Annotated in this window: 37 protein-coding genes and 1 pseudogene; 13 read left to right on the top strand and 25 right to left on the bottom strand. The window is 72.2% G+C overall.

Annotated elements, in window-relative coordinates; translation table 11 throughout:
- Window positions 1-277 precede the first annotated feature (277 nt).
- Both ABT025_RS31480 and ABT025_RS31475 read right to left on the bottom strand, forming a co-directional pair.
- Window positions 278-799: an EF-hand domain-containing protein gene (locus tag ABT025_RS31480; RefSeq protein WP_351001849.1), complete on the bottom strand. Its 522-nt coding sequence runs from the start codon at window positions 797-799 to the stop codon at window positions 278-280.
- A gap of 104 nt (window positions 800-903) precedes the next feature.
- Window positions 904-1272 (bottom strand): STAS domain-containing protein, encoded by a 369-nt coding sequence (locus ABT025_RS31475; RefSeq protein ID WP_351001865.1) that lies wholly within the window; start codon window positions 1270-1272, stop codon window positions 904-906.
- Between the two features lie 399 nt (window positions 1273-1671).
- On the opposite strand from ABT025_RS31475, the gene ABT025_RS31470 reads away from it, so the two are divergent.
- Both ABT025_RS31470 and ABT025_RS31465 read left to right on the top strand, forming a co-directional pair.
- Window positions 1672-2301 (top strand): RNA polymerase sigma factor, encoded by a 630-nt coding sequence (locus ABT025_RS31470; RefSeq protein ID WP_351001847.1) that lies wholly within the window; start codon window positions 1672-1674, stop codon window positions 2299-2301.
- 56 nt (window positions 2302-2357) lie between these two features.
- Window positions 2358-3662 (top strand): maleylpyruvate isomerase N-terminal domain-containing protein, encoded by a 1305-nt coding sequence (locus ABT025_RS31465; RefSeq protein ID WP_351001863.1) that lies wholly within the window; start codon window positions 2358-2360, stop codon window positions 3660-3662.
- A gap of 34 nt (window positions 3663-3696) precedes the next feature.
- Here the strand turns inward: ABT025_RS31465 and purU are convergent, their stop codons facing one another.
- Together purU and ABT025_RS31455 are read right to left on the bottom strand one after the other, a co-directional pair.
- Window positions 3697-4575: a formyltetrahydrofolate deformylase gene (gene purU, locus ABT025_RS31460; RefSeq protein WP_351001845.1), complete on the bottom strand. Its 879-nt coding sequence runs from the start codon at window positions 4573-4575 to the stop codon at window positions 3697-3699.
- Window positions 4576-4603: 28 nt separating this feature from the next.
- Window positions 4604-5050 carry an SCO4402 family protein gene (locus ABT025_RS31455; protein ID WP_266786353.1) on the bottom strand — a complete coding sequence of 149 codons (447 nt, stop codon included), beginning with the start codon at window positions 5048-5050 and terminating at the stop codon, window positions 4604-4606.
- Window positions 5051-5224: 174 nt separating this feature from the next.
- Here ABT025_RS31455 and ABT025_RS31450 point away from each other — a divergent pair, with 174 nt between their 5' ends.
- Window positions 5225-6505 carry an ABC transporter substrate-binding protein gene (locus ABT025_RS31450; RefSeq protein ID WP_351001843.1) on the top strand — a complete coding sequence of 427 codons (1281 nt, stop codon included), beginning with the start codon at window positions 5225-5227 and terminating at the stop codon, window positions 6503-6505.
- Window positions 6506-6554: 49 nt separating this feature from the next.
- Here the strand turns inward: ABT025_RS31450 and ABT025_RS31445 are convergent, their stop codons facing one another.
- Window positions 6555-8075, bottom strand: a complete 1521-nt coding sequence (locus ABT025_RS31445) for a hypothetical protein (protein ID WP_502972069.1) — start codon at window positions 8073-8075, stop codon at window positions 6555-6557.
- Window positions 8076-8338: 263 nt separating this feature from the next.
- A complete protein-coding gene (locus ABT025_RS31440; protein WP_351001839.1) occupies window positions 8339-9721 on the bottom strand; it encodes an NsdA family TPR-like regulatory protein in 1383 nt (460 codons plus the stop codon).
- A 321-nt stretch (window positions 9722-10042) separates the two neighbouring features.
- On the opposite strand from ABT025_RS31440, the gene ABT025_RS31435 reads away from it, so the two are divergent.
- The 3 genes from ABT025_RS31435 to ABT025_RS31425 all read left to right on the top strand — a co-directional run bounded on the left by ABT025_RS31435 (window position 10043) and on the right by ABT025_RS31425 (window position 13265).
- Entirely contained in the window at window positions 10043-10699 is a 657-nt protein-coding gene (locus ABT025_RS31435) for a bifunctional DNA primase/polymerase (RefSeq protein WP_351001861.1), read from the top strand.
- Between the two features lie 89 nt (window positions 10700-10788).
- On the top strand, window positions 10789-11619 hold the full coding sequence (locus ABT025_RS31430) for an ABC transporter ATP-binding protein (protein WP_351001837.1): 831 nt from the start codon (window positions 10789-10791) through the stop codon (window positions 11617-11619).
- Window positions 11616-13265 (top strand): transporter, encoded by a 1650-nt coding sequence (locus ABT025_RS31425; protein ID WP_351001835.1) that lies wholly within the window; start codon window positions 11616-11618, stop codon window positions 13263-13265. Before ABT025_RS31430 ends, ABT025_RS31425 begins: the two co-directional genes overlap by 4 nt.
- A 34-nt stretch (window positions 13266-13299) precedes the next feature.
- Here the strand turns inward: ABT025_RS31425 and ABT025_RS31420 are convergent, their stop codons facing one another.
- Both ABT025_RS31420 and ABT025_RS31415 read right to left on the bottom strand, forming a co-directional pair.
- Complete coding sequence (locus ABT025_RS31420; RefSeq protein ID WP_351001859.1) at window positions 13300-14193, bottom strand: alpha/beta fold hydrolase; 894 nt, start codon at window positions 14191-14193, stop codon at window positions 13300-13302.
- 695 nt (window positions 14194-14888) lie between these two features.
- Complete coding sequence (locus tag ABT025_RS31415) at window positions 14889-15581, bottom strand: iron-dependent transcriptional repressor DtxR (protein ID WP_136328905.1); 693 nt, start codon at window positions 15579-15581, stop codon at window positions 14889-14891.
- Between the two features lie 206 nt (window positions 15582-15787).
- On the opposite strand from ABT025_RS31415, the gene ABT025_RS31410 reads away from it, so the two are divergent.
- Entirely contained in the window at window positions 15788-16543 is a 756-nt protein-coding gene (locus tag ABT025_RS31410; protein ID WP_351001833.1) for an SIS domain-containing protein, read from the top strand.
- A gap of 56 nt (window positions 16544-16599) precedes the next feature.
- Window positions 16600-17163, top strand: coding sequence for a chloramphenicol phosphotransferase CPT family protein (locus ABT025_RS31405; protein ID WP_351001831.1), 564 nt, complete (start codon window positions 16600-16602; stop codon window positions 17161-17163).
- Window positions 17164-17184: 21 nt separating this feature from the next.
- On the opposite strand, the gene ABT025_RS31400 is transcribed toward ABT025_RS31405, so the two are convergent.
- Together ABT025_RS31400 and pdxH are read right to left on the bottom strand one after the other, a co-directional pair.
- On the bottom strand, window positions 17185-18540 hold the full coding sequence (locus ABT025_RS31400) for a PAS domain-containing protein (RefSeq protein WP_351001829.1): 1356 nt from the start codon (window positions 18538-18540) through the stop codon (window positions 17185-17187).
- 385 nt (window positions 18541-18925) lie between these two features.
- Window positions 18926-19564, bottom strand: coding sequence for a pyridoxamine 5'-phosphate oxidase (pdxH, locus tag ABT025_RS31395; RefSeq protein ID WP_351001857.1), 639 nt, complete (start codon window positions 19562-19564; stop codon window positions 18926-18928).
- Window positions 19565-19780: 216 nt separating this feature from the next.
- On the opposite strand from pdxH, the gene ABT025_RS31390 reads away from it, so the two are divergent.
- Entirely contained in the window at window positions 19781-20890 is a 1110-nt protein-coding gene (locus tag ABT025_RS31390) for a citrate synthase 2 (RefSeq protein WP_351001827.1), read from the top strand.
- A 91-nt stretch (window positions 20891-20981) separates the two neighbouring features.
- Here the strand turns inward: ABT025_RS31390 and ABT025_RS31385 are convergent, their stop codons facing one another.
- Window positions 20982-21572: a hypothetical protein gene (locus ABT025_RS31385; RefSeq protein WP_351001825.1), complete on the bottom strand. Its 591-nt coding sequence runs from the start codon at window positions 21570-21572 to the stop codon at window positions 20982-20984.
- A gap of 244 nt (window positions 21573-21816) precedes the next feature.
- On the opposite strand from ABT025_RS31385, the gene ABT025_RS31380 reads away from it, so the two are divergent.
- Window positions 21817-22461 carry a hypothetical protein gene (locus ABT025_RS31380; RefSeq protein WP_351001823.1) on the top strand — a complete coding sequence of 215 codons (645 nt, stop codon included), beginning with the start codon at window positions 21817-21819 and terminating at the stop codon, window positions 22459-22461.
- A gap of 249 nt (window positions 22462-22710) precedes the next feature.
- Here the strand turns inward: ABT025_RS31380 and ABT025_RS31375 are convergent, their stop codons facing one another.
- Window positions 22711-23214, bottom strand: coding sequence for a GNAT family N-acetyltransferase (locus tag ABT025_RS31375; RefSeq protein WP_351001821.1), 504 nt, complete (start codon window positions 23212-23214; stop codon window positions 22711-22713).
- Window positions 23215-23265: 51 nt separating this feature from the next.
- A complete protein-coding gene (locus tag ABT025_RS31370) occupies window positions 23266-23811 on the bottom strand; it encodes a GNAT family N-acetyltransferase (protein ID WP_351001819.1) in 546 nt (181 codons plus the stop codon).
- Between the two features lie 107 nt (window positions 23812-23918).
- Here ABT025_RS31370 and ABT025_RS31365 point away from each other — a divergent pair, with 107 nt between their 5' ends.
- Window positions 23919-24494 carry a DcrB/PsbP domain-containing protein gene (locus ABT025_RS31365; RefSeq protein ID WP_351001817.1) on the top strand — a complete coding sequence of 192 codons (576 nt, stop codon included), beginning with the start codon at window positions 23919-23921 and terminating at the stop codon, window positions 24492-24494.
- 21 nt (window positions 24495-24515) lie between these two features.
- Here ABT025_RS31365 and ABT025_RS31360 read toward each other — a convergent pair whose 3' ends face one another.
- The 11 genes from ABT025_RS31360 to ABT025_RS31310 form a co-directional block, all read right to left on the bottom strand.
- Window positions 24516-25094, bottom strand: a complete 579-nt coding sequence (locus tag ABT025_RS31360; RefSeq protein ID WP_351001815.1) for a TetR/AcrR family transcriptional regulator — start codon at window positions 25092-25094, stop codon at window positions 24516-24518.
- The gene (locus ABT025_RS31355) at window positions 25082-25816 is read right to left on the bottom strand and encodes an enoyl-CoA hydratase family protein (protein WP_351001813.1); all 735 of its coding nucleotides are present in this window, start codon (window positions 25814-25816) and stop codon (window positions 25082-25084) included. Before ABT025_RS31355 ends, ABT025_RS31360 begins: the two co-directional genes overlap by 13 nt.
- Window positions 25813-27387, bottom strand: coding sequence for a 4-coumarate--CoA ligase family protein (locus ABT025_RS31350; RefSeq protein WP_351001855.1), 1575 nt, complete (start codon window positions 27385-27387; stop codon window positions 25813-25815). The genes ABT025_RS31355 and ABT025_RS31350 overlap by 4 nt, the downstream gene beginning before the upstream one ends.
- Window positions 27388-27622: 235 nt before the next feature.
- Window positions 27623-28783, bottom strand: coding sequence for an acyl-CoA dehydrogenase family protein (locus ABT025_RS31345; RefSeq protein WP_351001811.1), 1161 nt, complete (start codon window positions 28781-28783; stop codon window positions 27623-27625).
- Complete coding sequence (locus tag ABT025_RS31340; RefSeq protein ID WP_351001809.1) at window positions 28780-30741, bottom strand: acetyl/propionyl/methylcrotonyl-CoA carboxylase subunit alpha; 1962 nt, start codon at window positions 30739-30741, stop codon at window positions 28780-28782. The genes ABT025_RS31345 and ABT025_RS31340 overlap by 4 nt, the downstream gene beginning before the upstream one ends.
- Before the next feature lie 8 nt (window positions 30742-30749).
- Window positions 30750-32348 carry an acyl-CoA carboxylase subunit beta gene (locus ABT025_RS31335; RefSeq protein ID WP_351001807.1) on the bottom strand — a complete coding sequence of 533 codons (1599 nt, stop codon included), beginning with the start codon at window positions 32346-32348 and terminating at the stop codon, window positions 30750-30752.
- Window positions 32345-34060 carry an acyclic terpene utilization AtuA family protein gene (locus ABT025_RS31330; protein ID WP_351001853.1) on the bottom strand — a complete coding sequence of 572 codons (1716 nt, stop codon included), beginning with the start codon at window positions 34058-34060 and terminating at the stop codon, window positions 32345-32347. Before ABT025_RS31330 ends, ABT025_RS31335 begins: the two co-directional genes overlap by 4 nt.
- A 5-nt stretch (window positions 34061-34065) precedes the next feature.
- On the bottom strand, window positions 34066-34866 hold the full coding sequence (locus ABT025_RS31325; RefSeq protein ID WP_351001805.1) for a TIGR03084 family metal-binding protein: 801 nt from the start codon (window positions 34864-34866) through the stop codon (window positions 34066-34068).
- Between the two features lie 587 nt (window positions 34867-35453).
- Window positions 35454-35975: a DinB family protein gene (locus ABT025_RS31320; protein ID WP_351001804.1), complete on the bottom strand. Its 522-nt coding sequence runs from the start codon at window positions 35973-35975 to the stop codon at window positions 35454-35456.
- A gap of 207 nt (window positions 35976-36182) precedes the next feature.
- The gene (locus ABT025_RS31315) at window positions 36183-37349 is read right to left on the bottom strand and encodes a DUF3103 family protein (RefSeq protein WP_351001802.1); all 1167 of its coding nucleotides are present in this window, start codon (window positions 37347-37349) and stop codon (window positions 36183-36185) included.
- A 183-nt stretch (window positions 37350-37532) separates the two neighbouring features.
- Window positions 37533-38489, bottom strand: coding sequence for an EamA family transporter (locus tag ABT025_RS31310; RefSeq protein ID WP_351001800.1), 957 nt, complete (start codon window positions 38487-38489; stop codon window positions 37533-37535).
- Between the two features lie 176 nt (window positions 38490-38665).
- Here ABT025_RS31310 and ABT025_RS31305 point away from each other — a divergent pair, with 176 nt between their 5' ends.
- Together ABT025_RS31305 and ABT025_RS31300 are read left to right on the top strand one after the other, a co-directional pair.
- Entirely contained in the window at window positions 38666-39601 is a 936-nt protein-coding gene (locus tag ABT025_RS31305) for a LysR family transcriptional regulator (protein ID WP_502972068.1), read from the top strand.
- 76 nt (window positions 39602-39677) lie between these two features.
- Window positions 39678-40841: a serine hydrolase domain-containing protein gene (locus ABT025_RS31300; RefSeq protein ID WP_351001798.1), complete on the top strand. Its 1164-nt coding sequence runs from the start codon at window positions 39678-39680 to the stop codon at window positions 40839-40841.
- A gap of 19 nt (window positions 40842-40860) precedes the next feature.
- Here the strand turns inward: ABT025_RS31300 and ABT025_RS31295 are convergent.
- Window positions 40861-40954, bottom strand: a pseudogene (locus ABT025_RS31295) (ATP-binding cassette domain-containing protein); the annotation flags it as partial.

The following is a 40954-nucleotide window of genomic DNA, read 5'->3' as shown; positions in this document are numbered from 1 at the left end:
TCCCCTGCACGGCCCCGGACCGGCCGTCCTGCGTCTGCGACGGTCGTGTCGCCGGTGTGCAGGCGCGAGTGCGGCCGGGTGGGGACGTGCAGGGGAGTCCCCGCAGGAAATGGCGTACGACCCGGGTACATCACGGTGCGGGGTGCACACGCCATTTCTGAGGAGACGCCCCGGAGGGGCACCACCCCCACCCACCGGGTAGCGGCGAACCCCGCACCCCACGGGAACACCCGCACCCCGGAAAGGGGCAACCGACACGCTGCCGCCCGCCCAAGGGCTACGCGTCGGGTTCGATCACCGTGAAGTATCCGGCGAGCGCCGCCACCGCCTCCGCCTCCGCGATCCGCCCGTCACGGTCGGCGTCCAGGCTCTGTGCGGCGAACGCCGCCGCGTCCGGGCTCGCGCCCAGGACCCGCAGGGCCCGCTCGACCGCCGGTACCCCGGCCGCGCCGTCGTCGTCCCGGTCGGCCACCGCGATCGCCGCTCGCAGGAAGGGGCGGGCGATCTCCGCGAAGCGCTCGGGGTTGTCGCGGAGCCGTTTCACCGCGCCGCCCACGAACTCCTCACGGGTGACCCGCTGGTCCCCGTCGACGTCGGCGATGCCCGCCATGCCCTGCCAGAACGCCTCGGCCCCGCTGTAGAGCGCCTGGCCCTTGTCGCAGCGGGCCGTCGTACCGAACTCGGTGAGAAGACGGGCCGCGGCGGCGTTGAAATCCGCGCGATCGATGTATCCGTTGCCGTCCTGGTCAAAGGCGGCGAAGCGGAAGGCGATCTTGCGCTCATACTCTGCGCTGTCCATGCGGGGAGCGTACGACGCCCGCAGGCGTCACGTGTCACTTACGCGCGTCACCGGTGTGACAACCCGGTATTAATCTTCGGGCGGACGGCTGGCCGGCGGCCGTTTCAGGCCGAGAGCGGCTGGGCTTCCTCGTCCACGGCGGCGTTCCGGTCCGGGTAGACCTCGAACAGCCGACGTACGCCCAGCGCGGCAAGCACCCGGTTGACGTGGGAGCCCTCCTCGGCTCCCCGGGCGGGGAGGATCAGCCGCAGGCGACCGCCGCAGGAGCGCATCAGGCGGCGGGAGGCGATCAGGACGCCGACGCCGCTGGAGTCGCAGAAGAAGACCTCGGAGAGGTCGAGCACCACGTTGTGGCAGCCCACGGCCACGGCGTCGTGGACGGACTGGCGGACCACGGGTGAGGTCACCAGGTCCAGTTCGCCGCGCATGTGCAGCACGGTCCACACGCCCTGCGCGGTCTCGGCCACTTCCAGCGGCTTCCGGGAACGTTCCTGGGCCGGCCAGGGGGTGTGGGACGTCGCAGCCGGAGGTTGGTTTCCAGGAGGGCATGGTGTGCTCACGCGACTGGGCCTCTCGTTCCGGGGATTCCGGGGGTTCCAGTGATCCGGAAGTTTGCGTTCCTCCTCGCGGCTGCCCCGGTGCACTCCCCATGAAACACCGCCTCACGGAGGAAGGCCCAGAACGGTTTCGGGCAGAAATGATCACTTCGGGTCCGATTCCGTCGCTGCGGGGCGCCGCATTCCCTACCATCCAGGGCGGTCGCGGGGACGTACTTGCCGTAAAGGGGCGTGCTCGGTCAGCCTTGCCGACTACATTCGATGTGACGAGGGGTACAGGGCGAGAGGCCCTGACGGCACAGGGCTGGGGGTCGCATGGCCAAAAACGCACCACCCCGCTGGGACCGCAGGATGCAGCAGCGTCTGGCACGCGGTGAGGCGGCCGCCCTCGGCGAGCTCTACGACCGGTTCGCCTCCCTCGTGCACAGCCAGGCCAACCGGATGCTCGACGACGAGAGCGCCGCGGACCTCGTCACCCGCGAGGTCTTCGGGTACGTGTGGGAGAACCCCGACGCCTACGACCCCAAGCAGGGCTCGATGCGCTCCTGGGTCGCCCGCCTCACCCACCGCGAATCCGTGCAGCGGCTGCGCAGGACCGCCGCCGCCCCGCGGGCGGACGACGCGTACGGCTCGTACGGCGGACGCGGGGAGGACGACGCGTACGAGGGGACCGGCGCCGACCCGGCCGGCCTGGAGGAGCGGGTGCGCCTGGCCACCGCGGCGGCCCGCGCCGACTACATCGTCGCGTCCATGCCGTCGCCGCTGCGGGCCGCGCTGGAGCTCGCGTACATCCAGCGCCGCGACTACCGGCAGACCGCGACCGACCTCGGGGTCACCGAGGACGAGGCGCGCCGCCGGCTGCGGCTGGGGCTGCAACTGCTGTCCACCGCGCACACCCGGCCGCTGGAGGGCTCCTCACCGCCCGGATACGGACGGTCGCTGTGACCGACGACGCCGACGGCCGCGACGAGGACGGCCACGAGGGAGACGGACGGGACGACATGGCGCGCGGCGCCCCGCGCATACCGGGCCCACGAGCCGCCGCGGACGACTTCGACCCGAGCCGGTTCGTCCCGCCACAGCCACCCGTGCACGTACCTCAGGAACCGGAACCTGCGCCGGAGCCGGCACGGGCGCAGGCGCGGCTCGATGACGATCCGCCCGGCCCGCCACCGCCGGCGCTCCCGCACCACGTCCTGAAGGCCCTTCTCGGAGCCTGGGCGCTGGCCGCGTGCTCGGCCGAGGAGACCGAGGCGGTGGAGGCGCACCTCACGGAATGCGCCCCCTGTGCGGAGGAGGCCCTGCGACTGCGCGACGCGGTCGGTCTGCTGCACACCGACCGCAGCCTGGACCTGGATCCGCTGCTCCGGACCCGGGTACTGGAGAACTGCCTGAGCCGCCGGCCGGCCAGGATCCCGGTCCCGGAGTGGGCCGCCGCGTACGACGCCGAGACGGCGCGGCTCGACGCGCTGCTGCGCGACATCGGCGACTCGGAGTGGCACGCCCCGGTGCGGCTGAAGTGGTTCGAGGACGAACGCGGGGTGAACCGCAAGACGACGGTCGCCGGTGTCATCGGTCATCTGATGACCGTCGACGGCCTGGTCAGCACCGCCCTCGGCCTCGACGACCCGCTCGCCGAAAGCGTCCCCGGCACCCCGCGCCGGGGCTCGGAACCGCCGCTCACGCCCACCTCGCGCACCGAGATGTACTGGTCCTCCGCCCGGCGCCCGCCGACCCGCAGCATCCGCGAACCGTGGCGCGAACAGAGCCACACCCTCATCCGGACCGCTTCCTTCGCGGGGCGCGGTGTCTCGGACCTCTCCGTCTCCTACGGCGACTTCGCCCTGCCGCTGCAGGACGCCCTGCTGGACCGGGCGTTCGAGTGCTGGGTGCACGCCGACGACATCGCGGACGCGGTGGACTACCCGTACGAGCCGCCCTCCGCCGCCCATCTGCACCGGATGATCGACCTGGCGGCGCGGCTCCTGCCGGCCGCCCTGGCCGTGCGGCGCCGGACGGGGCTCGCCGGTCCGGCCCGCCATCTGGTGACGGCCGGGTCCCCGGGCCGCTCGCTCCACCTGGAGGTCGAGGGCTCGGGCGGCGGCAACTGGTACATCGCGCTGGACTCCCCCGCCGCCGTCGGCTCGCCCGACCACACGGTGGCGCAGGTCGCGCTGGACGGTGTGGAGTTCTGTCAGCTGGTGGCGGGGCACGTGCCGCCCGTGGAGGCGGCGGCGGGGCAGCGCGGGGACCGCGACGCCATCCGGGACGTGCTCTTCGCCGCGGCCTCGCTCAGCAGGCTCTGAGGCCGCTCGGCGCTCCGGGACCGGCCGGTACGGGCTACGCGAAGATCACCGTACGGCGGCCGTTCAGCAGGATGCGCCGCTCCGCGTGCCACTTGACCGCGCGCGCCAGGGCCTGGCACTCCACGTCGCGCCCGATGGCGACCAGCTGGTCCGGCGTCACGCCGTGGGCCACCCGCTCGACCTCCTGCTCGATGATCGGACCCTCGTCGAGGTCGGCCGTGACGTAGTGCGCCGTCGCACCGATCAGCTTCACACCGCGGGCGTGCGCCTGGTGGTACGGCTTGGCACCCTTGAAGCTCGGCAGGAACGAGTGGTGGATGTTGATGATCCGACCGCTGAGCTGCTTGCACAGGTCGTCCGAGAGGACCTGCATGTAGCGGGCCAGGACGACCAGTTCCACGTTCTCCTCGCGGACCAGCTCCAGCAGCTGCGCCTCCGCCTCCGCCTTGTTCTCCCTGCTCACGGGGATGTGCCGGAAGGGGACGTCGTACGAGGCGACGAGCTCGGCGAACTCGGTGTGGTTGGAGACGACCGCCGCGATCTCGACCGGCAGCGCCCCGATCCTGGAACGGAACAGCAGGTCGTTGAGGCAGTGGCCGAACTTGCTGACCATCAGCACGACCCGCATCCGGTCCGAGGAGCGGTGGATCTGCCAGTCCATCCGGAACGAGTCGCCGATCGCGGCGAAGCTCGCCCGCAGCTTGTCGAGCGTCACCGGGCTGTCCGCCGAGAAGTGGACGCGCATGAAGAACAGACCCGTGTCGTGGTCCCCGAACTGCTGACTGTCCTCGATGTTGCAGCCGGTCATGAAGAGATAGCTCGACACGGCGTGCACGATGCCCTGTTTGTCGGGGCACGAGAGCGTGAGGACGTACTGCTCGGGGGCGGTCTCGGCAGGCTGCGGCGCGGTCATCCCCGTAGGGTGCCACACCGCCCCGATTTCAGGCGGTCCTGGTCATGATGCGGAGCACGTCCAGCGAGCGGGGCGGGACGTCGGGGTCCTCGCCGTCGTTCGTGGCGAGCAGCACATGGGCCTCGCGGGCGGCCCGGACGGCCTCCGGCCAGCCGTGATGCTCCAGATAGGCGGAGACGGGGGCGTCCGCGCCGACCTGGTGCATGATGCGCAGCACCCGCAGCACTGCGACGTCGACGAGGGCGGCCTCACCGGAGTCCCGGAAGACCGTGCCGACGTACTTCTCGGCGGACCAGTTGTCGAGCCAGGTGTCCTCGACCAGGCGGTACACGGCGTCGGTGACGTCGCCGTATCCCTCCCGGCCGGCCAGCCAGCACTCGTGATGGAAGACGGGGTCGGAGAGCATGTGCAGCGCCGAGCGCACGTTGCTGCGCCAGCGCCACCACGGAATGTCATTGAGCGGCATGCCGCCCATGGTGGAGGAGCGACGGCCGCGACGGGAAGAGTTCTCGGAACCTTGCTGCACGGTTGTCGATCGTACGTTCCCTTCCCGGCTTCCCGTACGGGCCCCTGTAATTCACCTGGACGTCACCGAGCGTTGAACGGAGCACACTGCGGCGTTACCCGGGGGCGGGAAGTGTCTGTGCCCATGACCGGACGGCGACGCCCCACCCTCCCCCGCCCCTTCGGATTGCTCACCGGTGCGGTGGCGGCAGGGGCTCTGCTGATGACCGGCTGCGGCGCACTCCCTGGGGCATCGGGGGGCTCCAGGGAGCCCGTCACCGTCGTGACCTGGGCGCCCAGCGGCGCCACGGGTGCGGACGCCGCCAACATGGCGGGCATGACCGCGATGGCGCAGACGTACGCCCGCTGGATCAACGGCGAGGGCGGGATCGACGGACACGAGCTGCGCGTGATCACCTGCGACGAGCAGGACACCTCGATCGGCGCGGGCAACTGCGCCCGCCGGGCCGTCAAGGAGAAGGCCGTCGCCGTCCTCGGCTCCTACAGCCGGCACGGACGGGCGTTCATGGCACCCCTCGAAGTCGCCGGGATCCCGTACATCGGCGGCTACGGCGCCTCCGAGGAGGAGTTCCGGAGTTACATGTCCTACCCGGTCACCGGCGGCCAGTCGGCGCTCCTGGCGGGCAACGCGAAGCAGCTGGCCGCCACCTGCGACCGGGTCTCACTCGTGCGTCCCGAAACCCTGGGCGGCGACAGCCAGGCGTGGCTCCTCAGCACCGGCCTCACCGCGGCCCACCGGCCCGCACCGGTCGACGTCCGGACCGCCGAGGAGGCCACGTCGTACGACGAGGCGGCCGGGCGCGCACTGGCGGGGGCGGGTTCCGACGGCGGCTGCGTGACGGCCGTGCTCGGTGACCGCACGGAGACGTTCTTCGACTCGTTCAGACGGCTGGAGCCGGCCGGCGGATCGGTGCGGGTCTCCTCGGTCCTCGGCAGCATCGGACAGCCGCTCATCGACCGCACCGGGGGCCGGAAGAGCCCGTTCGAGGGCGCGTACGTCACGGGGTGGTACCCGGCCCCCGGCGACAGCCGCTGGGATCTGATGCGGGAGGTCATCGACAAGCACGCCTTCGGCGACAACCGCATCGACCCCGACGACACGGGTGTGCAGACGACATGGATCGCCTACACCGCCCTGAAGTCGATCATCGAGTCGCTGGACGAGGCGGAGATCACGTCCCGGAAGGTCACCAAGGCCCTCAACGACGGCACACAGGTGAACACCGGCGGCCTCACTCCCGCGCTGCGCTGGCGCTACGAGGACATGATCGGCTCGTCCTCGTACCCGCGCATCGTGAACAGCAAGGTGACGTTCCAGGTCGTGCGCGACGGCCGGCTGGTCGCCGACAGGAAGGGCTTCGTGGATGTGACGCAGACCCTGTCGGACGCCAGTGCGACCGGCTGAGACCCCGGTCCCGGCACCGGCACCCGGGGTCTCCTGGCGGGGACCGCACTCAGAGTGCGGTGGACGCGCGCTTCGTCAGTCCGTACTTCGTCGCGATGGCGTTCCACAGCTTGGACGCCTGCTTCTTGGCCTGGGTCGCCTCGCCGCTCTGGACGTTGGCCTGCTGGAACTGCGAGGTCGAGCGGGCCTTGCCCTTCTTGCACACCTTCTTGCTCTTCGCCTGCTGCGCCCACGCCGCGTAGTGGTCGTCCGCCGAGGCGGACGCCTGCCAGGCCTTGGTGAGCGACGTGGTCAACTCGCCGTTGTCCGGAAGCTTGTCGACCGAAAGGTCCTTGAGCCGGGTCACCAGATCGCGACGCTGCTGGGCGGCACTCTTGAGATCGGCCACGGCGTTGTCCAGGTCGGTGCAGGTCTTGGCCTTCTCGACCGCGCCGATCACCGCGGACCGGCTGTTGTTGCTGTCCGCGAGCAGCTTGTCGAGCGCTTCGGCCTGCGGCTTCGCCGGGTCCACCGGATCCTTGGCGGAAGGCTGGGCGGAGGGTGAACTCGCCGCCGTCACCGGCTGCTTGCCTTCCTCGGCCTTGTTGTCGTCGCCACCGCTCATCAGGGCGCCGGCACCGAGCCCGATCACGGCACAGCCGACGACGACCGCGGCGATCAGCGGGACGTGCGCGGACCTCTTCCGCCGCACGGTCTGCCCGTCCTGCGGCAGCCCGTCCTCGGGGCCGGTGTACGAGGGCGCCTGCTGGTACGCCTGCGGGGGCGGCCCGCCCTGGTACTGCTGCTGCCCGCCCTGCGGCGGGTACTGCTGGTGCTGCTGGTGCTGCGAGGGATCGAACTGGGGCATCTGCTGTGTGGCGCCCGCGGGTTCGTCGCTGCGGAAGAGGTTGTCGAACTCGGCGGGCGGCTGCCGCTCACCGGGCGCTCCGGGCCGGATGCCGTACGGGGCACCGCCGGGCACGGGCGGTATGTACTGGGTCGCGTCGGCGTCCTGGCCGCCCTGCGGGGGCTGCGGCGCGGCGTGACCGCCGGGCGGCTGGTACGCCTGCTGCTGGGCGTGGCCCAGGAACTGCGTGGACTCCGCGGGGTTCTCCCGCGGCAGGCCGCCCGGCCCGGGTCCGCCGGGCACCGGCGCGATGTACTGCGTGGCGTCCACGTCGCCACCCCCACCGGGCACCGCCTCGGGCGGCAACGGCTGGGCGTACGGCGACGGCTGATGGTTCTGGTTCTGGTTCTGGTGGGACTGCTGGTGCTGCTGGTGCTGTTGGGCGGGCTGCTGCGGCTGGGCCTGCGGAAGCTGGCCGTACCCCGGAACCTGCTGACCCTGCCCGTACTGCCCGTGCTGCGCCTGCTGCCCGTACGGCCCCGGCTGCCGGCCCGCCCCGTACGCGCCGCCCTGCGGGTCCTGCCCGTACGCGCCCTGGCCACCCTGCTGCTGCCCCTGCTGCGCAGGGTCCTGGTGGGGCGCCTGCGACCCCCAGGGCTGCCCCCACGGCTGACCGCCTGCCGGGGCGGCCTGGTCCGCGGGTCCCCCCGGCGTCCAGGGCTCGCCGCCACCCGCGGGCAGCACGACGCCCTCGTGCGCGGGTCGTACAGCAGGGAGCTGCTGCTCGTCACCCTGTCCGCTCTGTGTCACCGGGACTCCTACGTGTGAACCTATGGAATCGTCGGCTCACGCTATCGGGTGGTCCCTGCCGTTCGCCAAGCGCGTGTTGTGGCTCACCACCCCTTCACAGCAGCTGTAACACGCAGCGGCCTCAAGACGCAGTTAAGGGGCGCCCGCGCGATTCCGCGCTCACCTGAGGGGAGTGCGGGTCCCGGACCGCTCCCCCCTCAGGCCGCCTGAAGCTCCAGACGGGCTCCGAACTCCCGCACCGCGGGCTCGTCCCCGTACGGCAGCAGACGCTGTTGCAGATCGTCCAGATACTCCGCGCCCCGGCTGGAGCGCACCGTGCCGAGCAGCTCCATCGCACGCGTCCCGGTGTGGCAGGCCTGCTCCACCTCACGCAGCTGCACCTGCGCCGCGGCCAGCAGGGCCAGACCGATGCCCCGGCGACGGGCACGGGACTCCGGCAGACCGCCCAGGGCCTCCTTCGCCCGGCGCGCGGCCGCCTCCGCCTGGCCGAGGTCACGGTGGCAGTGCGCCAGCTCGTCGGCCAGATACGCGTGGTCGAAGTGGACGATCCAGTCGGGGTCGTCACCGCTGTCCGGGTCGGCCTGCTCCAGCGCCGCCATCGCCCGGCCCGCCACCGCCTGCGTGGTACGGGCATCCCCGAGCAGTGCGTGGCCCCGGGCCTCGGCCGCGTAGAACATCGCCTCCGCCCGTGGCGTGACCCGCCCCCGCGCGCCCTCCTGCGCCGCCCTGGCCAGCTGGGCGATCTCCCGCGGATTGCCCAGCTGGGCCGCGAGATGGCTCATCGAGGCGGCCAGGACATAGCCGCCGTAGGCGCGGTCGCCCGCCGCCTGGGCCAGGCGCAGCGCCTGGATGTAGTAGCGCTGGGCGAGGCCCGGCTGACCCGTGTCGATCGCCATGTACCCGGCGAGCTCGGTGAGCCGCGCGACGGCTCCGAACAACTGCCGCCCGGTCGACTCCCGGTACGCCCCCGAGAGCAGTCCGGAGACCACGCTGTTCAGGTAGTGCACCAGGACCGGCCGCACATGACCGCTGCCGAACCGGTGGTCCAGGTCGATCAGTGCGGCCGTCGTCGCCCGCACCGCCTCGACGTCCGGCATCCCGACCCGGGCCCCGGCCACCCGTGCGACCTGCGGGTCCGCGCCGGTGATCAGCCAGTCCCTGCTGGGCTCGACCAGCGCCGAGGACGCGACCGCGGAACCGGACAGGAAGTCCCGGCGGCCGACGTCGCTGCGCCACAGCTCGCAGACCTGCTCGATCGCGCCGATCACCGTCGGGGCGAACTGCAGGCCGACGCCCGAGGCCAGGTTCTTGCCGTTGGCCATCCCGATCTCGTCGATCGTGACCGTACGGCCGAGCTTGCGGCCGAGCGCCTCGGCGATGATTCCCGGCGCCCTGCCGCGTGGCTGCTGCCCGCGCAGCCAGCGGGCCACGGAGGTCTTGTCGTAACGGAGGTCGAGCCCGCGCTCGGCCCCGACCATGTTGACGCGGCGGGCGAGGCCCGCGTTGGAGCATCCGGCTTCCTGAATGAGCGCCTGGAGCCGTTCGTTCGGCTGGCGTGCGACGAGAGGCCTGGCTGCCATGATTCTCCCCCTGAGGCCGCAGTGATCATTGAGGAATCACTGCCCGACATATGCCTGAGAAATTCGCCGATTCATCGTGTTGGTCACTTTTGACGCGTCTCCGCCCTTTCCTCCCGGCACGCACCCTAGACTGCCGATCGGACTGTGCCGGATCTCCGGTATGTGGCTACCCGCCCGCCGCCGCCGTCCCTCCCGAGCGCCCCCACACGTGCATCGATGCGCCCCGTGTGCGGGAGCGTTGCACCGCAACCGTGCTCAACGCGCCCGTAACCCCAGGTGGCAGCGGGAGTTGTGCTGTGCGTGGAAGAGCCCATCGGAGTCATGGAAGCCGCACAGGTCCCCCAACAGCGAGCCGAGCAACTGCTCGACGCCGCGGTGCGGTACGCGGAGGAGCGGCACTGGGACGTGTGCCCGGGCGCCTGGCTGGAGCCGGCGGACGGCGCGGAACGGTGCTCGTGCGGTGAGGCCGGCTGCGCGGCGCCCGGCGCCCACCCGACCCGGGCCGACTGGGCGGGACGGGCCACCGGCAGCGGCGCTGCGGCCCGCCGGATGTGGTCGCAGCAGCCGCGCGCCTCGATCCTGCTGCCGACCGGCCGCGTCTTCGACGCCATCGACGTACCGGAGTCGGCGGGCTTCCTGGCACTGGCCCGGATGGAGCGGATGAGCCTGCCGCTCGGACCGGTCACCCGCACCCCCGACCGCCGGATGCAGTTCTTCGTCCTGCCCGGCGCCGCCGCCAAGGCCGAAGGCCTCGTCCGGAAGGTCGGCTGGGACGCCGCGGCGATCGGGCTGCGCGGAATCGGCGAGGGCCGCTACATCGCCGCCCCGCCGACCCGCATCGGCGGTGCCGGTGCCGTGCAGTGGGCCCGCAGCCCCTCCACGACCAACCGCTGGCTGCCCGAGGTGGACGAGCTCATCAGCCCGCTCGCCTACGCCTGCGGGCGCGAAGCCGCCGACGCGCGGAGCCGCCTTTCGTAGGGTGGCCCCAAGCAGGAGCGTCCTGCCGTGGGGTGCGACGCAGTCCGCCACGGCCGGACGCTCCGAGGGGACTTCGAAGGGCGTGCAGCATGCCGGACCGGACAGACACCGACGGGGCCGACCTGGCCGTCGAGCCCGATGCCCCGCGGGCGGCTCCGCCCGCCGTACGCGTGGAAGGGCTGTGGAAACGTTTCGGCGACCACACCGCCGTGGCCGGAATCGATCTGGTGCTGCCCGCGGGCAAGTTCATCGGCCTGGTCGGCCCCAACGGCGCCGGAAAGACCACCACCCTGTCCATGGTCACCGGCCTGCTCCGCCCCGACCTGGGGCGGATCGAGATCGGCGGCCGGGACGTCTGGCGCGACCCGGTCGAGGTGAAGTCCCGCATCGGCGTCCTGCCGGAGGGCCTGCGGCTCTTCGAGCGTCTCTCGGGACGTGAACTCCTCGTCTACACCGGAAGGTTGCGCGGGCTGCCCGGCAACGAGGTGGACAGCAGGGCCACCCAGCTGCTGGACGTCCTGGACCTGGCGGGCGCCCAGCACAAGCTCGTCATCGACTACTCGACGGGCATGCGCAAGAAGATCGGGCTCGCCGCGGCGCTGCTGCACAACCCCGAAGTGCTCTTCCTGGACGAACCGTTCGAGGGCGTCGACCCGGTGTCGGCCCAGACCATCCGCGGAGTGCTGGAGCGCTACACCGGGTCGGGGGCGACCGTCGTCTTCTCCAGCCATGTGATGGAGCTCGTCGAGTCGCTCTGCGACTGGGTGGCGGTCATGGCGGCGGGCACCATCCGCGCCCAGGGCACCCTCGCCCAGGTGCGCGGCGACGCGTCCTCGCTCCAGAACGCCTTCCTGGAGCTCGTCGGCGCGGGCGGCCGCGACAACGGCGCCACCCTGGACTGGCTCGGCGGTGCCCGATGAGCGTGCTCGACGCCCCGACCGCCTCCGGCCCCCGCACGAGCGGACCGGCGGGCGGTACGGAACTGATCCCCGTCCTCGTAGGGCTCAAGCTCGCCCTGCTCCGCAACGGGCTGCGGCAGTCGGCCGGCCGCCGGGCCGTGTACATCGCCTCAGTCGTCGCCACCCTGCTGATCGCCCTGGGCCAGTTGATCGGGCTGATCGCGCTGCGCGGCCACGCCCACGCGGGCTCCCTCGTCGTGCTGCTGGCCGCGGTGCTGGCGCTCGGCTGGGCCGTGATGCCGCTCTTCTTCGCCGCCGGCGACGAGACCCTCGACCCGAGCCGCCTCGTGATGCTGCCGCTGCGGCCCCGGCCCCTGATCACCGCGCTGCTGGTCTCCTCGCTGGTCGGCATCGGTCCGCTGTTCACACTCTGCCTCGCGGCCGGATCGGTGGTCGCCGTGGCAAACGGGGCGGGTGCGGCAGTGTTCGCCGTCCTGGCGGCCCCGCTGACCCTGCTGGTCTGCGTCGCGCTGGCGCGGGCCGTCGCCACCGCCAACACCCGTCTGCTGACCTCCCGCAAGGGCCGCGATCTGGCGGTGCTCAGCGGGCTGGTGATCGCGGTCGGGATCCAGGCCGTCAACTTCGGCGTGCAGCGGCTCGGGCAGGCGGGCGGCCTCTCCGCACTCGACCCGGCGGCGGACGTGGTGCGCTGGCTGCCGCCCGCCTCGGCGATCGGCTCCGTGGACTCCGCGTCCCAGGGGGCGTACGGGCGGGCCGCCGTGCAGCTGCTCCTCTGCGCCGCCGCGCTGGTCCTGCTGGTGGTGCTGTGGCGGCGCAGTCTGGAGAAACTGATGACGGCGCCGGACGGCTCGACGCTCCCCGCCGCCGAACCGGCCCGGAAGTCCGGCCGGGAGGGCTCCGGCCTGTGGGCGCTGTTCCCCGAGGGACGCACCGGCACGGTGATGCAGCGCAGCCTGCGGTACGTCGCACGGGACCCGAAGACCAAGGCCGCCTGGGTGGCGGCGCTGGCGATCGGGCTGATCGTGCCGCTGCTCAACGCCCTTCAGGGCACGGGGTCGGTCTACTTCGCCTGCTTCGGCGCCGGAATGCTCGGCATCCAGATGTACAACCAGTTCGGGCAGGACACCTCGGCGTTCTGGATGGTGGCGCTGACGATCTCCTCGACCCGTGACGCGTACCTCGAACTGCGGGCGCGGGCCCTGGCCCTGCTGCTGATCACCCTCCCGTACACGGTCCTGGTCACTGTCGTGACGGCGGCGGTGCTCGGGGACTGGGCCGTGCTGCCGGGGGTCATGGGGCTGTCGTTCGCCCTGCTCGGCGCGATGCTGGCGACGGGTGCGGTGGCCTCGGCGAACTTCCCGTACTCGATCCCGCAGGACGGCGCGTTCAAGAACGTGGCCCCCGGACAGGCCGGGCTCGCCTGGATCTCCATCCTCGGCGGCATGGTCTCGGCGGCGCTGCTGTGCGCACCCGTGATCGTTCTGACGGTCTGGCTGCACCTCGCCGACACGGCGGGGTGGCTGTGGCTTCTGGTGCCGGTGGGTGCCGCGTACGGGACGCTGATCGCCTGGGGCGGGCTGCGGGTCGCCGCGCCGCGCACGGCGGACCGGCTGCCGGAGATCCTGACGGCGGTCAGCAAGGGGTGACGGGCGCGGCGGCCGGGGCGCCGGGCCCGGTCGTTCACGGAGCCACCGGCTCCCGGTCCTCCTGGGCGTCCTCGGCGAGCTGCTCCAGGAAGGGTTCGACCGCGGCCCGCCAGCCCTCGGGCTGGTCGTAGTGGACGAGATGGCCGGCGTCGGCCACTTCCGCGTACTGCCCGCGGGGCAGCACCCGGACCATCTCCTGGGCCTCCGCCCGGCCCAGCTCGCCGTCCAGGCCGCGGAGCACCAGGGTGGGGCAGCTGACCTGTGCCAGCTCCTCCCAGTGCGCGTCGAAGACCCAGGTGGCACGGGAGGTGAGCATCTGCCGGCGGGAGAAGACGGGCCGCCAGCCGTCGGCGCGCTCGGCCATCACCTCGGCGAAGAACTCGCCGCGGGCCGGGTTGGGGCGCTCCACCCAGGGGTCGTCCTCGCCGAACCACTTCCGTACGTCGGCCAGGGTGGCGAACGGGACCGGCCAGGAATCGAACCAGTCCTCCCACTCCCGCTGCGAGGCCGCGCCGAGTGCGGAGGCCCGCATGTCGCAGATGACCAGGGCCCTGACGAGGTCGGGGCGCTTCGCGGCGAGCTGCCAGGCGGTGAGCGCTCCCATCGAATGCCCGACAAGGGTGACGGGGGCGAGGCCGAGCTGTTCGATCGCGGCCTCGGCGTCGGCGACGTACGCGTCGCGGGTGTACGGACCCTCGGCCGGCTTCTCGCTGCGGCCGTGTCCTCGCTGGTCGAGGCCGACCGCCCGGTGCCGCTCGGCGAGCCAGCGGGTGGTGGGGGCCCAGTGCGAGGCCCGGCCCATCAGCCCGTGGAGCAGTAAGACGCTCCCGGCACGGTCGCTCTCCGCCTGCCCCTTGGGCGGGTCGGCGAACTCCCAGGCCGCGAGGCGTACGCCGTCGGTTCCGGTCACATCGATGCGCCGCACCATGTGTTCTGGCACCCCCTTCTGGTCCTCGATCACCATGTGGTCGCGCCGGCCAGACTATCGAACCTTTATTCGAAAACCGGGTTCCGGCACACAACACCGCTCGTTCGAGTGACCGCCTCCCAGGGTTGACGTCGGCCACGGAGGGGAGATCTTCTCCGGGAGGCGGGCCACTCGGGGATGAGGGCTCGCGGGAACCGACCTCGAGAGCTCGGGGCTCCAGGTCGGAACAGGGGAGGACAGGCCCCGGCGCCTTGCGGCGCCGGGGCCATCCGTTCTTTCCGGGCCGCCTGTGCCGGGGCGGAATGCGGCTGGGAGGGCGCGCGTCACAGGCGCGTGCGCCGGAGCCGCCTGCGGGGCTCCAGGAGTCCTCTCCCGGCGCGCAGGCCGGACATGCCAGTACGACGGGCGCATTCCCTGCTCCCCTCCCCGACCGCACGGCCATACGGCCGACACTCTCAGGTATCCCTCCGCGACAGCCTGGCACGCGATCCGCCCGGGCGCTGCAATTCCGGATGGAAAAACGGAAAACGGACGACAGCAATCGCTGATCGTCCGCCACCCGCATTTCGGCGCTTGCTCACAACCCGAGCATCACCGTGCTCAGAGCTTCGCCCCGTTCCGCCACGTCCCCGGGTCCGGTGCCCGCCCGGGGCTCACCACTCGCCCGTGTCCGGCGCTCGCTCAGCCCCTTGGGCTCAGCGCTTCGCCACGAACACGTGCGAAGCGACCTCGGAGTCCAGCTCCGCCGCCTCGCCGCTGCTGCCGACCAGCACTCCGCCGGGCGACTGGGTCACGCTGACCACGGAACCGGGCTGCACGCCCGCCCGCCGCAGCGTGTACATCAGCTGGGCGTCCGTCTGGATCGGCTCACCGATCCGGCGGACCACCACCGTCTTGCCGTCGGCGCCCGGGTCGAGCTCCGACAGGCTCACCATGCCCTCGTCGAGGAACGGGTCGGCCTCGGCCTTCTCGCCCAGCTCCTCCAGGCCCGGGATGGGATTCCCGTACGGAGACTCCGTCGGGTGGCGCAGCAGCTCCAGCACCCGCCGCTCCACGGCCTCGCTCATCACATGTTCCCAACGACATGCCTCGGCGTGGACCTGCTCCCATTCCAGGCCGATCACGTCGACGAGCAGGCACTCGGCGAGCCGGTGCTTGCGCATCACGCGGGTCGCCAGCCGGCGACCTTCCTCCGTCAGCTCCAGGTGCCGGTCACCCGCGACCTGCACCAGGCCGTCGCGCTCCATCCGCGCCACCGTCTGGCTGACGGTCGGACCACTCTGGTCCAGCCGTTCAGCGATCCGGGCGCGCATGGGGACCACGCCTTCCTCTTCGAGTTCGAGGATGGTGCGGAGATACATCTCGGTTGTGTCGATCAGTCCGGACATTCGTGCCCCTCGATGCTGTCGTGCGCTGGCCCTCGTCCAATTCTGACGCATAGCACGGACAACCGTGCCTCACCGTCCGAAGGAGCTCCCCCGATGGGGCCGGGAACGGCCCGCGCGGTATTGACATGTCACTGGTCCAGACCGCAACGTGATCGGCGGTACGGACGCCCCAGGGACACCCCACTCCGCCGGAAAGGCCCTCCTCGATGAGCGAAAGCAAGCTGGCCGGTCAGTTCTTCGACGCAGCGATCGGCCTGCTGGAGCGCGTGCGCGACGAGGAGTCGGACGCCATCGCGGCAGCCGGTGACGCGATCGCCGACACCGTCGTGGCCGGCGGCAGACTCTTCGCCTTCGGAGCCGGGCACTCCTCGCTGGCCGCCCAGGACGTCGTCTACCGCGCGGGCGGACTCGCCCTCATGAACGTGCTGGCCGTCCCCGGCACCCTGGGCGTCGACGTCATGCCGGCGACCCTCGGCTCCGCCCTGGAGCGGGTCGACGGCCTCGCCGGCGCGGTGCTCGACTCCAGCCCCGCGAAGGCCGGCGACGTCCTCGTGATCATCTCGCTCTCCGGACGCAACGCCCTGCCCGTGGAGATGGCGCTGAACGCACGCGCGCTGGGCCTGAAGGTCATCGGCGTCACCTCGGTCGCGTACGCGGAAGGCACCCGGTCCCGGCACAGCTCGGGCGGATTCCTCCGGGACCACTGCGACATCGTCCTCGACAGCAAGATCTCCATCGGCGACGCGGAGCTGGACGTCGACGGCATCGAGGCGCCCTTCGCCCCCGCGTCGACGGTCGTCACCAGCGCGATCATGCAGGCGATGATGGCCGCCGCGGCGGAGCGACTGCTGGAGCGGGGCGTCGAGCCGCCGCTGCTGCGGTCGGGCAACGTCGACGGGGGCCACGAGTGGAACGGCCGCGTGATGGCGCAGTACGCGGACCGGATCTTCTACCGGCACTGAGGCCGGCCGGTCAGCGGACTCCCGAGCCGGACCGGCCACCGTGCGATCATCCCGATATGGCATCTGGTCGGATCATCTTCCTGAACGGCACGTCCAGTTCGGGGAAGTCGAGCATCGCCCGGGAACTCCTGGACATCCTGGACGACGGAGTGTTCTTCCACCTGGCGGTCGACAGCTTCAACGCGATGCGCACCAAGCGGGAGCTCGGTGCACAGGAGCTCGACGCCGCGCTGCGACGGACCAGGATGGGGTTCCACCGCTCGATCGCGGCCATGGCCGAGGTCGGCAACGACATCGTGGTCGACCATGTGCTGAGCGAGCCGTGGCGTCTGGTCGACTGCCTGACGGTGCTGCCGCCCGAGAACGTGCTGTTCGTCGGCGTCCACTGCTCGCTGGACGAGCTCACCCGGCGCGAGCAGGCCAGGGGCGACCGCCCGTCTGGCCTCGCCGCGTTCCAGTACGACCTGGTCCACGCCCACGGCGACTACGACATGGTGTGCGACAGCGGCACGGCAAGCCCGCGCGCATGCGCGGAGAGCATCCGGGAGTTCCTCCCGCACCGCCCCAGCCCCACCGCCTTCAGCCGCCTCCGCCGACAGCACCTGGCGGACGCCCGATAGGGCCTGGGCCTTCCGTTCCGATCATGGCGGGACCGTCCCCAGCGCCTGGTGCAGGTCCACCGACGCCGCCACCCGGTCCGCCACGCTCTCCGCGTACACCGCGTCCGGGCGCTCGAAGGCGGCGCGGTGGGACGCGCGCAGGAACGTCACCACCCCCAGCGTCCGTCCCCGGCTCCGCAGCACCACGCACAGGGCGTGCACCGAATCGGCCGGCCACCGGCGCTCCGCCGCCCACTCCCCCGCCGCCTGCGCCGAACCGGCACCGGCCGAGGCCCGCACCGACCCCGTACGGTCCACCGCCTGCAGGGCCGGGTGCCCCGGCGCGTACCGCAGCGGGATGCCGCCGCCGGCCACCTGCAGGCACGGGCCGGGCGCGTCGGACGGCGTTTCCGCCGCGCGCACCAGCCGCTCCCCCACCACCAGATCGATCAGCGCATGGTCGGCGAAGCCCGCGAGCGCGTAGTCCAGCGACGACGTGGCCGCCTCCATCGGGTCCTCGCACTCGGCGGCCGACCGCGAGGCCCGGTGCAGCTGACTGGACCGGAACCGCACCCGGTCCGCGTCCTGGGCCGCCAGCTTCGCCGCCGTCACGTCCTGGAACAGCCAGCCGACACCCAGCGGCACCGGCTCCTCCGCGAGCGGCGAGGCCAGCCGCAGGAATCCGCTGCGCCAGCAGCGCCGCCGGTCGCCGTCGCCCGTACGCAACGTCACCCACAGCTCGGCGGGGGCGGACGGCGCGCCCTCGGCCAGTACGTGCTGGAGGGCGCCCTCCAGGTCCTCGACGCCCTGCACGATCAGCTCACCGAGCGGCCGGCCCAGCAGCGTCGTCCGGCCGCCGCCCAGCGCGCGGGCGGCGTGTGCGTTGACGACGGTCGGCCGCAGGTCCACGTCCACCAGGACGACACCCCACGACGCCTCCTCGAACAGTGCCTCGCTCAGCGCGATGGACCGTTCCAGATCGATCTGCGCATGGACCTCGCTGAAGGCGCAGTAGACCCCGGCGGGCTTCCCGTCCGCGCCGCGCACCCCGGCCGACTGGGTCCGCACGAGCACCCGCCCGCCGTCCTTGCGCAGCAGCGCGAACTCGTGCACCTGCCGCCCGGGCCCGTCCATGACGGCCATCAGCCGCCCCTGCACCTCCCCGGCGTCCGCCCGCCGCACGGCCCACCCGGCGAACCCGGGCCGCCCGACGGCCTCCCCGGCCGACCAGCCGAGAATCCGCTCGGCCTCACGGTTCCAGTGGGTGACGGTCCCGTCCGCGTCGAAGGCGCACAGCGCGGCGTCCATCCCGTCGAGGAGAGCCGCCAGCAGCTCCGCCCCGGGAATCGGATCGGGACCGAGAGCATCGGTCGTCCCGCTGCTCGTGGAAGCACTCATCCCGGACCCCCTGCAGGACGTGTCCGCCATTGCCGCACGTCAGACCATTCAACTCGAACGTGACCCAGCACACAGCGACTTCCCCGAAATCGATGGCTCCGATTAATTCGGTTGTGCGGTGCCGGGGAGCTTTCTAGGCTGAAGCCACACGTAGGGAAAGGAGGTGTTCCGGAAGTGATTTCTTCTCGGACTCGTGAGGTGACTGCGGGCTGACGCCCGTTGTCGCGCTCTTGCAGTGCAGGCCGGTCATCGGCCAATCCCAAGCAGTCACCGACCCGCAGGCTCGCCGGTAAGTCCGGCCGGCTCCTCCGCAAGGAGGGACCAGAGCCTGCGGGTTTCTGCATGTCCGGGGGCCCTGATGTCCGGCGGGGCGGGGTCCTGCGCTCTACGGGCAGAGCCGCTCGACGCGCCACGTACCGTCGCCGCCGTCGGCCTCCCGCGCGTACCGCAGCCTGTCGTGGAGCCGGTTCTCGTGGCCCTGCCAGAACTCGATCGTTTCGGGGACTACGCGGAAGCCGCCCCAGTGCGGGGGCGCCGGGACCTTCTCGCCCTCCGGGTAGCGGGCCGCGAGGTCCTCGTAGCGGTGGATCAGCTCCTCCCGCGAGCCGATCACCGTGGACTGGTCGCTGGCCCAGGCGCCGAGCTGGGAGCCGTGGGGGCGGGTGCGGAAGTAGGCGACCGTCTCCTCGCGGGCGACGCGGGCGGCGGTCCCGGTGACGATGACCTGGCGGGCCAGGGGGTGCCAGGGGAAGAGCAGCGAGACGTGCGGGTTGGCCGCGAGTTCGCGGCCCTTGCGGGAGTCGTAGTTGGTGAAGAAGACGAAGCCGCGCTCGTCGTACATCTTCAGCAGGACCGTGCGGGAGGACGGCCGGCCCTCGGGGGTCGCCGTGGACACCACCATGGCGTTCGGCTCGTGGAGCATGCCTCCGGCGGCGACCTGCCGGAACCAGCGGGCGAACTGCCGCATCGGATCGGCGGCGAGGCCGGCCTCGGTGAAGGCCTCGGAACGGTACTGCTCGCGCATCGCGGCCGGATCGGTGGTGGAATCGAAGGAGGAGTCTGCGGTGGGCACGGTGTCATCCTGCCGCAGCGGCCCGGCACGAAGGAGGTCCGCCCGCCGTTGCACGGTGGAAGGGGAAGCTGTGCCGGATGTCACGCTTCCCGGTCACGTCGGAACCCGCCAGTATCTTGGGTGGGCCCTGGGGCCCGCTCGCAGCCGCCGATCCGAGGGAGCCGCCTGATGTCCGACTTCGTACCCGGACTCGAAGGAGTCGTCGCGTTCGAAACGGAGATCGCCGAACCCGACAAGGAAGGCGGTTCGCTGCGGTACCGAGGCGTCGACATCGAAGATCTCGTCGGCCATGTGTCGTTCGGCAATGTGTGGGGGCTGCTGGTCGACGGGGCGTTCAGCCCCGGCCTGCCGCCCGCCGAGCCGTTCCCGATCCCGGTGCACTCCGGTGACATCCGGGTCGACGTCCAGTCCGCCCTGGCGATGCTCGCGCCCGTGTGGGGCCTGAAACCGCTGCTGGACATCGACGAGGAGACCGCGCGCAACAATCTGGCGCGGGCCGCTGTCATGGCGCTGTCGTACGTCGCGCAGTCCGCGCGCGGGCAGGGGCGCCCGATGGTCCCGCAGAGCGAGATCGACAAGGCCGGTTCCGTCGTCGAACGGTTCATGATCCGCTGGCGCGGTGAGCCGGATCCCCGGCATGTGAAGGCCGTCGACGCGTACTGGACCTCGGCCGCCGAGCACGGCATGAACGCCTCGACGTTCACCGCCCGGGTCATCGCCTCCACCGGCGCCGATGTGGCCGCCGCGCTGTCGGGCGCGGTGGGCGCCATGTCGGGCCCGCTGCACGGGGGCGCCCCGTCCCGCGTCCTCGGCATGATCGAGGAGATCGAGCGGACCGGGGACGCCACCGCGTACGTGAAGAAGGCCCTGGACAAGGGTGAGCGGCTGATGGGCTTCGGTCACCGGGTGTACCGGGCCGAGGACCCGCGGGCGCGCGTCCTGCGGCGGACCGCCGAGGAGCTGGGCGCGCCGCGGTTCGAGGTGGCGCAGGCGCTGGAGAAGGCAGCGCTGGAGGAGCTGCACGCGCGGCGCCCGGACCGGGTGCTGGCGACGAACGTGGAGTTCTGGGCGGCGATCATGCTGGACTTCGCGGAGGTTCCGGCGCACATGTTCACGTCGATGTTCACGTGCGCGCGTACGGCGGGCTGGTCGGCGCACATCCTGGAGCAGAAGCGGACGGGGCGCCTGGTGCGGCCGTCGGCGAAGTACATCGGGCCGGGGACGCGCAGTCCGCGGGAGATTCCGGGGTTCGATCAGCTGGCGGACCTGGGGAACTGAGACCCCCGGCTCCGACGGACGGGCGCCGCCGCGTCCGTCGGAGCTTGCCCCGTCCCTCGGAACTTCCTGCTCCCGAAGCTTGCCGCGTCCGTCAGATCTTGCCGCGCACGAAGGCCGTGCGGTGCCGGTCCAGGCGGAGGCCGAACTCGGCGCGGAAGCGGGGCGTGAGGTCGGGCCACCCCCAGAAGGTGAAGCCGAGGCTGCCGTACGCGAAGGCGTCGGCCATGCCGGTCCAGTCGGTGAGCGGGGACTCGGCGCGGCAGTGCGTACAGCGGACCGGCGCCTCACCGTCGGCAAGCCAGGCCTGTTCGGCGGCGGCGAAGGGATCCCAGGCGCCGGGGATCTCGTCCCACGTCTCCTCGTCGCGGAGCTCGGTGGTCTTTCCGCAGCGGGGGCAGTCGGCGCCCGAGGCCTCCGCGTACTGTCCGGCGTCGAACACGGTGCGGGTGGTGACTACTTCCAGCCCACCCGCCTCCCACGGCTCGCTCCAGCCGCTGCTGTCGACGACGGCGCGGTGGCGGGGCCCCGGCGGGTGTCCCGGTCCACCGCCGAGAACGGGCTCGGTACGGTCCGGGCCGACAACTCCCTCCGCGACGAGCCATTCCACGATGCGCGCGGCCGCAGACGCGGCGTCCGCCGACGAGATCTCCGTGTCCACGATCGTCTGGAAGTAGTCGCCCACGCGTGCCCCCGGGGTTCGGTGCGGTCCGGTCCGTCATCCGTCAACGCGGTCCACGGTGCCACATGTCACCGACACGACCGGCTCGGGGACCGAAGAGGGCCGCGAGGCACCACACGGCCCGCCGAGCCGTGCCGCACCCGTCGCATTCCTGTGGCGCGCCTGTGTCATTCCCGCCTCAGTCTGAGATGCGTCATGAACGTTCCGGCTGTCGTACAGGGCAGCCCTCACTGCCAGTTAGGTCAAAATGACACACAAGGGACGCATCGTTTCCGCAGTTGCCCTCACCACCCTTGCGCTCGGGCTCACGGCCTGCAACGACGGCGAGGACTCGTCACCGGCACAGGAATCGCCCTCGGCCTCCGCCCCGGCATCGTCCGACCCGAGCAGCGAGAGCCCGGCCGCGGAGCCCAGCGACGACGCTGCCGCTCCGGCCGGCGGTGACGTCGCCGCGCCGGGCGCGAAGTTCAAGATCGGTGACCGGGCGATACTCCCGTTCAAGTACGGGACCGACAAGAAGGGCACCGTCGCCGTGACCGTCACGGCGATCGAGAAGGGCACCGAGGCCGACATGGCGCCCTTCGGCGCGAAGGCGAAGGGCATGACGCCCTATTACATCCGGATGAAGGTGGAGAACGTCGGCGGCACCGACCTGTCGTACTCGTCGCTGAGGCTGCGCGGCAAGCTGGAGGGCGGCGGCCCCACGGGTGTCATCCTCATCGGCGACCTCCCGGGCAAGTGCGACAGCGAGACGGCGCCCCGCGAATTCACCACCAAGGGCGCCTCGTACGAGACCTGCTCGCTCAGCGCCACGAAGACCGACCCCATCGCGGCCGCCTCGTTCGAAGAGGGTGACGCGTACAGCGACAGCCCGGTCCTCTGGACCAACTGACCGTCCGTTCCCGCGTCCGCGCGCCGGGCATCTCGTGCTTGACGACATGCCCGGCCGGCGGCTGTCGCCTTCGGGCGCCGGCTCGCGGGCCCGAGCGGACGGCCGCAGATCGAGACATGAGGGTGCTTGCCGTCCTACTTCCTGCCGGGAGGTGTTGGTCCGGCGGCGGGGTACGCGGCGGCTTCGACGCACCGGCCGCCCTCGTCGCTGCCGTGGCTGGACTCGAACCACGCGCATGCGGTGCTCGGATCACGGCAACGAGCGCTTGAGCCACACCACTTCGCCGCTCTCCTCCGTGGAAACGCGGTCGCGCTCGAACCCGAGCTTCTCTAGGACACGGAACGACGGCGCGTTCCCTGCGTCGACGGTCGCCCAGAGCCGCGACCGCCCGGTCGCCGCGATGGCGTCGAGCACCGCACGGGCCGCCTCGGTGGCGTAGCCGCGGCCGTGCGCCCGCTGGAACAGCTCGTACGCGATTTCGGGCTCCTCCAGGGCGGAGCGGCCGATGATCACTCCGCAGTAGCCGATGAAGTCGCCCTCGTCACGGCGCTGGACGGGCAGCAGCGCGATCCCCGTCGTCTCCGTCGCGGTGATCAGCTTCGCGATGAGTGTCCGGGTGCGGTCGAGCGTGTCTGTCCCCTTGCCGCGTTCGGAGCGAAGGGCTCGGAGCTCAGCGGCGTCCGACTCTGCCCACGGCCGCAGTATCAGGCGCTCGGTCTCCAGGTGGAAGGACATCGTCCCGTACGTGGTCATGCCCCGCCCCCGCCCCTCACGGACCTTCACGAATCATGCGCCCCGTTCGTGTCAGGGACGGCTCAGCCCCCACGTCTGCAGGATGTACGGCCGCCCCTTCTCCTCCCCCTTGATCAGCGGCACGTCGAGCAGGCCGAAGCCCGCCCTGGTGGCCACCGCCACGCTCGCGGTGTTGTCGGCCTCCAGCTCCAGGATCACCTGCTCCACGCCCAGCTGCTCGAAGGCGTACGCGGCCATCACCCGCACCGCCCGCGTGGCCAGCCCCTGGCCGCGGTGTGCCGGGCCGATCGCGTAGCCGATCTCCGTGCCCTCGGGGGCGCGCCGCAGCATCACCTCACCGAGTGCCGCGCCGCCGTCCGTGGTGATGGCGAGCAGAATCGTCGTGCCTTCCGACCGCAGCTGCCGGGCCTTGTCCAGCCGGGCGCGCGCGGCGGCGTCGTCGAAGGGGGAGACGAGGGGGGTCCAGTACGCGGTGTCGGGGTGGTCGAAGAGGTCCGGCATCGTGGCCAGGTCCGCCTCCGTCCAGTCGCGCAGGACGAGCCCTTCGCCCGTGAGTTCGACGTGGTCGGGGAAGGGGGGTGTGGTGGTGCCGCTCATGCTGCGGACCATATACGCGCAACTCGCTGACACCAAGGCGATTCCTGGGCCACACTCTGGCTCCGGACCATGACAGACCGGTCCCAATCAGGGAAAGGCGGGATCTCATGCTCGACGACATGCGGCAGTTACGGAAGGTCGTCCGGAGGCGGGACGCGCTCAGATACGGGGGGATCGGCCTGCTCACGGTCGCCCTGGCGGCCTGCTCCAGGGACAAGGGCTCCGACGGGTCGCTGGAGGCGCCGGGCACGGCGGGCAAACCGGCCGCCAGGCCGACGGTCGCCGGGGCGGCGGTCGAGGCCTTCGTCAGCGGCGCCTGGAAGCTCTCGTACTCACCGCAGGGGCAGGTCAACGACGCGTATCAGCGGATCGCGTTCACGGGCCGGCGGTGGAGCCTCGACGGGGACGACGAGACGGGCTCCTTCGAGCTGTCCGGGAGCAAGCTGGTGGTCCGGGTCGACGACCGGACCTCCGAGAACGTATGGGCCGCGTCCGGCATGCCCGCCACGGTCGGCGAGAAGGCCTCCGTCACCCTCCAGTGGGGCCATGCCGCCGAGTCCGGCCCCGTCGACCCCGGCTCGCCGGTGGACACCACACCCACCCCGCTGCCCGTCGTCTGGGACGGCACAACGCTCAGGATCCAGGCCGGGAACGGCCTGGTGATCACGGCCGTACGCGCCTGACGGCAGCGCGCCGCCCGCCCCTCACCCCAGCGCCTCGTCCAACAGCGCGGCCCACTGCGCCACGACCTTCCGCCGGCGTGCTGTGTCGTCCGTGAGGACGTTGGCGAGGCCCAGGCCGCGGGCCATGTCGAGGAGGCCCTGGACCGTTTCCCGTACACCGGGGCGGGTCTCGTCGGCGTGCAGGAGGCCGACGGCGATGTGGTGGGTCTCGCGGCCCACGCGGGCTTCGAGTTCGGTGACGCGGGGGCGGAGCTGTTCCTCGTTGGAGGCGGCGACCCAGAGCTGGAGTGCGGCACGGAAGAGCGGGCCCGTGTAGAGGTCGACGAGGGCGGCGACGACGGCTCCCCGGTCCTGGCCGGGGACGGCGCGCAGGGCGGCGGAGCGTTCCTCGGCGACGTACTCGACGGCCGCGGTGAACAGGTCCTCCCGGGTGGGGAAGTGGTGCTGGGCGGCGCCGCGGGAGACGCCGGCGCGTTCGGCGACGACGGAGACGGTGGAGCCTGCCCAGCCGTGTTCGGCGAGGCAGGCGACCGCGGCTTCGAGGAGCTTCTGCCGGGTGGCGCGGCTGCGGTCCTGCTTGGGTGGGGTCAGAGCCGCCATGCGGGATCCCGTCGTTCCAGGAAGGCCGTCATCCCCTCCCGTGCCTCGTCGGAGGCGAAGAGTGCCGCGGAGCGGGCGATGAGGTCTTCGGCGTGCTGGTCGAAAGTCTCCCGCACAGTAGCCGTGACCAGCTCCTTCGATGCGGCCAGCCCCTGGGGCGAGGCCCTGCGCAGTCCGTCGAGTACCGGTACGAGCGCCTTGTCCACGTCCTCGGCGGCGAGGGTGACGAGACCGGTCCTGGCGGCCTCCGCCGCGTCGAACCGTTCGCCGGTGAGGTAGTAGCGGGATGCCGCGCGGGGGTCCAGGCGGGGCAGCAGCGGCAGGGAGATGACGGCGGGGGCGAGGCCGAGGCGGGATTCGGTGAGGGCGAAGGAGGAGTCGGGGCCGGCCACCGAGATGTCGCAGGCGCCGAGCAGGCCGAGGCCACCGGCCCGGACGTGCCCCGTGACGCGGGCGACGACCGGTTTGGCGAGCGTGATGATCTGCCGCATGAGGGCGACGAAGGCGTGCGGGTCGGCCGGCGCCCTGAGGTCGGCGCCCGCGCAGAACGTGTTGCCGGTGTGGGTGAGGACCACGGCCCGCACGGTGCCGTCCGCCGCGCACGCGTCGAGGGCTTCGGCCAGCCCGGCCACGAGCGGTGCGCTCAGCGCGTTCCGGTTGGCCGGGGAGTCGAGCGCGAGGGTGGTGATGCCCCGGTCGTGGGTGGGTGGGGCGAGCGTCATTGCTGCTTCTCCCTGTCGCGCAGTTCGCGGCGCAGGATCTTGCCGGAGACGGCGCGCGGTACGGCGTCGACGAACTCGACGCGGCGGATCTTCTTGTACGGGGCGACGTGTTCGGCGACGTACGCCATGACGTCGTCGGCGGTGAGGTCCTGCGCGGCCGGCTGGCGTACGAGGAACGCCTTCGGGATCTCGTTGCCCTCGGGGTCGTACACGCCGATGACCGCGGCGTCGGCGATCGACGGATGGGTGAGGAGGAGTGCTTCGAGTTCGGCGGGGGCGACCTGGTAACCCTTGTACTTGATCAGTTCCTTGACCCGGTCGACGACGAAGAGCCAGCCGTCCGCGTCGACGCGTCCGATGTCGCCGGTGTGCACCCAGCCGTCGCCGTCGATCATTTCGTCGGTGGCTTCGGGGCGGTTGAGGTAGCCCTTCATCGTCTGGGGGCCCCGGATGAGGATCTCGCCGTCGGTGTCGGTGCCGAGGTCCGTCCCGGGGTCCTCGATGGACGTGATCCGCATCTCGGTGCTCGGCAGCAGCTTTCCGACGGCGCCGGGCGGCGGGTTCTCGGCTTCGAGGGGCACGACGTGGGTGCCGGGCGAGAGTTCCGTCATGCCGTACGCCTGCCGTACGGGAGGCAGGCCGAGGCGGGCGGAGCAGGCGGCGGCGAGGTCGGCGTCCAAGGGGGCGGCGGCGCTGACGATGTACTCCAGCGAGGACAGGTCGTAGTTGCCGACGGCCGGGTGCTTGGCGAGGGCCAGGACGATCGGCGGGGCCACGTACAGCCCGCCGATGCGGTGTTCCTGGATCACGCCGAGGAACTGGTCGAGGTCGAAGCGGGGCAGCACGACGACCGTGGCGCCGCAGCGCAGCGGGACGTTCATCAGGGCGGTCAGCCCGTAGATGTGGAAGAAGGGGAGGACGGCGAGGATGCTGTGGCCGGACTTCATCGGGATGAAGGGGCGCAGCTGCTCCAGGTTGGTGCCGATGGAACGGTGGGTGAGCATGACACCCTTGGGGGCGCCGGTGGTCCCGGAGGAGTAAGGAAGGGCGGCGATGTCCTCGGGGCCGAACTCGATCTCGGGTTCCGGGGCGGTGGAGCCCAGCATGTCGAGCACGGAGGTGTGGCCGTCGGCCTGGTCGCAGACGAAGATCTCCCTGACACCGCCCGCGAGTGCGGCCGCCTGCCGGGCGACGTCGAGGAACAGGGACACGGTGACGATCCAGCGGGAGCCGCTGTCCTTGAGCTGTTTGGCGAACTCCTCGGCGGTGGCGAGCGGGTGCACGGTGGTGACGCAGGCTCCGGCGCGCGTGGCCCCGTAGAAGACGGCGGGGTAGGCGATCGTGTTGGGGCTGTGCAGGGCGAGGACGTCGCCCTTGCGCAGTCCCGCCTCGGCGAGGTGGGCGGCGATGCGGCGGTGGAAGGCGTCGAGCTGTGTGTAGGTGACGCTCATGCCGTTGGTGCCGTCGATCAGGGCGACGGTGTCGCCGAAGGCCGCGGCCCCGCCGAGGACCGTCTCGTGGATGGGTGTTTCGAGGGCCGGGACGTCTTCGTACTCGCTGTGGAACACCATGGCGGTTCCCTTCGACGCGGGTACGGCCTGTCCGGCACCCCGCCCTGGGTCAGCGGTGGCGCCGAGGGGCCGTTCGGTGGTGGAGAGGGTCAGCATCGCCTCTGGCTGCGGGGCGCGGGAAGACCCGGGGCAGGCCTTGGGACAGGCCCTGGGACCGGCCGGGGCGGGCCGCCCCGGGGCCGGGGCGGGGGCAGGCCCCCCTGGACAGGCCTCGGACGGTGCCGCCCCCGGCCGGTCAGTACGACTTGGGGAGGCCCAGGGACTGATGGGACACGTAGTTCAGGATCATTTCCCGGCTGACGGGCGCGATGCGCGCCACCCGGGACGCGGTGATCAGGGACGCGAGGCCGTACTCGCGGGTGAGCCCGTTGCCGCCGAGGGTGTGCACGGCCTGGTCGACGGCCTTGACGCAGGCCTCGCCCGCGGCGTACTTGGCCATGTTGGCGGCCTCGCCCGCGCCGATGTCGTCGCCGTCGTCGTAGAGCCGGGCGGCCTTCTGCATCATCAGCCGGGCCAGTTCGAGCTCGATGTGGGCCTGGGCGAGGGGGTGGGCGATGGCCTGGTGGGAGCCGATGGGTTCCTTCCACACCTGGCGGGTCTTCGCGTACTCGACGGCGCGGCCGAGCGCGTAGCGGCCCATGCCGATGCCGAACGCGGCGGTCATGATGCGTTCGGGGTTCAGCCCGGCGAAGAGCTGGAGGAGGCCCGCGTCCTCATCTCCCACGAGCGCGTCGGCGGGCAGACGTACGTCGTCGAGGACGAGTTCGAACTGCTTCTCCGGCGCCTGGAGTTCCATGTCGATCTGTGACCGCTGGAAGCCGGGGGCCTCGCGCGGGACGATGAACAGACAGGGCTTCAGTTTGCCGGACCTGGCGTCCTCGGTGCGGCCGACGATGAGGGTGGCGTCGGCGATGTCGACGCCGGAGACGAAGACCTTGCGGCCGGTGAGCACCCATTCCCCGCCGTCCCGGCGGGCGGTGGTGGTGATGCGGTGGGAGTTGGACCCGGCGTCGGGTTCGGTGATGCCGAAGGCCATGGTGAGGCTGCCGTCGGCGAGGCCGGGGAGCCACTGCCGCTTCTGGGTGTCGGTGCCGAAGCGGGCTATGACGGTGCCGCAGATGGCGGGCGAGACGACCATCATCAGGAGCGGGGAGCCTGCGGCACCCAACTCCTCCAGGACGATGGAGAGTTCCGCCATTCCGCTGCCCCCGCCGCCGTGCTCCTCGGGGAGGTTCACGCCGAGGTAGCCGAGCTTGGCGGCCTCGGCCCACAGTTCGCGCGGGTGGGAGCCGTCGCGGACGACGGACGTCATGTAGTCGCGCCCGTACCGCTTCCCGAGTGCGGCGACGGCGGCGCGCAGGGCCCGGTGCTCTTCGGTTTCGAGGACGGTGCTCATGCGTTCTCCTCAGGGGTGACGGGTGCGCGGTCTGCGGGTTCGGTGACGACGGCGAGCAGTGCGCCGACCTCCACCTGGAGGCCGGGTGCGGCGTGCAGGGCGGTGAGGGTGCCGGCGGCGGGGGCGAGGATGCGGTGCTCCATCTTCATCGCCTCCAGCCAGATCAGTGGCTGCCCGGCCTCGACGGCGGACCCGGCCGCGAGGCCGTCCGCCAGGCGGACGACGGTGCCGGGCATCGGGGCGAGCAGGGAGCCGGGTTCGGTGCGTTCGGCGGGGTCGGTGAAGCGGGGCAGGGCGGTGAAGGCGTACGAGCCGGTGGCCGTGTCCACGTACACCCGGTCGTGGTGGGCGGTGACGGCGAAGTGCCGGGTCACGCCGTCCGTTTCGAGGGTGACGCGGTCGGGGCGTGCGGTGATGAGCCGGGTGCCCTGTGCGGGCACGAGGCCGTCGCGGGTGGTGCGGTAGGTGATGTCGTGCTCGCTGCCGTCGGGCTCGCTGCGGTAGCGCCTGAGCTGGGGCTGCGAGGGGACGTTGCGCCAGGCGCCGAAGCGGGCGACACCGCCCGTGGTGGGGCGGCGGGCGGCTTCGGCGAGGGCGGCAGCGGCGGCGGCCTGCCGTTGGCCGCTCTCGTCGGCCGCGGCGGTCAGGGCTGCCAGGTGCCGTTCGTAGAAGCCGGTGTCGAGGCGGGCGGCGACGAAGTCCGGGTGACGCAGGGAGCGTACGAGGAGCTCGCGGTTGGTGACGGGGCCGTGGATGCGGGCGCGTTCCAGGGCGCGGGCGAGGAGGCGTACGGCTTCGGTGCGGGTGGGGGCGTGGGCGATGACCTTGGCGAGCATCGGGTCGTAGTGCACGCCGATGGTGTCGCCGCCGGTGTATCCGGTGTCCAGTCGCACCCCGGGCTCGTCCGGTACGTCGAGCGAGAGCAGTGCTCCGGTCTGCGGCTGCCAGTCACGGGCGGGGTCCTCGGCGTAGAGCCGGGCCTCGACGGCGTGCCCGGCGGGCTGCGGGGGCGCGGCGGCGGGAAGGGGCTCGCCCTCCGCGACCCGCAGTTGGAGGGCGACGAGGTCCAGGCCGAACACGGCCTCGGTGACGGGGTGTTCGACCTGGAGGCGGGTGTTCATCTCCAGGAAGTACGGCCGCCCGTCGGCGGTGACCAGGAATTCGACGGTGCCGGCGCCCCGGTAGGCGACGGCCCGTGCGGCGGCCGTGGCGGCGGCGTGCAGCCGGTCGCGGAGCCCGTCGTCGAGGCCGGGCGCGGGGGCTTCCTCGATGACCTTCTGGTGGCGGCGCTGGAGCGAGCAGTCGCGGGTGCCGAGCGCCCAGACGCCGTCGTGCTCGTCGGCCATGATCTGGACCTCGACGTGCCGGCCGCGCTCCACGTACGGCTCGGCGAAGACCTCGCCGTCCCCGAAGGCGGACAGGGCCTCGGCTGCGGCAGCCGTCAACTCGCCCGGCAGGTCGCCCAGTTCCCGCACGATCCGCATGCCGCGGCCGCCGCCGCCCGCAGCGGCCTTGAGCAGCAGCGGCAGGTCCTCGGCGCGGGCCGCGGCCGGGTCGACGGGGGCGAGAAGCGGCACTCCGGCGGCGGCCATCAGCTCCTTGGCCCGGGTCTTGGACGCCATCAGCTCGATGGCCTTGACCGGCGGCCCGACCCAGAGGAGTCCGGCGTCCTGTACGGCGGCGGCGAATCCGGCGTTCTCGGAGAGGAAGCCGTACCCGGGGTGGACCGCGTCGGCGCCCGCCGCGAGCGCCGCGGCGACGACGAGGTCGCCGCGCAGATATGTGTCGGCGGGGGCGGCCCCCGGCAGCCGGACGGCGGTGTCGGCCTCCCGTACGTGCAGGGCGTCGGCGTCCGCGTCGGAGTACACGGCGACGGTGGTGATGCCGAGCGCGCGGCAGGTGCGGAAGATCCGGCAGGCGATCTCGCCCCGGTTGGCGACGAGCAGAGTGCTGATCATGCGTACCCTCACATCCGGAAGACGCCGAAGCCGCCGCGGGCGCCCTCGACCGGTGCGGTGTGGATGGCGGACAGGCACATCCCGAGGACGGTCCTGGTGTCGCGCGGGTCGATGACCCCGTCGTCGTACAGCCGCCCGGACAGGAACATCGGCAGGGACTCGGACTCGATCTGCTGCTCGACCATGGCGCGCAGTCCGGCGTCCGCCTCGTCGTCGTAGGGGTGTCCCTTCGCGGCGGCGGAGGCGCGGGCGACGATGGAGAGCACCCCGGCCAGCTGCTGCGGGCCCATGACGGCGGATTTGCTGCTGGGCCAGGCGAACAGGAAGCGCGGGTCGTAGGCCCGGCCGCACATTCCGTAGTGCCCCGCGCCGTAGGAGGCGCCCATGAGGACGGACAGGTGCGGCACCTTCGAGTTGGAGACCGCGTTGATCATCATCGCGCCGTGCTTGATGATGCCGCCCTGCTCGTACTCCTTGCCGACCATGTAGCCGGTGGTGTTGTGCAGGAAGAGCAGCGGGATGTCGCGCTGGTTGGCGAGCTGGATGAACTGGGCGGCCTTCTGCGACTCCTCGCTGAACAGCACACCCTGCGCGTTGGCGAGGATGCCGACGGGGTAGCCGTGCAGGCGCGCCCAGCCGGTGACCAGGCTGGTCCCGTAGAGCGGTTTGAACGCGTCGAAGTCCGAGCCGTCGACCAGCCGGGCGATGACCTCGCGCGGGTCGAAGGGCACCTTCAGGTCGCCGGGCACGATGCCGATCAGCTCGTCCTCGTCGTATTCGGGCGGCTCGGCGGGGCCCGGGTCGGGGTGCGCCTTGCGCCAGTTGAGACGGGCGACGATGCGGCGGGCCTGGCGCAGGGCGTCCTGCTCGTCGACGGCGAAGTGGTCGGCGAGACCGGAGGTGCGGGCGTGCATCTCGGCGCCGCCGAGCGATTCGTCGTCGCTCTCCTCACCGGTGGCCATCTTCACCAGCGGGGGTCCGCCGAGGAAGACCTTCGACCGCTCCTTGATCATGACGGTGTGGTCGGACATGCCGGGGACGTACGCCCCGCCCGCGGTGGAGTTGCCGAAGACGACGGCCACGGTCGGGATGCCGGCGGCCGACAGCCGGGTGATGTCACGGAAGAGCGCCCCGCCCGGGATGAAGATCTCCTTCTGCGAGGGCAGATCGGCGCCGCCCGACTCGACCAGGCTGATGGTCGGGAGCCGGTTGGCGAAGGCGATCTCGTTGGCCCGCAGGGCCTTCTTCAGCGTCCACGGGTTGGAGGCGCCGCCGCGTACGGTCGGGTCGTTGGCGGTGATCAGGCACTCCACACCCTCCACCACCCCGATCCCCGTGACGATCGAGGCGCCGACGGTGTAGTCGCTGCCCCAGGCGGCGAGCGGGGACAGCTCCAGGAACGGGGTGTCCCGGTCGATCAGCAGCTCGATCCGCTCACGGGCCAGCAGCTTGCCGCGCTTGCGGTGCCGCTCGACGTACTTCTCGCCGCCGCCTCCCAGCGCCCCGGTGTGCGCGGCGTCCAGCTCGGCGAGCTTGTCGAGCATGGCGGCGCGGTGGGCGGCGTATTCGGGGCTCGCGGTGTCGAGCCCGGTGGGCAGGACGGTCATGCGTGCACCTCCGGTGAACTGTCCAACAAAGCCACGGGTATCTCCAGGAGCCGGGAGCGCAGCCACTCCCCCACGGCCTTGGCCTGCGGGTCGAAGCGGTGCCGGGCGGCGACGCCTTCGCCGAGCAGCCCGCGGACGGTGAAGTTCAGGGCGCGCAGATGCGGCAGTACCTGGCGTACGACGGTGAGGCCGGCGGTCTCCGGCAGCAGCTCCCGCAGCCGCTCGACGGTCAGCTCGTGGGCCAGCCACCGCCAGGCCTCGTCGCTCCGGACCCACACCCCGATGTTGGCGTCCCCTCCCTTGTCCCCGCTGCGGGCGCCCGCGACGAGCCCGAGCGCGGCGCTGCGGGTGGGGGTTGCGGGCAACGGCGCGGGCAGCGGCGGCTGTTCGGTATCGCGCAGCTCCCGCGTGCGGGCGGGCGGTGCCTGCTCCTCGCGCCGCCCGTCGGGGAGCACGGCGACATGGGTGACGTCCCCGGCCGGTACGTACCGCGCCTCGAACACCCCGTAGGGCTCGCCCTTTCCGGGCGGGGCGGTGACGTGGAAGCCCGGGTAGCTGCCGAGCGCCAGCTCGATCGCGGCGCCGGACAGGGCGCGCCCCACGGCCTCCGGCTCCTGGTCGCGGACGACGAGCCGCAGCAGCGCGCTCGCCGTCTCCTCGGTCGCGGCATCGGCCCGGTCGGTGCGCGAGAGCTCCCACCGCACCTCCTCGGGCTGCCGCCCGGCGCGCGCGAAGGCGTCCGCGATCTGGTCGCGCACGAGCTGCGCCTTGGCGTCGACGTCGAGTCCGGTGAGCACGAAGACGACCTCGTTGCGCCAGCCGCCGAGCCGGGTGAGTCCGACCTTGAGCGTGGGCGGCGGGGCCTCGCCGCGCACCCCGGAGATCCGGACCCGGTCGGGACCGTCGGGAGTCAGCCGTACGGTGTCGAGCCGGGCGGTGACGTCGGGTCCCGCGTACCGGGCGCCGCCGGTCTCGTACAGCAGCTGGGCGGTGACCGTGCCGACGTCGACGACGCCGCCGGTGCCGTCGTGCTTGGTGATGACGCTCGTCCCGTCGGCGTGGATCTCGGCGACGGGGAAGCCGGGCCGCCGGACGTCGTGGCCGCGGAAGAAGGAGTAGTTCCCGCCGGTGGCCTGGGTGCCGCACTCCAGTACGTGCCCGGCGACGACGGCTCCGGCGAGCGCGTCGTGGTCCTCCGGTCCCCAGCCGAAGTGTGCGGCGGCGGGTCCGGTGACGAGGGCCGCGTCGGTGACCCTGCCGGTGACGACGACGCCGGCGCCGGCACGCAGACAGGCGGCGATGCCCGATCCGCCGAGGTAGGCGTTGGCGGTGAGGTATCCCCCGGGTACGGGGAGACTGTCGCCCTCGACGTGGGCGACGCGCACGGGCACGCCGACCTTGTCGGCCAACTCCCGGACCGCGTCGGCCAGTCCGGCCGGGTTGAGCCCGCCCGCGTTGGTGACGATCTTCACCCCGCGCTCGTGGGCGAGCCCGAGGCCCTCCTCCAGCTGGCGCAGGAAGGTGGTGGCGTAGCCGCGCGCGGGGTCCTTGAGCCGGCTGCGGCCGAGGATGAGCATGGTCAGCTCGGCGAGGTAGTCGCCGGTGAGGACGTCGAGGGGGCCGCCGGTGAGCATCTCGCGGACGGCGTCGAAGCGGTCCCCGTAGAACCCGGAGGCGTTGCCGATCCGCAGCGGCGGGGGTGTGTCCGGCACCGGGGTCACGCCCCGCTCCCCTGCTGCGGGGCGCGCCCGGATCCGGCGGGCCCGGCGAAGGCCTGCGCGATACCCAGCCAGGTGTCGGCGTCGGCCCCCTCGGCCCGGACGGCCAGGTCGTCGCGGTGGGCGCGCTGGGTGACGAGCAGGCAGAAGTCGTGCAGCGGGCCGGTGACGCGCTGGGCGGCGCCCTCGGGACCGTAGGTGATCAACTCACCTCCTGGCCCCTCCAGTTCCACCCGGAACTCCTCCCCGGGCGCCTGCATTCCCCGCACGAGGAAGGCGTAGTCGCGGGCCCGGACCCCGATCCGCGCGACGTGCCGCAGCCGGGCGGTCGGGGCGCGGGTCGCCCCGATGGCGTCGGCGGCGTCCTGTCCGTGGGCCCAGGTCTCCATCAGCCGCCCGGTCGCCATCGAGGCCACGCTCATCGGCGGCCCGTACCAGGGGAACCGGGTCCCGGCGGGCGCCGCCCGCAGAGCCTCCTGGAGCCGCTCCCGGCCGGTGCGCCAGTGCACGAGGAGGGCGTCGGGGGCGTACGCCGCGACCACCTCCTCGGCGGCCCGGTCGACGAAGCCCTCGGGGTCCTTCATCGCCCTGGCGACCTCGTCGCCGAACCGCTCGGGCTCCGTGACGGAGAGGAGCGCGACCTCGTCGGTCCAGCTCAGATGGGCCACCTGATGGGCGATGGTCCACCCCTCGGCGGGTGTCGCCGCAGCCCATTGCGAGGCGTTCAACCCGGCGACGAGCAGGTCGAGTTCCTCACTCTCGCTGCGCAGGTCGTCGAGCACGGCTGAGGCATCGGACACGGTGCGCTCCCCTCGGGGCGTGGCGGTGTGCCCCGGAGCCTGCCAGGGGAGCAGAAAACAAGCAAGCGTGCTTGCATTGTTTTTCCTTCTTCTTCCGCCGGGGCCTTCGGCACGCGCACGACCGGCTCCGGGGGGGGCATGGAGCCGGGGAGCCGGGGCCTCGAAGGGGGGGTGCCGTGGCGAACGGGTCGTTACCGAACAGGCCTTACGAGCTCACGGACCGGTGCTGGACTCCGGTGGGGCGGGTCCGGCGTGGACGGCCACGAACGTCTGCCATACCCCACCGCTACCGCAACGCACCGCCACTGCAACTCACCGAACCGCACGGTGGCAGTGGCGGCGGCGGTGGTGGCGGTGGCGGTGGCGGTGGCGGTGGCGGCGTTGAGGGTACGAGGGCTCTCCCGCGCTTCGGGCTCACCGGGCCGCCCGGTCCGGCCCCGGAGGGTCCGGGCGGAATCGGCCGACGCCCCCGCGCAGCCCTGGAAGATTCAACCTGGGCCCGCACGGCCCCGGCAGGTCAGCCGCCCTGGGCCCGCCCGGCCCCGGCAGATCAGCCGCCCTGGGCCCGCACGGCCCCGGCAGACAGGTCAGCCGTCCTGAGCCTGCGTGGCCGCCTCCTTCATCTTGAGCGTCGTGCTGGCGCCGTCCAGTGCCTCGCGGATGATGTCGGCGTGGCCGCTGTGGTGGGCGATCTCGCGGAAGATGTGCCACAGGACGCGGCGGACCGTCCAGACGACGGGCTCCGGGGGCGACCACGGGTACGCCGGCAGGGTGACCTCGCGGTCGAGGTCCGCCTCGCGCACCGTACGGTCGAAGGCTGCCGCCGCGGTGTGGAAGGCCTCCAGCAGCGCGGGCAGTGTCTCGGCGTCGGTCATCCGCTGGCCGTCGGGGTCGAGGTCCGCCCAGTCGACCTTGGCCGGGGCGGTGCCCTCGATCACGTCCAGCCAGCTGCGCTGCACGAGCCCGAGGTGCTTCAGCAGACCGCCGAGCGTCAGCTCGCTGACGGTCGTGCGGGTGCGCGCCTGAGTGTCGTCGAGATTCGCGACGGTGTAGAGAAAATTGGTGCGCTGGTCGGTCACGAGCGCGAGCAGATCGTCGCGTTCCGGCATGTTTTCCTCCAGGTCGGATATCGCGACCACCCTAAGATCCAACGCCTGGGCACGCAGGAGGAACAGACGCTTTGCCCGCGTGGCGCCGCAAGGACCGGGCGCTCCGGAGGCCGGGCCCGGGACCGGCCCCTGGGGAAGAGCCGGTCCCGGTCGGTGTGGGGGGTGGTTCGTGTGCGCCGGACGGGGCGCCGGCGCGCGGCTACTCGGTCAGAGCGCCGACACGTAGTACGGCGAAACGTTCATCCAGCCATTGGCCGCGGCACCGTTGCGCGTGCCCTTGGTGGTCTTGGCCAGGGTGTACCAGGAGTCGACGTAGTCGGGGTCGTCGGTCCACCAGGAGGTGGGGATGGCGTCCAGGAGGGCGTCGGCCAGCGGGATGTACACACCCTGGTCGGTGATCGTCAGGAGAATGGTGACGATGGACTTGGCGAGCGCCTGGTAGTTGGTGTCGCCGTCGTCCTCCATCATGACCGCGTCGGCCATGTTGTATTTGTAGTTCGACCAGTTCACGAGGACCTGGTTCGGGTAGTACGTGGTGGCGGCCTTGTTCAGGTACGGCATCTCGACCGTGTCGACGCGCGGCTTGCCGTCCTGTCCGAAGCCGGTCACGAGGGTGAAGATCTCGGCGTCACCCTTGATCCCCGGCTCCTTCACGTCGGAGATCCGCACCGAGTTGATCAGGGTGGTGTCGATACCCGTCGCGGCCGCAGGTGCGACCGCACCGTAGGCGGCGGAGTTCAGCTCGGCGGCCGGGACCGGAACATCGAGCCCCTTCGCCTCCAGCGCCTCGTTGACGACCTTCAGACCCTCGGTGACGGCCTTGGCGCCGTCGACGTCGACCAGGTAGACGGGCCGGTCGGGGACGACGGCGACCGGCAGCTCATGGGCGGTGCCCCTGCTGTCGTACGCGGTGAACGTCGAGGCGTCGTCGGACGGGGCGGCGGCCACCCACGGAGCCGCGCCACCTGCGAGCCGCGCCTCCATCGACGGGTCCGCCAGGCCCAGGCGCAGCAGCGAACCGATGTCCCCGCCAAGGCCCTTGGCGGCGGCCACGCCCCGGTCGGCCACGGCGACCGCCGATGCGAGGCGCTTGCCCGTGGACGTGGTGGAGCCGCTGGTCAGCGCGGGCAGGTCCACCGAGTCCGCGGCCAGTACGGCCGCACGCACCTGTCTCTGCCAGGCGGGGTCGGCGAGGGAGCCGGCGAGAGAGCGCGCGGTCGCGTCCTCGATGCCTGCGACCGACGTGGCCGGGGTGACGGCCGTGCCGGCGGTGTCGTTCTGCGCTGCGAAAGCGGTGCTCTGGAGGGGTATCAGGGCAGTCGCGGACAGCACGACCCCGATGAGGGTGGTGCGCAGCGGCGTTGTTGCGCTCAAGGCGATCTCCTGCGGAGTGAGTGGAGCACTACAGGGGTGAACGGCGTTGTCTATGCGGGTAGACCCGTCTGAATTGATGTACAGGACAACGCATCCCCAAACACTCACCGCGAGAATTCCGGGTTCAACGCCCGGAACTCACAGCCTTGTTCACCTGCACCCCTGCCCCCTCGCCGTGCGGCGTCACCGCTTCCGGGCGCCACGCACCTGACTTCGTACGGCCCCCATGCTCGCGCCGATGACCAGCGCGATGGCCAGGGCGTCCGTCGTGGAGAGGGCCTGGTCGAGGATGAGGAAGCCGGCCGTGGCCGCGATCGCGGGTTCCAGGCTCATCAGGATCGCGAAGGTGGGCGCGGGCAGCCGGCGCAGCGCCATGAGTTCGAGCGTGTACGGCAGGACCGAACTCAGCAGCGCGACCGCGGCGCCGAGGCCGAGCGTGGAGGGGACCAGGAGTTTGGAGCCCGACTCCATGACGCCGAGCGGCAGCGAGAGGACGGCCGCCACCACCAGCGCGAGGGCCAGCCCGTCGGCCTGCGGGAAGCGGCGGCCGGTGCGGGCGCTGAAGACGATGTACGCCGCCCACATGACACCCGCCCCGAGCGCGTAGGCCGCGCCCACCGGGTCCAGCCGGTCCAGGCCCCCGCCGCTCAGCAGGAGCACACCGCCCAGCGCGAGGGCGGCCCAGACCACGTTGACGAGACGGCGCGAGGCGAACACCGAGAGGGCGAGCGGACCCAGCACCTCCAGGGTCACGGCGGCGCCGAGCGGAATGCGGTCGGCGGCCTGGTAGAAGAGCGTGTTCATGCCGCCCATCGCGACGCCGAAGGCCAGCACCGTGCCCCAGTCGGCACGCGAGTGGCCGCGCAGCTTCGGGCGGCAGACGACGAGCAGGACGAGGGCGGCGACGGCGAGACGCAGCGTGACGACGCCGAGGGCGCCGGCCTTGGGCATGAGCAGCACCGCGACCGCCGAACCGAACTGGACGGAGAGCCCGCCGGCCACCACCAGTGCGACCGGGGCGAGCGCCGCCCCGCGCCCTCCGGCGCGGCCCTGCGTGCCGCGCTCACCGAGGGCGGCGACCGCCTCGGGGACGGCGACGGCGGCTGCGGCCGGTTCTGTGGCGGTGCCCTGGTCGTTCACCTGTGGCCTGACTTTCTGACGGTTCGCGCGTACGGGGTCACGAGAAGGAATAGTGCAACACAATGCACTAGCAGATTGAAGATACTGCACTCATCCCGTGCAGTACATCTCTCCACCGTAGGGACCTGTGCGTGGCGTGTGAAATGCGCGTTGGGCTCCCGTTATGCTTCCCGCGCATGAGCATCGGGCAGGGCACGGGCGACGGTCCGGACAGGAACGCAGGCAGGAACGCCGGGACAGCCGGCCGCGGGATCGAGATCCGCCATCTGCGGGCCTTCCTCGCCGTCGCGGACGAGTCCAGCATCACCCGGGCCGCCTCCCGGCTCCGGCTCACCCAGCCCGCCGTGTCCCGGACCCTGGCCGCCCTGGAGCACCACCTCGGCGTCCTTCTCGTCGACCGCTCCACCCATCACCTCGCCCTCACCGCCGCGGGCGTCGTCTTCCGCGACAAGGCCGCCGCCGCGGTCGCCGCTTTCGACGAGGCGCTCGACTCCGGCGGGCTGCGCAGGTGGCCGTTGCGGCTGGGGCACGCCTGGTCGGCCTTCGGCCGGTACACCACCCCGCTGCTCCGCGGCTGGGAGGAGCGCTATCCGCAGACCCCGCTGGAACTCCGCCGGATCGACGACCGCACCGCCGGACTGACCCGCGGCGAGGTCGATGCCGCACTGCTGCGCGGCCCCGTCGAGGCGCCCGGGCTGGTCACGGAGGTGCTGTACGAGGAGGAGCGGGTGGCCGCCGTGGCGGCGGACGGCCCGCTCGCCTCGCGCGCCACGCTCAGGCTCGCCGACCTGGCGACCGGCACCGTCGTCCTGAACACCGTCTCCGGCACCACCACCCCCGAACTGTGGCCGCCGTCCGCCCGTCCCGCGGCCACCCTGACCGTGGCCAACACCGACGACTGGCTGACCGCCATCGCGGCGGGGCGCGGCACCGGCGTCTCCGCCGCCTCCACGGCCGGCATGCACCCGCACGCCGGGGTCGCCTACCGGCCGCTCGTGGACGCCCCGGCCGTCCCGGTGCTGCTCGCCCGCCGCGACGCCCCCGGCCATCCGGCCCTGGCCGATCTCGCCGCACTGGCCCGCGAGATCGTGGCGCGCGACGAGGCGCCTTGAGGGAATTTCCGGGTATGGAGACGCAGTTGGGGCCCTACGAGGGGGCGCGAGGGGCGCGCCCGCCGAAGGGGGCACCATGTCGGACCAGAGCGCAGGCGACGTCACCGTGCACGGCACCGTGGCGGCCGGTTTCGAGGCGGTGCGGGACGAGTTCGCCGCCGTACTCACGGAGGAGCACAACGAGCCGGGGGCGCAGCTCGCCGTGTACCTGGAGGGCCGGCCGGTCGTCGATCTCTGGGCCGGCGACGGCATCGAGGGCGACTCGCTGCCCGCCGTCTTCTCGTCGACCAAGGGTGCGGCCCACCTCGTCGTCGCCCTGCTCGTGCAGGACGGCACCCTCGACCTGGACCGCGCGGTCGCCTCGTACTGGCCGGAGTTCGCGGCCGAGGGCAAGGGTGCGCTGACCCTGCGGGAGCTGCTGGGCCACCGGGCCGGGCTGGTCGGTGTCGAGGGCGGCTTCTCCGGGGCGGACCTGGCCGACGACCGGGTGCTCGCCGCCCGGCTGGCCGAGCGGGCCCCGTTCTGGGAGCCGGGCGAGGAGTACGGCTACCACGCGCTCGTGATCGGCGCGCTCACCGGTGAGGTGGTGCGCCGGGTCACCGGGCGTTCGATCCAGGAGCTGTTCGAGGAGCGCGTCCGTGTGCCGTACGGCCTGGACCTCTACCTGGGGCAGCCCGCCGGGCTCGAACCCCGCTACATACCGATCCGGCCCATGAACCCGACGCCGGAGCAGGCCGCGGAGATGGCGGCCCGCCCGTTCGACCCGCAGGGGCTGCAGGCGGTGGCCTTCAACGTTCCGACCGATCTGGTCGCGTGGGTCAACACCCCGTCCGTACGGGCGCTGGGCCCGGCCTCGGTGGGCGGTGTCGGCTCGGCGCGCGCCCTGGCCGGGATGTACGCGGCCACGCTCTCGGAGTTCGCGGGCCGGCCCGCTCTGCTCAAGCCGGAGACGCGCGCCGAGTTCGCCCGCCTCGGGCTGGCCGGGACCGACCGGGTGACCCTGGAGACGGACCACTTCGGCCTCGGCTTCGAGCGCCCGCAGATGGTCTACCCGTCCTTGGGCGTGGACGCCTACGGCCACTGCGGCGCGGCGGGCTCGCAGGCGTTCGCGGACCCGGCGAGCGGGATCGCGTACGGCTACACCCGCCGCCGCTTCGCGTTCCCGGGCGGGGCCGGACCGGAGAACGAGCGGCTGGTGGCGGCGGTGGTGAAGGCGGCCTCAGGCTCCTCCGGCGCCTGAGGAGCGGGGGGCCGGGGGCGCCGTCCACGGCGATGGTGCCCTCGTCCGGCTTCTGCATGCCGTAGAGGATCTTCATCAGGGTGGACTTGCCGGCACCGTTCTCGCCGACGAGG

Source organism: Streptomyces sp. NPDC002809, from assembly GCF_040295435.1.
Classification (GTDB): Bacteria; Actinomycetota; Actinomycetes; order Streptomycetales; family Streptomycetaceae; genus Streptomyces.
Note: the sequence above shows the minus strand (reverse complement) of the source record. Positions and strands in the feature narration are given on the sequence as shown.

Bases quoted from the DNA above. Each gene is read 5' to 3' on its own strand.
- ABT025_RS31480 (WP_351001849.1), bottom strand. From the start codon at position 799: ATGGACAGCGCAGAGTATGAGCGCAAGATCGCCTTCCGCTTCGCCGCC.
- ABT025_RS31470 (WP_351001847.1), top strand. From the start codon at position 1,672: ATGGCCAAAAACGCACCACCCCGCTGGGACCGCAGGATGCAGCAGCGT.
- ABT025_RS31465 (WP_351001863.1), top strand. From the start codon at position 2,358: ATGGCGCGCGGCGCCCCGCGCATACCGGGCCCACGAGCCGCCGCGGAC.
- purU (WP_351001845.1), bottom strand. From the start codon at position 4,575: ATGACCGCGCCGCAGCCTGCCGAGACCGCCCCCGAGCAGTACGTCCTC.
- ABT025_RS31455 (WP_266786353.1), bottom strand. From the start codon at position 5,050: ATGGGCGGCATGCCGCTCAATGACATTCCGTGGTGGCGCTGGCGCAGC.
- ABT025_RS31450 (WP_351001843.1), top strand. From the start codon at position 5,225: ATGACCGGACGGCGACGCCCCACCCTCCCCCGCCCCTTCGGATTGCTC.
- ABT025_RS31440 (WP_351001839.1), bottom strand. From the start codon at position 9,721: ATGGCAGCCAGGCCTCTCGTCGCACGCCAGCCGAACGAACGGCTCCAG.
- ABT025_RS31435 (WP_351001861.1), top strand. From the start codon at position 10,043: ATGGAAGCCGCACAGGTCCCCCAACAGCGAGCCGAGCAACTGCTCGAC.
- ABT025_RS31430 (WP_351001837.1), top strand. From the start codon at position 10,789: ATGCCGGACCGGACAGACACCGACGGGGCCGACCTGGCCGTCGAGCCC.
- ABT025_RS31425 (WP_351001835.1), top strand. From the start codon at position 11,616: ATGAGCGTGCTCGACGCCCCGACCGCCTCCGGCCCCCGCACGAGCGGA.
- ABT025_RS31420 (WP_351001859.1), bottom strand. From the start codon at position 14,193: ATGGTGCGGCGCATCGATGTGACCGGAACCGACGGCGTACGCCTCGCG.
- ABT025_RS31415 (WP_136328905.1), bottom strand. From the start codon at position 15,581: ATGTCCGGACTGATCGACACAACCGAGATGTATCTCCGCACCATCCTC.
- ABT025_RS31410 (WP_351001833.1), top strand. From the start codon at position 15,788: ATGAGCGAAAGCAAGCTGGCCGGTCAGTTCTTCGACGCAGCGATCGGC.
- ABT025_RS31405 (WP_351001831.1), top strand. From the start codon at position 16,600: ATGGCATCTGGTCGGATCATCTTCCTGAACGGCACGTCCAGTTCGGGG.
- ABT025_RS31400 (WP_351001829.1), bottom strand. From the start codon at position 18,540: ATGAGTGCTTCCACGAGCAGCGGGACGACCGATGCTCTCGGTCCCGAT.
- pdxH (WP_351001857.1), bottom strand. From the start codon at position 19,564: ATGCGCGAGCAGTACCGTTCCGAGGCCTTCACCGAGGCCGGCCTCGCC.
- ABT025_RS31390 (WP_351001827.1), top strand. From the start codon at position 19,781: ATGTCCGACTTCGTACCCGGACTCGAAGGAGTCGTCGCGTTCGAAACG.
- ABT025_RS31380 (WP_351001823.1), top strand. From the start codon at position 21,817: ATGACACACAAGGGACGCATCGTTTCCGCAGTTGCCCTCACCACCCTT.
- ABT025_RS31375 (WP_351001821.1), bottom strand. From the start codon at position 23,214: ATGACCACGTACGGGACGATGTCCTTCCACCTGGAGACCGAGCGCCTG.
- ABT025_RS31370 (WP_351001819.1), bottom strand. From the start codon at position 23,811: ATGAGCGGCACCACCACACCCCCCTTCCCCGACCACGTCGAACTCACG.
- ABT025_RS31365 (WP_351001817.1), top strand. From the start codon at position 23,919: ATGCTCGACGACATGCGGCAGTTACGGAAGGTCGTCCGGAGGCGGGAC.
- ABT025_RS31360 (WP_351001815.1), bottom strand. From the start codon at position 25,094: ATGGCGGCTCTGACCCCACCCAAGCAGGACCGCAGCCGCGCCACCCGG.
- ABT025_RS31355 (WP_351001813.1), bottom strand. From the start codon at position 25,816: ATGACGCTCGCCCCACCCACCCACGACCGGGGCATCACCACCCTCGCG.
- ABT025_RS31350 (WP_351001855.1), bottom strand. From the start codon at position 27,387: ATGGTGTTCCACAGCGAGTACGAAGACGTCCCGGCCCTCGAAACACCC.
- ABT025_RS31345 (WP_351001811.1), bottom strand. From the start codon at position 28,783: ATGAGCACCGTCCTCGAAACCGAAGAGCACCGGGCCCTGCGCGCCGCC.
- ABT025_RS31340 (WP_351001809.1), bottom strand. From the start codon at position 30,741: ATGATCAGCACTCTGCTCGTCGCCAACCGGGGCGAGATCGCCTGCCGG.
- ABT025_RS31335 (WP_351001807.1), bottom strand. From the start codon at position 32,348: ATGACCGTCCTGCCCACCGGGCTCGACACCGCGAGCCCCGAATACGCC.
- ABT025_RS31320 (WP_351001804.1), bottom strand. From the start codon at position 35,975: ATGCCGGAACGCGACGATCTGCTCGCGCTCGTGACCGACCAGCGCACC.
- ABT025_RS31305 (WP_502972068.1), top strand. From the start codon at position 38,666: ATGAGCATCGGGCAGGGCACGGGCGACGGTCCGGACAGGAACGCAGGC.
- ABT025_RS31300 (WP_351001798.1), top strand. From the start codon at position 39,678: ATGTCGGACCAGAGCGCAGGCGACGTCACCGTGCACGGCACCGTGGCG.